At 67.3% G+C, this 57671-nt stretch carries 36 protein-coding genes; 33 read left to right on the forward strand and 3 right to left on the reverse strand.

From position 1 onward, the window contains the following. The 19 genes from AAK988_RS09720 to AAK988_RS09810 all read left to right on the forward strand — a co-directional run. On the forward strand, positions 1-276 hold a 276-nt coding region (locus tag AAK988_RS09720; RefSeq protein WP_369873733.1), incomplete at its 5' end, for a hypothetical protein. A gap of 161 nt (positions 277-437) precedes the next feature. Next, on the forward strand, positions 438-2225 hold the full coding sequence (locus tag AAK988_RS09725; RefSeq protein ID WP_369873732.1) for an AAA family ATPase: 1788 nt from the start codon (positions 438-440) through the stop codon (positions 2223-2225). A 217-nt stretch (positions 2226-2442) separates the two neighbouring features. After that, positions 2443-7164: a C-type lectin-like domain-containing protein gene (locus AAK988_RS09730; RefSeq protein WP_369880669.1), complete on the forward strand. Its 4722-nt coding sequence runs from the start codon at positions 2443-2445 to the stop codon at positions 7162-7164. 102 nt (positions 7165-7266) lie between these two features. Then, positions 7267-8097, forward strand: coding sequence for an AzlC family ABC transporter permease (locus tag AAK988_RS09735; protein ID WP_369880671.1), 831 nt, complete (start codon positions 7267-7269; stop codon positions 8095-8097). Then, on the forward strand, positions 8094-8423 hold the full coding sequence (locus AAK988_RS09740) for an AzlD domain-containing protein (protein WP_151430799.1): 330 nt from the start codon (positions 8094-8096) through the stop codon (positions 8421-8423). Before AAK988_RS09735 ends, AAK988_RS09740 begins: the two co-directional genes overlap by 4 nt. An 8-nt stretch (positions 8424-8431) precedes the next feature. Continuing rightward, positions 8432-10501, forward strand: coding sequence for an ABC transporter ATP-binding protein (locus AAK988_RS09745; protein WP_369880672.1), 2070 nt, complete (start codon positions 8432-8434; stop codon positions 10499-10501). Further along, positions 10498-12369, forward strand: a complete 1872-nt coding sequence (locus tag AAK988_RS09750; protein ID WP_369880673.1) for an ABC transporter ATP-binding protein — start codon at positions 10498-10500, stop codon at positions 12367-12369. Before AAK988_RS09745 ends, AAK988_RS09750 begins: the two co-directional genes overlap by 4 nt. A 137-nt stretch (positions 12370-12506) precedes the next feature. Beyond that, positions 12507-13319 (forward strand): HAD family hydrolase, encoded by an 813-nt coding sequence (locus AAK988_RS09755; protein WP_369880674.1) that lies wholly within the window; start codon positions 12507-12509, stop codon positions 13317-13319. A gap of 95 nt (positions 13320-13414) precedes the next feature. Then, the gene (locus AAK988_RS09760) at positions 13415-14869 is read left to right on the forward strand and encodes a ribonucleotide reductase subunit alpha (RefSeq protein ID WP_369880675.1); all 1455 of its coding nucleotides are present in this window, start codon (positions 13415-13417) and stop codon (positions 14867-14869) included. A gap of 23 nt (positions 14870-14892) precedes the next feature. Next, positions 14893-15777, forward strand: a complete 885-nt coding sequence (locus tag AAK988_RS09765; RefSeq protein ID WP_369880676.1) for an HhH-GPD family protein — start codon at positions 14893-14895, stop codon at positions 15775-15777. Positions 15778-15787: 10 nt separating this feature from the next. Continuing rightward, a complete protein-coding gene (locus AAK988_RS09770; protein WP_135969990.1) occupies positions 15788-16408 on the forward strand; it encodes a manganese efflux pump MntP in 621 nt (206 codons plus the stop codon). Positions 16409-16658: 250 nt separating this feature from the next. Further along, positions 16659-17507, forward strand: coding sequence for a prephenate dehydratase (pheA, locus tag AAK988_RS09775; protein WP_369880677.1), 849 nt, complete (start codon positions 16659-16661; stop codon positions 17505-17507). A 272-nt stretch (positions 17508-17779) separates the two neighbouring features. Continuing rightward, complete coding sequence (locus AAK988_RS09780) at positions 17780-19057, forward strand: hydrogenase small subunit (RefSeq protein WP_369880678.1); 1278 nt, start codon at positions 17780-17782, stop codon at positions 19055-19057. Positions 19058-19075: 18 nt separating this feature from the next. After that, the gene (locus tag AAK988_RS09785) at positions 19076-20749 is read left to right on the forward strand and encodes a nickel-dependent hydrogenase large subunit (protein ID WP_369873721.1); all 1674 of its coding nucleotides are present in this window, start codon (positions 19076-19078) and stop codon (positions 20747-20749) included. 1 nt (position 20750) lies between these two features. Continuing rightward, entirely contained in the window at positions 20751-21437 is a 687-nt protein-coding gene (locus AAK988_RS09790) for a cytochrome b/b6 domain-containing protein (protein ID WP_135969986.1), read from the forward strand. 313 nt (positions 21438-21750) lie between these two features. Beyond that, entirely contained in the window at positions 21751-24444 is a 2694-nt protein-coding gene (locus AAK988_RS09795; RefSeq protein ID WP_369880679.1) for a YhgE/Pip domain-containing protein, read from the forward strand. After that, positions 24437-26629, forward strand: coding sequence for a YhgE/Pip domain-containing protein (locus tag AAK988_RS09800; protein WP_369873719.1), 2193 nt, complete (start codon positions 24437-24439; stop codon positions 26627-26629). The genes AAK988_RS09795 and AAK988_RS09800 overlap by 8 nt, the downstream gene beginning before the upstream one ends. A gap of 13 nt (positions 26630-26642) precedes the next feature. Then, positions 26643-27104: a viscotoxin-A3 gene (locus AAK988_RS09805; protein ID WP_369873718.1), complete on the forward strand. Its 462-nt coding sequence runs from the start codon at positions 26643-26645 to the stop codon at positions 27102-27104. Between the two features lie 62 nt (positions 27105-27166). Then, positions 27167-27703, forward strand: a complete 537-nt coding sequence (locus tag AAK988_RS09810; protein ID WP_369873717.1) for a hydrogenase maturation protease — start codon at positions 27167-27169, stop codon at positions 27701-27703. Here the strand turns inward: AAK988_RS09810 and nth are convergent. Beyond that, positions 27700-28362, reverse strand: a complete 663-nt coding sequence (nth, locus tag AAK988_RS09815; RefSeq protein WP_369880680.1) for an endonuclease III — start codon at positions 28360-28362, stop codon at positions 27700-27702. The genes AAK988_RS09810 and nth overlap by 4 nt on opposite strands. A 193-nt stretch (positions 28363-28555) precedes the next feature. Here nth and mfd point away from each other — a divergent pair, with 193 nt between their 5' ends. Together mfd and AAK988_RS09825 are read left to right on the forward strand one after the other, a co-directional pair. Next, entirely contained in the window at positions 28556-32539 is a 3984-nt protein-coding gene (gene mfd / locus AAK988_RS09820) for a transcription-repair coupling factor (RefSeq protein WP_369880681.1), read from the forward strand. 148 nt (positions 32540-32687) lie between these two features. Beyond that, complete coding sequence (locus AAK988_RS09825; protein ID WP_369880682.1) at positions 32688-33653, forward strand: EamA family transporter; 966 nt, start codon at positions 32688-32690, stop codon at positions 33651-33653. Positions 33654-34183: 530 nt separating this feature from the next. Here AAK988_RS09825 and AAK988_RS09830 read toward each other — a convergent pair. Beyond that, entirely contained in the window at positions 34184-34480 is a 297-nt protein-coding gene (locus AAK988_RS09830) for a DUF559 domain-containing protein (RefSeq protein ID WP_369873713.1), read from the reverse strand. Between the two features lie 828 nt (positions 34481-35308). Between AAK988_RS09830 and gltX the strand changes: the two genes are divergently transcribed. The 3 genes from gltX (at position 35309) to AAK988_RS09845 (ending at position 38779) form a co-directional block, all read left to right on the forward strand. After that, positions 35309-36922 (forward strand): glutamate--tRNA ligase, encoded by a 1614-nt coding sequence (gene gltX / locus AAK988_RS09835; RefSeq protein WP_369873712.1) that lies wholly within the window; start codon positions 35309-35311, stop codon positions 36920-36922. Positions 36923-36934: 12 nt separating this feature from the next. Next, positions 36935-38287 carry an Rv1352/Rv1906c domain-containing protein gene (locus AAK988_RS09840; RefSeq protein ID WP_369873711.1) on the forward strand — a complete coding sequence of 451 codons (1353 nt, stop codon included), beginning with the start codon at positions 36935-36937 and terminating at the stop codon, positions 38285-38287. 75 nt (positions 38288-38362) lie between these two features. Continuing rightward, entirely contained in the window at positions 38363-38779 is a 417-nt protein-coding gene (locus AAK988_RS09845; protein WP_135969976.1) for a PaaI family thioesterase, read from the forward strand. A 226-nt stretch (positions 38780-39005) separates the two neighbouring features. Here AAK988_RS09845 and metK read toward each other — a convergent pair whose 3' ends face one another. Beyond that, positions 39006-40274, reverse strand: coding sequence for a methionine adenosyltransferase (gene metK / locus AAK988_RS09850; RefSeq protein WP_369873710.1), 1269 nt, complete (start codon positions 40272-40274; stop codon positions 39006-39008). A gap of 431 nt (positions 40275-40705) precedes the next feature. Here metK and AAK988_RS09855 point away from each other — a divergent pair, with 431 nt between their 5' ends. The 9 genes from AAK988_RS09855 (at position 40706) to AAK988_RS09895 (ending at position 57362) form a co-directional block, all read left to right on the forward strand. Beyond that, positions 40706-42097, forward strand: a complete 1392-nt coding sequence (locus AAK988_RS09855; protein WP_151430764.1) for a circularly permuted type 2 ATP-grasp protein — start codon at positions 40706-40708, stop codon at positions 42095-42097. Beyond that, complete coding sequence (locus tag AAK988_RS09860) at positions 42098-42979, forward strand: lipoprotein intramolecular transacylase Lit (protein WP_369873709.1); 882 nt, start codon at positions 42098-42100, stop codon at positions 42977-42979. A 238-nt stretch (positions 42980-43217) separates the two neighbouring features. Then, complete coding sequence (gene ybaK / locus AAK988_RS09865; RefSeq protein ID WP_369873708.1) at positions 43218-43703, forward strand: Cys-tRNA(Pro) deacylase; 486 nt, start codon at positions 43218-43220, stop codon at positions 43701-43703. A gap of 698 nt (positions 43704-44401) precedes the next feature. Then, the gene (gene priA, locus AAK988_RS09870; protein WP_369873707.1) at positions 44402-46987 is read left to right on the forward strand and encodes a replication restart helicase PriA; all 2586 of its coding nucleotides are present in this window, start codon (positions 44402-44404) and stop codon (positions 46985-46987) included. Positions 46988-48453: 1466 nt separating this feature from the next. Further along, on the forward strand, positions 48454-50553 hold the full coding sequence (locus AAK988_RS09875; protein ID WP_369873706.1) for a BspA family leucine-rich repeat surface protein: 2100 nt from the start codon (positions 48454-48456) through the stop codon (positions 50551-50553). Between the two features lie 924 nt (positions 50554-51477). After that, positions 51478-54105: a DMSO/selenate family reductase complex A subunit gene (locus tag AAK988_RS09880; protein WP_369873705.1), complete on the forward strand. Its 2628-nt coding sequence runs from the start codon at positions 51478-51480 to the stop codon at positions 54103-54105. 16 nt (positions 54106-54121) lie between these two features. After that, positions 54122-54739, forward strand: coding sequence for a 4Fe-4S dicluster domain-containing protein (locus AAK988_RS09885; RefSeq protein WP_016308959.1), 618 nt, complete (start codon positions 54122-54124; stop codon positions 54737-54739). A 177-nt stretch (positions 54740-54916) separates the two neighbouring features. After that, positions 54917-56659, forward strand: coding sequence for an ATP-binding protein (locus AAK988_RS09890; protein WP_369880683.1), 1743 nt, complete (start codon positions 54917-54919; stop codon positions 56657-56659). Continuing rightward, on the forward strand, positions 56652-57362 hold the full coding sequence (locus AAK988_RS09895; protein WP_135971257.1) for a response regulator transcription factor: 711 nt from the start codon (positions 56652-56654) through the stop codon (positions 57360-57362). The genes AAK988_RS09890 and AAK988_RS09895 overlap by 8 nt, the downstream gene beginning before the upstream one ends. Positions 57363-57671 lie beyond the last annotated feature (309 nt).

Raw genomic sequence — 57671 nt, forward strand, 5'->3', positions numbered from 1 at the left:
TTCCTGGAGGGCCACCCCGGCGTGGACAACGCCGACGCGCCCGCCTACGCCCCGGGCACCGACGCCAAAGGCGGCGTTAGGCCCGCCGATGCGTCTGACCCCGGCGCCGGCGAGGGCGACTCCAAGACCCGCATCAAGCTGGCGCAGACCGGCGACGATATGCTGGCTGCCGGCCTCGGCCTGGCCCTGGCCGCCGCGGCCGCGCTCGCCGTTCTCGTAGTGGTGGCGATGCGCCGCCGACGCGAGCGCCGGGAGCGGCACACCGGCCAATGGTAGGGGAAAGGCTCCGATAACTTGCGGTCGGCGCGAGCATCTCGCCGCCGCGGATGGTCGACCACAGATCGCCTCTGCATCCTGCGAGAAGAGCCGCCCTGGGCGGCTCTTCTTGGCGTATAATCACCTCCATAGGACGGCGGAGCGCGGAAAGGCGGTGCAGCGTGAGCGATCAAGGAGGCGGCGAGCGCTTCTGCGGCGTATACCACAAGGGAGCTGTGCGCATTTCCGATCTATCAGGCCGAAAGATGCTGCCCATCGGCGACGACCTGTTCGTCACCACCATTGAGAACTCCGTGTTCATAGACAAGAGCATGCTCATCGCCGATGTCGTGGACAGCGGCTATAAAGCCACGCTGTTCTGCCGGCCCCGCCGCTTCGGCAAGTCCCTCAACCTGTCCATGCTCCAGCGCTTCTTCGAGATTCCCTCTCCCGAGGACCCGGCGGCATCGAACACCGCTCCCTTGTTCGAGGGGCTCGCCATCTGGGATGCGGAGGGCGGCCGCTACCGCGAGCACCATGGGGCCCATCCCCTCATCCACTTCTCGTTCAACGATACGAAGAAGGAATCGTGGCCCGATGTGCTCGGCGCCCTGGCCGACAAGGTGGCCGCCGAATACGCCCGCCACGGCTACCTCCTTCAGAGCGACGAACTCCTGCCGGTGGAGAAGGAGGCCTACGGGGAGATCATGGCGGGTCGCTTCGGCCCCGGCGAGCTGGGCTCGTCGCTTCTGCGGCTGTCGCGCATGCTGTTCAAGCATCACCGCAAGCGCGTGGTCGTGCTCGTGGACGAGTACGATGTCCCGGTCATGGGCGGCCGCACCAAGGGCTACTACGACGAAGCCGTCTCCTTCATGAAGGGCTGGCTCACCGGAGCTTTCAAGGGCAACGACGCTCTGGCCTTCGCCGTTATGACGGGGGTGCAGCGCATCAGCAAGGAATCTATCTTCTCCGACTTGAACAACCTGGTGGTGAATACCGCACTGAACCTGCGCTCCGATGAGCGCTTCGGGTTCACCGACGAAGAGGTGGAGGCCCTGGCCGAGTACTTGGGCCGCGAATCGTCCATGAAGGAGGTGCGCCGCTGGTACGACGGGTATCGTTTCGGCAGCGTGGATATCTACAACCCCTGGAGCGTGCTGAACTATTTTGAGAACCACTGTATGGCCGACGTGTACTGGGGAAATACCTCGGGCAACGCCGTGCTGGGCGATATGGTGGGCACTGCCGATGACCGAACCCTGGAGAAGCTCTACCGGCTGCTGGAAAACGGCGGCTCCGTGAGCGAGCCTTTGGATACCGGCGTGGTCTTTCCCTATGGTGCGACGCCGGAGCCGGTGCTGTGGAGCATGCTGTATCTGGCCGGTTACTTGACCACAGACGACATTGAATCGCCGAACAATCGCAGCGTCTCTCGGGCCCTGCGCATACCCAATTTGGAAATTGCCCAGTTGTTCCGTGGCGAAATCGTCGATCGGTTCGCCCGGGTGGCCGGCGGGGGAGATCGGCTCGAAGCGTTCCATCGAGCCCTTGCGGCCGGAGAGGGCGATAAGGTGACCGAAGAGCTGGGCTCCGTGTTGTTGCAGGGCCCCAGCTATTTCGATCTCACCAGCGAGAACAGCTACCACATGCTCATGCTGGGGCTGTTGTTCGGCATGGCCGGCTACCATGATCCGCTCTCGAATCGCGAGGCGGGGCGCGGGCGCTACGATATCTGCCTCAACCCCCTCGATCCCGACAGGCTGCCGGTTATCGTCATGGAGCTGAAGGTCATGCGGGCCCAGCTCGGTTCGTCCCTGGCGGATTCCCTGGCCGAGGCTGCCCTCGCCCAGATCGAAGACCGCGCCTATGACTGCGCGGCCAACGCCGGTGAGGCCGGCATTGTGCGCTACGCCCTCGTGTTCAGCGGAAAAGACGTGGCCGTGGCAACGGCGCGGCGAGCTGCCCGATAAAGTCGCCGGTTTTCCCGGCGTGCCGGGAGCTCCCACACGTTCCGCTGCCAGCCGAACGATCGCGCAAGGGGCTCTATGCGCTTTTCAGCGTCCCCGGTTGTCCGTCAGTTGTTGCTTTTCTAACGGATTAGTGACAATATAAATGGCTACCGACGGCACGTTGATCAGCAGAGAAGGATGCGGGGCTCGCTCCCCGCCAGAGATAAGGACGGTTCCGATGGAGCGCGCATTCGAAAAGAGCTTGAAGCTGGCCCTGGCCTTCGCTTTGGCCGCGACCATGGCCATGCCCCTCACGGGGGGGGGTGCTACCGTTGAGCGCGCGTGGGCCGATGAGCCTGTGGCCCAGGCGGCCGATACGGTCAAGCTGACCATCAAGGCCGGTGCCGCCACGCCCGTGGAGGGTCAGACCAACACCTACCACTTCCCCGATCTGAAGGTGAGCACTGAGCCGGCCGACGCGAAGTTCCAGAGCATTACCGTGCAGTTCACCACGGGCATCGCCTCGGGGGACGACATCTACTACAACTCCAAGCACGAGAAGAACAACAACGAGGCCCTGCCCGCTGGCTTCACCCGCGTCGGCAAGACGGGCAACTGGTCGGTGAACTACACCGCCGACGGCGGCGCCACGGCCGAGCAGTGGGAGGAGTTCCTGCGCGATTATCTGACCTTGAGCCTGGCCGATGCCAAGAATACCAAGGGCCTGCGCCTGGTGGCGAGCCTCGCGCCCGTGACTACCATTCGCGATTACAATTCCCTGAACGGGCATTATTATGAAGTGGGAGTCGGCAGCATCGGATGGCTCCGGGCCCTTGAGGAAGCCGAGAAGCATACCTATATGGGCATGCGCGGGTATCTGGTGACGGTGACTGATCGCGCGGAGCAGGATTTCGTGTTCTCCCTCGTGCACACCGACACCTGGATCGGGGGCACTTGCGACGACACCCATACGCGCCGCAGCAACGCCTGGGCTCAAAATTATCGCACCAATAACGCCGATGTAGCGACCCGCTGGTCCGACGTGCAGACTTTCAATTCCGGTGGCTATAGCCATTACTACTGGGTTTCGGGTCCAGAGGCGGGCCTCAAGATGGGCGAGTGCCGCTCCAGCACCGAGCGCCGGGCGGCCATCAACCCCGAGACCAAGGAACCGATGTTCATGTTCTGGGCCAGCGCCCAGCCCGATGGCTATAGCACGGGCGAGCGCTGGATGCAGCTGGCGGTGAACTTCGGGGCTTCGCCCTCCGACAAGCTCGGTCAATGGAACGACCTGCCGCGCGATTACGGTAGCGTCAACTATTACGTCATCGAGTACGGCGGCATGCCCGATGACGCTGACCCTGACGATGACCAGGCCGGGGCCGACGTGTCGCTGGACGTGTACGTGAAGGTGGACATCATCGTAGACCCCACCGGCCGCACCATCACCACCGAGGCGGACGACATTCAGGTGGGCGACCCGCTGGCCGTGCAGGAGAACGTGAACGGCGATACCCACGTGAAGACCCACATCGTGAAGGACGGCGCCATCGTCGATGAGAAGGATGCCGAGGTCGAGCGCACCTACTGGATCAAGGATCCCGGCTCGGAGGGAGCCGACGCCAAGGGCTGGCGGCCCTTGCGCCCCGAAGAGATGAACGAGAAGGGCGAGCCCATCCACGCTGGCTCCTACAAGGTGGAGTCCAAGAGCGTCTACAGTGTTACCGAGGACGGTACGACGGTGCAGGATTACGTGACCGGCGAGGCCACCTTCACCATCAAGCCCCGGGCCGTGGACGTGACGAAGCCGGCCCAGGCCCCGGACGATCCCGCGGCCCCCGATGCTACCCAGGATACTGAGGTCACCGACCCCGAGACGGGGGAGACGGTGACCGTGGCCGGGCGCGGTTGGTCGAAGGTCTATGATGGGACGCCCTATCTGGAGGGCGGCAACGTGTCCATGGCCGATGGCCTGGTCGGGAGCGCCTCGGCGTGGCTCTCCTTCGAGCGGGCCGAATTCGTCGCCAAGGACGCCGGCAGTCGGGATCTGGTGCTGCACGGCGTGAAGGTGAAGGGCCCCCAGGCGGCCGACTACCGCATCGCAGGGCTGGCTGCCGACGGCACCCTCACGGTCCAGGGCTCTATCGTGCCCCGCGACCTGGCCATTGCCACTCGCTGGTTCCCCACGGCGGGCACCGATCCCGTCTCGTGGGTGAAAAACGTGCCCCTGGCCGACCCCGCTGCCCCGGGTGCCCCCGTGGGCCGCTACAGCGATCTGGCCGCCTTCGACAGTGCGGCCGCCACCGACAGCGCCGACGACGGCGAGCACACCTGGCCTGTGGCGTGGCCTGCCTCTATGCTCGCTCCGGGCGATGACCCTGCTGTCGTGCTCGGCGCCCCCACCTTCTCTGCCGCCACGGCCGGCGGCCTGGCCCTGAACGCCGCGCGGCCGCAGCTGGGCACCTACCGGCTCCAGGCCTCCTTCCCAAAGGTCTCCGAGGTTGGAGGCGTGCTGCTCACCGCCGACGGCAACTACCGAGTGACGCTGAAGCCGGCCGAACTCGCCGTGACCGAGCGCATCGTGGTGGACCTCACCGAGGACGATCCCATCGACATCGTGCGCCCTGTGGAGCCGCCCAAGCCCGTGCCGACTCCGGTGACCAAGGACGACCTGGTCGACCTTGTCGAGGACAAGTTCGGACCCGATTCCAATGCCCCGGACGACAAGCGCATTCCCGAGGGGGTCGACCCGGTGGTCACTATCACCAAAGACGGCCTGCCCGTCGACGAGATCGATCCCTCCGAGCCAGGTAACTACGAGATCACCGTGACCTACCCGAGCCCCGATGGCACCGATTACGTGGCTGATATCGATTACGTGGTGGAGGAGAAGCCTGCACCTGCCCCAGCCCCGGGCCTGTTCACGGTGAGCACGCGGCTCGCCGGCGCCACCGAGGGAGCGACCATCACCCCCAGCCAGACCCTGACTGCCGGCTCTACGGCCACCATCACGTGGGCTGCCGGCCCCGATTGCTACGTGGCCTCGGTAAAGGTGGACGGCCGCCTGGTGGACGCTGCCGGTGCCCGTCAGGTGTTCGAGAAAATCGCCGCCAACCACGAGGTGGTGGTCACGCTGGCTCGCAACCCCATCATCGAGGGCAGCTCCACGGGCGGCTTCTACACGGTGACCGTGAACCGCTACGGGGCGGGGGCGGAGGTGAGCCCGAGCGCGGTGCTCTCCGCCGGGGCCGACGGACGCGCTACCTGGAAGGCCGTCGAGGGCTACCGCATCGCGGCGGTGTGGGTGGACGGCAAGGAGCTGTCCGCTGCGGCCGTGGCCGCGGGCACCGTTGACTTCGCGAAGATCGCGGCCAATCATGTGGTGGACGTGTACACCGAGCGGGCCGACGGCGCGCCGGCGCTGAACCCCGACGACCACCGGGTGACCACCCAGATCAAGGGCGGCCCGGGCACCATCACCGGCAGCGGCACGGTGACCGCCGGCGGCGAGTACCACGTGGCTTGGCAACCGGTCATCCAGACCGTGCCCGATGTGTCCGATCCCTCCTACGCCGTCTACGAGGTGGCGAAGGTGGAGGTGAACGGCGAGGAGGCCGCCGGTACCGACGAGCGCGAGCTGGAGCTCTCCAACATCAAGGAGGACAAGGCCGTCGTGGTCACCCTGCGGCCCGTGGTCTTCGACGTGGCCGTGCTCGCCTACGGGCCGGGGGCCGCTTCCGATTCCCGCACCCTGTTCAAGGGCCAGGGCTACGTTGACATTTCCGGCACTCCCGACGGGGGCGCCCATATCTCCTATATCGAGGTGGACGGCCTGCCCGTCTTCGACGAGCGCGTGCCCGCCGGCGCCCTGGCCACGGTGGCGGCCCTCTCCGATGCCGCCGCGGTTCTGAGCGGTACCGTGGGCGACGCGGTGGGCTCGGCGGCCGGCAGCGAAGCCGATGGGGTGGCGAGCCCCTTCGCCCTCGGGCCCGAGAAGGCTTGGGCCGATGAGGGCCCGTCGGAAGCCGTCGCCCTGGCGGCCGCGGCCGAGCCGGTGTTCCCCGCGCCGACCATCGAGCGGCGCCAGGCCGACGGGGCGGGGCTCGACATGGGCATCGGCGGCATCGACCGCGACCACGTGGTGAAGGTGTACTTCGCTAAGGACGGCGAGCAGGCCAACCCTGACACAGTGAAGGACGTCGTGGACGTCACCGGTGGCGTGGAGGGCGGCCCGGGCTCGATCACCATCGGCGACGGCACCGGCTTCGTCGATCCCGACGAGGACCAGACCATCACCTGGAAGATCCCCGAGGGCTACGAGCCCACCGAGGTTGTCGTGGGCGACCAGCGCTTCCCCGTGCCGCCCGGCGCCACCGAGGTGGTCATCCCCGGAGGCACCCTGAAGCCCGGCGACCATGTGGAGCTGGTGGTGGAGAAGCGGGAGCCCGGCGACGAGACCGTGCCCTCGCGTACGCCCCGCCCCCAGGCTTCCGAGCAGCTGCGGGTGGAGACGTCCCTTATCGGCGGCGCGGGCACCATCACCGGCGACTCGTCGGTGGACCGCGGCGGCAGCTATACCGTGGAATGGGCGCCTGCCCCCGGCTACCGGGTGGTGAAGGTCATCATCGACGGCGGCGAGCGCCCCGACCTGCTCGGCGCGGACTTGTTCACCTTCGAGGACATCGGCGAGAACCACACCATCCAGATCGTGCTGGAGCCCATTCCCGGCGCCGTGGCTGATGATCCGGCGGATCCCGACGACGGCTCGGGAAGCGGTTCGGGGAATGACGGCGATGGCGGCCCTGGTGGTGACGGGGATGATGACGCTACCAAGATCCGCCTCAAGCTGGCCCAAACCGGCGACGAGGGAACTGCGACGGCTGCCGCGGCCCTCCTCGCGGCCCTGACGGCCGCCGGCGCGGCCTGGATCGCCCGGCGATATGCGAAAATCGGGAGATAGCACCAACGAGCTTATCGGATGCTTCCTGAGAATTCCCAGGTAACACTGCAATTCCTGCCGCGGCGCAATTTCCCGATTTTCACGGGGCGAAGGTTGGCTATAATGGGCGTCATGTTTTCTCGCGAGCACATACTGTCGGCCTTCTCCGCGGCCGCTCCCATCATGCTGGGCTACGTGGCCATCGGCCTGCCCTGCGGCATCCTGTCCAACACCATCGGCCTGAACCCCTTGCAGGTGTTTCTGCTGTGCGCCCTACTGTACTCGGGCGCCGGCCAGTTCATGATCTGCAACATGTTCCTGGCCGGGTCGTCGGTCGCCTCCATCACTGCCAGCGTGTCGCTGGTGAACACGCGCCAGATGCTCTACGCGGCCTCCTTCGCCCCCACCTGCGAGAAGACCCCGCGCTGGCTGGCGGCCCTGTTCGCCGCCTCGGTGACCGACGAGTCCTACGGCGTGAACACCCAGCGCTTCGCCGAGGGGAACTGGTCGGTGGATCGGGCCCTCATGGTGAACCTGTTCTCCCAGAGCTCGTGGACCATCTCCAACGTCGTCGGCTGCGCCGTGGGGGCGGCGGTGGCCATTCCGGTGAATATCGCCGCCTTCGCCATGACGGCCATCTTCATCTGCCTGTTGGTCACCCAGAAGTTCACCTCCGCGAATATCATCTCCATGGCCGTGGCGGCCCTCGGCGTGTACGTGTGCAAGGCGGCCGGCCTCACGGGCCCGGCCATCCTCATCGGCGCCGTGGCCGGGGTGGTGTGCGCCATGGCCTTCGCCCTCACTGTGGGGAGGCGCGGCGCGGCGACTGCGAATGCCCCGGCGGCCATGGGCGCAGCAGCGGAGGGCGCCCGGCCCGCTGACGTGGCGGTGGAAGTCCCCTTGACCGAGGCCGTTCCGATGGAAGATGCCGCGGGGGAAGGGGAGCGCCGATGAGTTGGGATCAGTTCTGGGTCGTGCTCGTCGGGTGCGTGCTGGCCATGTGGGCCTGCCGCGTCATCCCGCTGTTCCTGCTGAAGGGCAAGGCCCTGCCCGAGAACTTGGAGCGGGCCCTCGGCTTCATCCCGCCTGCGGCCTTCGCGGCCCTGGTGGCCAACGACCTGCTGAACCCCGGCATGTTCGATGCCGGCATCTGGCCGGCGGCCATTCCGCTTGTGGCGGCCATCGCCTGCGCCCTCGTGGCGGCCAAGACCAAGTCGCTGCTGTGGACGGCCGTGGCCGGCGTGGGGGTTTACGCCGCCCTGGCCTTCTTCGCAGTATAGGCGCGATTGTGGGCGTGATCCGCTTTCTCGGGCAGCACAAGGGGGCCGTGGCCCTCGTGATGCTGCTGCTCGCGGCCAAGGCGGCCTGCGATTTGGCCTTGCCGGTGTTCACATCCCAGATCGTGGACGTGGGCATCGCCCAGTCCGGCGTGGAAGATGTGGCCGAGCTGGAGCATCTGCGGGCGGCCGGGGTCGATCTCCTGCCGCGGCAGATGGCCTATCTGGGGCAGCTGGGGCTGCTTATGCTGGGGGTGGCCGCCGCGGCCATGGTCTTGGACGCGGCCGTTTCCCTCGTGGCCTCCCGCACCGGCGCCGCCATCGGTCGTGATGTGCGTCGACGGCTGTTCTCCCAAGTCGTGGCCTTCTCGGAGGGGGACATCAACCGTTTCTCGGCCGCCTCCCTCATCACCCGCGGCACCAACGACGTGGTGCTCATCCAGAACGTGTGCACCATGATACTGCGCATGGTGCTCTACGCTCCCATCCTCGCCATCGGTGGCGTGGTCATGGTGATGGCCACCAATCCCCAGATGGGATGGATTGTCGTGGTGGCCGTGGCGGCGGTGTTCGCGGTCATCGCCGTGCTGTTCCACTTCACGCTGCCCCGATTCAAGATGATGCAGAAGCTCATCGACCGGGTGAACCTCGTGGCCCGCGAGATGCTCACGGGGCTCTCGGTGGTGCGCGCCTTCAACCGCGACGGCTACGAGGAGGAGCGCTTCGACGAGGCTTCGGCCCGGCTCATGCGCACCCAGCTGTTCACCAACCGCGCCATGGCCGCCATGATGCCCGCTATGATGCTCGTCATGAATCTCACCTCCGTGGCCATTGTGTGGTTCGGTGCCGGGGCCGTGGGGGCCGGCACCCTTCAGACCGGCGACCTCATCGCCTTCATCACCTACGCCATGGTCATTATCATGGGCTGCCTCATGATGGGCATGATCTCCATCATGCTGCCCCGGGCCGACGTGGCCGCGGCCCGCGTGCGCGAGGTGCTGGAAGCCGAGCCCTCGGTGCCCGACCCGGCGCCCGTGTGTGGGAGCGCCGACGGGGCTCCCACCGAGACGGGAACGGGGCAAGGCGGCGGCCTCGCGGCGAAGGGGGAGGGACTGCGGGCGGTTTCGCCGGTTGGCGCAACGGCGCAGGGCGCCGATCTGGAAGGGGGCGCCGCCATGCCCTCGTCCTTAGAAGCCGGCGGCGCGCGCATCGCCTTCGAAGGGGTGTCCTTCCGCTATGAGGACGGCAGCGAGCCGGTGCTCGAGGGCGTGTCGTTCTCGGTGGAGCCGGGCGCTACGCTGGCCATCGTGGGATCCACGGGATCGGGGAAGTCCGCCGTGTTGAAGCTCATCGAGCGCTTCTTCGACGTGAGCGCCGGGACCGTGACCGTGGACGGCATCGACGTGCGCCAGTGGCCCCAGGACGCGCTGCGGGCCTGCTTGGGCTACGTGCCTCAGAAGGCCTTTCTGTTCGAGGGCACCGTGGCCACTAACATCGCCTACGGGGATCCGAACGCCAACGAGGCGGCCATCCGGGCCGCCCTGGCTGCGGCCGAGGCCCTGGCCTTCGTGGAGGAGCGCGAGGAGGGTCTGGCGGCCCCTATCGCCCAGGGCGGCGCCAACGTCTCCGGCGGCCAGCGCCAGCGTCTGGCCATGGCCCGGGCCCTCGTGCGGCGTCCGCGGGCCTATCTGTTCGACGACTCCTTCTCAGCCCTCGACTACGCCACCGATGCCCGGGTGCGCTCGGCTCTGACCGCCTACGCCGCCGGCGCTACGAAGATCATCGTGGCCCAGCGCATCTCCACGGTGCTCGACGCCGACTGTATCGTGGTGCTCGAGGAGGGCCGTGTGGTCGGCCGCGGCACCCATGGTGAGCTTATGGCCGCGTGCCCGGCCTACCGCGAGATCGCCCTCTCCCAGCTCTCCGAGGCCGAGCTCGCCGCCGTCGGGATCGCCCCCGACATTCCCGCCGCAACTGTGCCGCCCGACCCATCGGCCCCTTCCGCAGCCGTCGCCGCGTCGCAGGCCGATTCCCCCTCAACCGCCCCAGATGCCTCGTGCCGGGAAGGGGGTGCGCGATGAGCGGCCATCCCGGTTTCGTGCCCCGTCCCGGACGGGGTCCCGGTCGCGGCCATGGGCCGGCCGGGCGCATGATGGGCGGCGAGAAGCCCCTGAACCTCAAGGCCACCCTGCGCCGCATGCTCTCCTTCATGGGACAGTTCAAGGGCCGTCTCGCCCTCGTGCTCCTATTCGCCGTCGGATCCACCGTGTTCTCCATCGTGGGGCCCAAGGTGCTCTCCGAGGCCACCACCGTGCTCTTCGACGGCACCGTGGCCGCGGCGGCGGGCACCGGTTCCATCGACTTCGCTGCCATCGGCCGCATCCTGACGGTCACGCTCGGGCTCTACCTGGCCTCGGCCGGATGCGCCTGGGTGCAATCGTGGATCATGAGCTACGTCTCCCAGCAGACCTGCTACCGCCTGCGCGATGCCATCGCCCGCAAGATCGAGCGCGTGCCCTTCGGCTACTTCGAGAAGAACTCCATCGGCGACACCCTCTCGCGCATCACCAACGACGTGGACACCCTGGGCCAGAGCCTGAACCAGGGAATCACCCAGCTCATCACCTCCTCGGTCACCGTGGTGGGCGTGCTGGCCATGATGCTGTCCATCAATGTAGCCATGACTCTGGTGGCCCTGGTCATGATTCCCGTGTCCATGGCCCTCGTTGTGGTCGTGGTGCGCCTGTCCCAGAAGCACTTTGTGGCCCAGCAGCGGCTGCTCGGGGCCTTGAACGGTCAGGTGGAGGAAACGTTCTCGGGCCATGCCGTGGTGAAGGCCTTCGGGCGCGAGGGGGCCACGGTGGAGGCCTACGAGCGGGACAACGAGGCCCTCTACGACGCCGGCTGGAAGGCCCAGTTCCTCTCGGGCCTCATGATGCCCGTGCTCGGCTTCGTGGGGAATTTGGGCTATGTGGCCGTGGCCGTGTCCGGAGCCTTCTTCGCCGTGGCGGGGGCCATCACCGTCGGCGATATCCAGGCCTTCATCCAGTACGTGAAGAATTTCACCCAGCCCATCACCCAGCTGGCCCAGGTGTCCAACGTGCTGCAATCCCTGGCCGCGGCCGCCGAGCGCATCTTCGCCTTCCTCGATCTGCCCGAGATGGACGAGGGCCCCTCGTCGGTGCTCGCCGCCGACCTGGCCAGCGATGTGGAGTTCGACCGCGTGCGCTTCGGCTACAGCCCCGATGCCCCGGTCATCCGCGACTTCTCGGCCCGGGCCGCCGCCGGGCGCACCGTGGCCATCGTGGGGCCGACGGGGGCGGGCAAGACCACCATGGTAAAGCTGCTCATGCGCTTCTATGATGTGGACGGGGGCGCCATCCGCATCGGGGGCACCGACATCCGGGATATGAGCCGCGCTGAGGTGCGGTCGCTGTTCGCCATGGTGCTCCAGGACACGTGGCTGTTCTCCGGCACCATCCGCGAGAACATCCGCTACGGGCGGTTGGACGCCACCGATGAGGAGGTGGAGGCCGCAGCCCGAGAGGCCTGTGCTGACCACTTCATCCGCACCCTGCCCGGCGGCTACGACTTCGCCATCAACGAGGACGGCACCAACGTCTCCGCGGGCCAGCGCCAGCTGCTCACCATTGCCCGGGCGCTTCTGGCCGACCGCCGCATGCTCATTCTGGACGAGGCCACCTCCTCGGTGGACACCCGCACCGAGCTGCGCATCCAGCAGGCCATGGATCGGCTCATGGAGGGCCGCACCTCTTTCGTCATCGCGCACCGGCTGTCTACCATCCGCCGCGCCGACCTCATCCTCGTCATGCGGGACGGCGACATCGCCGAGCAGGGAACCCATGAGGAGCTCCTGGCGGCCGGCGGCTTCTACGCCGATCTGTACGACTCCCAGTTCGCCGCCTGCAACGACCGCTTCGAGGATTGAGCGGGCCACGGTTGCGGAAAGGTAAAGGTTCTCTGTTGTTGCGCGGTCCCCGGTGCGGGGCGGCTCCCCATTGGCTATGATAGGCGTTCCGAATAAAGCCGACCGTCGCCGATTCGCCGAAGGAACGTCGAAATATTATGTCCATAGCGTCGCATTCCCCTGGAGTCCCCGTGAGTGAGGATGCCTGCGGGTCGTCCGCCCACCTGCCCGACGGCGTCTGCCGTGTGGCTGCGGGGGCCCTTGGGGCCACCCGCCTCATGGAGGGCGCGCCGACAACCGGTTCCGGCCGCGTGCTCGTGGCCGCCTTCGATTTCGACGGCACCTGCATCCGCGGCAACTCCCCGGTGCTCCTCGTGCGCCATCTAGCCCGCAAGCGCATGCTCGCCCCCTCGGTAGTGGCCCGCATCCTCGGTTGGGCTGCTTGCTACAAGGCGCGCCTGCCCCAGAACGAGAGCTGGGTGCGGGGGCTTGTGTTCCGCGCCTTCGCCGGCCGTCCCGTCGGCGAGGTGAACCGGTTCCTCTACGACTTCTACGATCGCTTCATCGATGAGCGCTTTCGCGCCGATGCCGAGGCGGCCATGCGGGCCCACGAGGCCGAGGGCCATGCCGTAGTCTGCGTGTCGGCCACCTTCGAGCCCATCGTGGCCGCGGCCATGGAGCACCATCCTATCCAGTACGCCATTGCCACCCGCATGAAGGTGGACGAGGGGGGCCGCTACACCGACGAGGTGGCGGGGCTGCCCATCGAGGGCCCCGAGAAGGTGGCGGTGCTGAGCCGGTTCTGCGACGAGCAGTTCGGCGCGGGGAGCTGGGAGCTGGGCTGGGCCTACGGCGACCACCACTCCGACCGGTCGCTTTTGGCCGCCGCCCGCCATGCTTGCGCGGTCACGCCGGATCGCCCCCTCACGCGCACGGCTAACGCCGAGGGCTACGATATTCTCGATTGGTGATAAATGCCCCTAGGCAAGCGCACTTTTGTTCGATAAAATAGCGTCGACACACGATTCCGGGCCCAAGGGCCCGCAGCTTATGAGAGGTAGCAGCCATGTTTGAGAGAGACGAAGCGAACCCGCCTGCGTCCGGCGATCCGTCCGGCGCCCCGTCCGACTATCTGGCCCGGGCCGTGGCCGCCTGCGAGGCGGGCGACGCTCGGCTGGGCCTGCACCTGTACCTGGCCGCCTTCGAGCAGGCCTCGGAGGCGAGCGAGGTACCCTCGGAGGATGCCATCATGGGTCTCAAGCAGGCCTGGCGCGTGGCCTGCGCCACCAAGGAGCGCTCTTTGGCCGAGTATATCTTCGGGCGGCTCGAGCCCTATCTGTCCCATGACGAGGTAGCGGCCTGCACGTCCCAGCTCCAGGGTCTGGCCTTCGACCGCCTGGAGGAATTCGGCATCTCCCGCGACGACCTCGAGGAGATGTCCGAGGCTATCTCCCAGGATGTCATGGGCCTCATGGCCGCCCCGCCGCTCATCATCGGCGGCCCGGCGGCTCCGGCGGTGGCCCTGGCCGCCCCGCCTTCCTCGGAGCGGGACGTCCTCGAGCAGCCCGCGCCGCCTACCGGTGCGCCCGAGGGCGGCGCCGAGCCCCAGTCGGTGGACATCTACACCTACGATACCGTGCCCGGCTACGGGGTCGTAGTGGAGCGCATGCGCTCCCTCGGCATCGGTCTGGCCGGCGACGCCTCCTTCGGCGAGTTCGTCGCCATGCTGAACGCCCGCCACGGTTTCGACGCCATGCCCATGGTGGACACCCTGCTGTTCTGCTCGCCGGCCCGGGAGGATGCGAGCCGCTTCATGATGGCCACCGTGGGCGAGCTGGGCCTGCCCGCCGTGCGCATGCGCATGGAGGAGAGCTTCCAGGGAGTGCCCATGCTCTGCGTGAGCGCCCAGGCCGCCGATGCCGACAAGCTGGCCGGGCTGCGCCGGGGCTTCGAGGGCGGCGGCGTGCTTGTGCTGGAGGATCTGGACCTGTGGGGCTCGCCTTTGTCCGAGGCCGCCGACGACATGGCCGGGCTTCTCATGGCCGCCATGTCCCGGGGAGCCCGCGAGGCGGTGAACCTCATCCGCCAGGCCGTGGAGAACCCCGACGTCTACGTGCTGGCCTCCGCCTCCTCTGCCGAGGCGGTGGATCCGTTCTTCCTCGACATGCTCTATCCCATCTCCTGCATCGATATCGACTATCCCACCCCGGCCGAGCGCGACGATATCTGGATGGATCTGGCCCGCAGCCACCCCTCCCTGCGGGCCCTCAACCGCGACGAGCTGGTGCGCCTGTCGGCGAACCTGCCGCGCTACGATATCTACATGGCCGTGCGCGAGGCGCTGGAGGAGGCCTACAAGCAGGGTCTGGTGGAGCGCCGCTACCAGCCGGTCACCCGCGACAACCTCTTCGACAAGCTGGCCGCCTATCAGCCGCTGGACTCAGCGGAGTACGCCGAGCTAGAGAACGCCGTCATCTCGGACTTCGCCGCCGGCCTGGGCGAGCTGGAGGATCTGCTGTAACCGGCGGGAGGGAAGGGCGCGCAGTGGGGAAGATCGTAGAGCCGGCCTGGCCCGCGGGGGTCGAGCCGGTGGAGGCCTTCGCGGAGCGGATGCTCGCCCGCGGCGACGAGCTGTACCGTGCGCTGCCCTGGCGCCATATCGATGACCCCTACGCCGTGCTCGTGTCCGAGATCATGCTCCAGCAGACCCAGGTGGCTCGCGTGGGCCGCTTCTGGGAGCGGTTCCTCGCGGCGTTTCCCACGGTGGACGCCCTGGCCGCCGCAGCCGTGCCCGATGTGCTGGAGCTGTGGCAGGGGCTCGGCTACAACCGCCGCGCCCTGGCCCTGAAGCGCACAGCGGACCAGTGCGCCGCAGAAGGGGAGGGGCGGCTGCCCGACACCTATGAGGGGCTGCTGGCCCTGCCCGGCATCGGGCCGGCTACGGCCGCCGGGGTCATGGCCTTCGCCCATCAGGTGCCCGGGGTGTACGTGGAGACCAACGTGCGGGCCGTCTTCCTCCACGAGCTGTTCCCCGACCGTGACGGAGTGTCCGACCAGGAGTTGGCACCGACCGTGGCCGCCGCGGCCTTCTGCGGGCCGGCTGCCGCCGATCCGCGCCGCTGGTACTACGGGCTGCTCGACTACGGGGCGCACCTCAAGGCCACGGGCGTGAATCCGACGCGCCGCTCCGCTTCCTACAGCCGCCAGTCCGCTTTCGAGGGATCGCGCCGCCAGAAGCGGGCCTGGATCGTGCGCCGGGTGCTGGCCGCCCCCGAGGGCAGCGAGGCCCCATGCGTGCTCGCCGAGCTCTCCGCCGCCGAGGCGGGCGCCGGGCGCCCGGCCGTGGATGAGGCGCTGTTCGCCTCTATCGTGGACGATCTGGTGGCCGAGGGCTTCTTCCGCCGCGAGGGCGCCCTCCTTATTCCCTGAAGGAGCTGCTGTGGGTATCATCGAACTGATTCTGACCGGCGTGGGGCTGTCCATGGACGCCTTCGCTGTGGCCGTGTGCAAAGGCCTTGGCATGCGGCGCATCCAGTGGGGCCAGGCCGTGGTCATCGCCCTGTTCTTCGGGGGTTTCCAGGCCCTCATGCCCCTTGTCGGATGGGCCGTGGGCAGCATGTTCTCCTCTTACATCACGGCGGTGGACCACTGGATCGCCTTCGGGCTTCTGGCTCTCATCGGTGCCAAGATGCTCTGGGACGCCTTCCACGAAGAGGGCTCTGACGCCCGCACCTGCAACCGCCAGTGCGCTACCTGCGCACGGCGCGGCACGGCGGCCTGCTCCGATGCTTTGGTGCCCCTGGACTTCCGGGAGCTCACCATGCTGGCCGTGGCCACCTCCATCGATGCTCTGGCCGTGGGCATCACCTTCGCCTTCCTCGGGGTGAACATCGCCCTTGCCGTCGTCCTCATCGGCGTCACCACCTTCGCTCTGTCCCTCGCCGGCGTCGTCATCGGCAACCAGTTCGGCTCCCGCTTCGAGAAGCCGGCCGCCATCGCCGGCGGCATCGTCCTCATCCTGATCGGCTGCAAGATCCTCTGCGAGCACCTCGCCGGCTAAGCCGCGCCGTCGAAGGACCCTCGTCCCGCTCCGCTACCGGGCCGCCCCCCTCGCGCCCCGCCGCGTCGCCGGGAGGGGGCGTCGCCGGCCCATGCCGCCGCCTGAGGGGGGGGCTGTGGCCGCCCATCGCCGAAAAGGCCCGCATCCCGGCCGCCGCCGCCCGAGGGGAGCCCCGTGCGGGGCGCAGCGGCGGCGAAAGCGTTTATCATGAACGGCGATCTATTGGCATCCTGACAGACAAGGCTCGACCATGCTCTTCGACGACTCCATCGCCTTCCTCGGCCCGGCCGGCACCTACAGCAACGAGGCGGCCCTGCGCTTCGCCGCCCGCCTCGGCATCGCCGAGCCGCATCTGGTGGAGTGCACCTCCTTCGACGAGGTGTTCGACTGCGTGGACGGCGGCGTCACCCGCTTCGGCGTCGTGGGCAAGGAGAACTCGCTCGAGGGCCCGGTCACGGCCACCCTGGACAACTTCGCCTTCCGCACCGACGCGGTCATCTTGGCCGAGGAGGTCATCAATGTGAGCCACTGTCTGGTGGCGCATCCCGAGGCCGATCTGGACGCCATCGTGCGCGTGGCCTCGCACCCCCAGGGCATCGCCCAGTGCCGCCGCTTCCTGGCCACCGAGCTGCCCGGCCGGACCACCCTGGCCGTGTCCTCCACGGCCGAGAGCGCCCGTCTGGCCGCGGCCGACCCCACCTGTGCCGGCATTTCCAACGCCTTGGCCGCCGAGATCCACGGGGCCCGAGTGCTGCGCCGCGCCATCCAGGACAACCCGGAGAACCAGACCGCCTTCGCCCTGGTGGGCCGCCTCGCCGACGCCGAGCTGCTGACCGGCGAGCGGTATAAGACCTCCCTGGCCCTCTTCCTGCGGGCCGACAAGCCCGGCGCCCTCCAGATGATCCTCTCGGAGTTCACCTACGCCGGCATCAACCTCACCATGCTGCAATCGCGCCCCACCAAGCGCCAGCTGGGCGATTACATGTTCTTCGTGGAACTGGCCGGCTCCATCCACGACATCGACGCGCAGACGGCCCTCGAGTGCCTGCGCCTGAAGCTGCGCGACGTGAAGGTGCTCGGCAGCTATCCCATCGAGTAGGGCGACTCCCCCATTTTCTTGTTCACCGCCGCCGTTCCGGACCCCGGGTTGCATAAGGAGCCAGCTCTCGTTGTCAGCAGCGGTCGGAAAAATCTGCGAGCGGCGTGGGCTTTCACCTGCCTTGTTACCCGCGTGATACTGCGTAACATTTTCCAACCGTTGGTAGAATGTTTCGCAGCCATCGGTGCTTCGCGGAGTGAATAGGTCGCCAATAAGGATAATCTTAAGCCCGCATGTAAGCGAGACGAGAACACCTATAAGGAGGTGTACGCATGGAAAATCAGGCAACGATGTCAGAGTTCGACAGCATCCTTGCCTCGCGTGGCGTGTCCCGCCGCAGCTTCATGAAGCTGTGCGCCGGCATCGCCGCCGCCGCGGGCCTGTCCCCGCTGGCGGTCCCGCGCGTGGCGAGTGCGCTCGAGGAGTCTGTTATCGGCGCAACGTCCGGTGACCTCTACCCGGTCATCTGGATCGAGGGCGCGTCCTGCACGGGCTGCACGGAGTCCTTCGCCCAGGTGGAGACTCCCGACGTGGCTTCCGTGGTGCTCGACTTGATCTCCCTGAACTACTCGGAGACCCTGTCGGCCGCTGCCGGTCACTCCGTGGAGGAGGCCAAGGCCCAGACCATCAAGGCGGGCAACTACATCCTCATCTACGAGGGTGCCGTGCTGGAGGCCTTCGACGGCAACGCCCTGCGCGTGGCCGGCGAGGTCGGAACGGCCGCCCTGGTGGAGGCCGCCGAGAGCGCCAATGCCGTCGTGGCTGTGGGCTCCTGCGCCGTCAACGGCGGCTGGATGGCCGCGGCCCCCAACCCGGCCCAGGCCCTCGGCGTCCAGCAGTACCTGGAGAAGGTCGGCGTGGCCACTCCGGTCGTGAACGTGCCCGGCTGCCCGGTGAACCCCGAGTGGGTCATGTCGGTGCTGGTGGACGTCGTGGTCATGAAGGACATGGACCTGCTGCTGAACCGCCTGAACGACTTCAACATGCCGGGCGACCTGTTCGACCAGACCATCCACGACAACTGCGAGCGTCGCGGCCACTTCGAGAACGGCGAGTTCGTCTACGAGTTCGGTTCCGAGGAAGAGGCCCTGGGCTACTGCCTGTATCCCGTGGGCTGCAAGGGCCCCCAGACCCGCGCTCTGTGCGGCGTCACCCTGTGGAACAACCGCCGCAGCTGGTGCGTCCAGGCCGGAGCCCCCTGCGTGGGCTGCTGCGAGTCCAACCCGCACAACCCCGGCGACAACTGGGTCGAGGTGAACACCCCCTTCTACAAGCGCATGCGCGACCTGCGTATCGGCCCGCTGAACCTGCAGCCGACCACCATCGCCGTGACCGTCACGGGTCTGGTGGCGGCCGCCCTCGTGGTGCACGGCTTCGGCATGAAGGCCTCCGGCCGCATGGACGGCGGCGCGCCCTTCGAGAAGATCCGCAAGTGGGACGCCAAGCATCCCGACCAGGAGATCGGCACCTACGCCGATCCGGTCACCGGCGGCCCGGTCCTCGACGAGGAGCTCGTCCACAAGAACGCCGATCCCCGCAACAACGACTAGAGAAGGAGGTGAGCTGACTTGACACGTTCCGTTATCGATCCCATTACCCGTATCGAGGGCCATCTCCGCGTCGAGATGGAAGTGGAGAACGGCAAGGTTGCCGACGCCTGGGTTTCCGGCGGCTGCTTCCGCGGCATGGAGCTCGTCGTGCAGAACCGCACCCCCGAGGATGCCGCCCAGATCGTCGAGCGCATCTGCGGCGTGTGCCCCGTGTCCCACGCCCATGCGTCGTCCATCGCCGGCGACAAGGCCTACGGCATCACGATCTCGAACAACGCCCGCATCATCCGCAACCTGCTGGAGGGCGCGCAGTTCCTCCACAGCCATATCCTGTGGCTGTACAACCTGGCGGCTCTCGACTACGTCAACCCGCTGAACGCCCTTGAGGCCAACGTGGACGACGCCTACGGGCTCGCCCTGGAGAAGGGCCTGGCCCTGCACTCCGACCTGAACCAGCTCTACGATAAGCTGGGCACCTTCGCCCAGAACGGGCAGCTGTCCATCTTCTCGGGCAACTGGTTCGAGGCTGACGGCGGCAAGGCCTACGTGGACGCCCCCGAGGCCAACCTGATCCTGACTTCCCATTACCTGGAGGCCCTGAAGATGCAGGCCCGCGCCTCCGAGATGGCGGCCCTGCTCGGCGGCAAGATGCCCCACGTGATGACCTCCATCCCCGGCGGCAACATGTGGGTGCCCACCGAGTCCAAGCTCGACGACCTTCTGGCCATGGCCATCGAGGTGCGCGACTGGGTGAACGACACCGTACTGCCCGACACCCTCGTGCTGGCCGAGCTGTACCCCGAGGCCATGACCTTCGGCAAGGGCTGCGGCCGCTACATCGCCTGGGGCGTGTTCGAGGGCCAGGGGTGGCCCTACGGCGACGACTACATCGAGCAGATGAAGAACCGCTACCTGCCCATGGGCGTGCTGGACGAGAAGTTCGGCGTCACCGACGTGCAGGAGAACCTCATCCAGGAGTACATGGGTCATTCCTGGTACCAGGGCGACGACACCTACACCTCGCCCTACTTCACCACCGACCCGGACTACACCGACTACAATGTGGACGACCGCTACACTTGGGTGAAGTGCCCCACCTACGACGGCAAGCCGATGGAGGCGGGCTCCATGTCCCGCATCTTCGCGGCCTACGTGCGCGGCGTGCCCTTCATCAAGGAGAACGTGGATGCGGTTCTGGGCCTGCTGGGCGCGAAGCCGGGCGATCTGTCCGCCTTCCAGAACACGCTGGGCCGTACCGCTATCCGCCAGATCGAGACCATGTACGTGGCCGACCTCATGGTGGAGTGGGTCACCGAGCTGGCCGAGGCCATCAAGGGCGGCGACTCCGAGTACTTCCGCGCTCCCGAGCGCACCACCGGCGAGGGCTCCGGCTTCTGGGAGGCCCCGCGCGGCGCGCTGTACCACTCCGAGAAGGTGGTGGACGGCAAGATCGAGGGCTACCAGATCATCATCCCGTCCACGTGGAACCTGGCGCCCATCAACGCCAAGGGCGAGCACGGCCCGCTGGAGCAGGCGCTCATCGGAGTGCCCGTGGCCGACATCGAGATGCCCATCAACGCCCTGCGCACGGTCCACTCCTTCGACCCCTGCACCGCCTGCGCCGTGCACGTCACCGACCGCGCCACTGGCAAGCACTTCGAGACCGTCACCAGCCCTTGGGGGGTGAAGTAAGATGGCCCATCTCGCACACTACCGTGAGGCCCATCCGCTCGTGTTCGTCATCACCCACTGGATCAACCTGGTGGCCATGGTGATGCTGATCCTGACCGGCTTCCTCATCCACTTCCCATTCCTGCCCTTCCTCATGGGCATCGCCCGCGGCTGCCACCTGTTCTTCGGCTTCGTGCTGTTCTTCAACTGCATTGCCCGCGTGATCATGGCCTTCTTCGTGAAGACCTCGCCCACGGGCGGCACGCGCCAGCAGGTGACCGACTACAAGACCTGGCTGCCCCAGAAGGACAACCGCCATCAGGCCCTCGAGTGGATCAAGTACTACCTGTTCCTGAAGAAGGACCATCCGCTCGGCGCCAAGCTCGGCGTGCCGCAGAAGATCAGCTACCTGCTGATCCCGGTGCTCATCATCGTGATGTTCTGGACCGGCCTGTGCCTGTGGGGCGTGACCATGAACGTGCCCGTGTTCGCCGCGACGACGAACCTCGTGGGCGGTCTCATGTCCATGCGCATCATCCACTACTTCATGATGTACGTGTTCATCATCTTCATGTTCATCCACATCTACCTGGCGAACGTGGAGGGCTTCGAGCCCACCAAGCTCATGTTCATCCACAAGGAGCACGGTGGTCTGGTGTACGACCCCGACCTGCACAACATCGTGGGCGAGGACCACGACGTGCACTAGGGCGCACGACCGCAAGCACGCTTGGAAGGGCGATCTCTTCGGAGGTCGCCCTTTCCTTTTGCGGCTCGCCTCGGTCGGAGACGGCGGGTATTCCGATTCGCTCGGCAGTCCTCGCTTTGGAGAATAGTCCGCTGGACCGTTCTCGTCGCTGCGGAACTCGCTCGGTCGGAACACCCGCCGTCTCCTCTATGCTCTTTCGCGGTTGACTGTTGGTGCCAATCCGTCAACAAGGGTGAGCGTCCCCGTCAGGGTTGCGCTATGATGGGCGATACTGTTTTCGCCCCTCCTCGTCTTGCGGAAAGGAACGTCTTCCGTGCGCAACGTGTTGAAGATCCTGCGACGCGACTTGCTGCGCCTCGTTCGCACCCCGGCGGCCCTCGTGGTGGTCGTGGCCCTGCTCGTCCTGCCCTCGGTGTACACCTGGTACAACGTCATCGGCTTCTGGAACCCCTACGACAACACCGGCAACCTCACGGTCTGCGTGGTGAACCAGGATGCGGGGGGCTCTTCCGATCTGACGGGCGAGATGAACGTGGGCGACAAGATCGTCGATCAGCTGCACGAAAACACGCAGCTGAAATGGGAGTTCACCGACTATGACAGCGCCATGGACCAGGTGCGCTCGGGCGAGGCCTACGCTGCCTTCGTCATCCCCGAGCAGTTCACCGCCGATCTGCTCACCCTGACCACGGGCGACTTCACCCAGCCGAAGCTGGAGTACTACGTGAACGAGAAGGCAGGTCCCGTCTCGCCCAAGATCACCGACACCGGCGCCACCACCTTGGACGAGACGGTGAACTCCACCTTCGTGTCCACGGTGACCGACGTGGCGGTGGGTGCCATCGATGAGGCTGTCGACGATTCCCGCGCCTCGGCCGACGAGACCCGCTCGCGGGCGGCCGAGAAGCTGTCGGCGGCCATCGGCGCGGTGGGGGATGCGCGCAGCACCCTCGCGAAGATCGGCGAGACCGCCAAGGGCGCCCAGGAGAAGGCCGACACGGCCCGCGAGGCCCTCGGGCGCGCGGGCGAGGGGATTGATGCGGCCGGCGGGACCCTCGCCGAGCTCAAGGAGACCTCCGCGGGCCTGCGGCAGACCTTGGCCGACTTTTCGGCCTTCGCCGCCCCGGCTTTCGGCGAGAGCCTCACAGCCGCCACGGACGCCTCAGCGCGCGCCCGTAGCGCCGCAGCGGTCCTCGAGGGCGCGGTGGGCCAGGCCTCCGGCGGCGTGCAGGCGGCCATCGCCCAGGGCAACGTGGCCGTGGGGGAGAGCCGCGAGCTGGCCCGGGCCGTGCGCTCGGCGGCCGAGGCGCTGCCCGAGGGGGCCGAGCGCGACGCGCTCGCGGCTTTGGCCGACACCCTCGACGAGCGCAGCGACGCGGCGGCCGACACCCTCTCCTCGCTGTCGGGCCTCGCCCAGCGCACCGAGGACACCTCGGGCGCCGTCGGCGACGCGGCCACCGCCCTCGACGACGCTGTGAGCGGGGCCACCGGCTCCATGGGCTCCTACGCCACGGGCCTGTTCGGCACCACGCTGCCGGCGGTTGACGACGCCTTAGAGGCGCTCTCCTCCACCGCGGCCGCCCTGGATGCGTCCCTCGGCGACCAGCGGCTGCTCGTGGAGCAGACCGGCCTTGTGATCGACCAGCTGGACGCCACCATGGACACGGCGCGCTCAACCGTCGAGCAGACCGACCAGCTCTTCGAGGGGATAGAGTCGGAGCTGGGCCTGGTGTACAACGACGTGCAGGCCTTCGGCGCCTCAGATGCCCTTGCGCGCCTGTTCGGCACCGACGGCCTTAATGCCGAGAAGATCGCCGGCTTCATGGCCTCGCCCACCGAGGTGGTCACCGAGTCGCTCTACCCGCTGAACGCCTACGGCAGCGCCATGGCTCCGCTGTTCATGAACCTCACCTTCTGGATCGGCGCCTTCATGCTGCTCGTCATCATGCGCCAGGAGGACGACGGCGAGGGCATCGAGAACCTCACGCTCGGCCAGCGCTACTGGGGCCGTTTCCTCCTGCTCGCCGCCATGGCGGCGCTCCAGGCGGTCATCTGCTGCGCCGGCGTGCTCGCCATCGGGGTGCAGGCGGCCAGCGCCCCGGCGCTCTTCGCGGCGGCGGTGTGCGCGTCGCTCTCGTATTTGGCCATCATCTACTCCTTCTCGGTCACCCTCCAGCATATCGGGAAGGGCATCTGCATCGTGCTCGTCTTCGCCCAAATTCCCGGGGCCACGGGCCTCTATCCCATCGAGATGACCTCCGGTTTCTTCCAGGCCATCTACCCGGCCTTCCCCTTCACCTACGGCATTGGGGCCATGCGCGAGGCCATCTGCGGCTTCTACGGCGCCCAGTACGCCGCCGACCTGGCCGTGCTCGCCCTGTTCTTCGTGGCCTTCACGGCCTTGGGGCTGCTCCTGCGGCCGCTCATGGCGAACGTGAACCGCATGGTGGCGCGCCAGGTGCGCGAGGGCGGCCTGTTCAACGGCGAGGACGTCGATATTCCCGTGCGCCCCTACCGCATCTCCCAGATCCTGCGGGCGCTCGCCGACAAGGACGCCTACGGGCGCGCCCTCAAGGAGCGCTACGCCCGCTTCTCGCGCTGGTACCCGCGGCTCATGAGGGGGGCCATCGTCGCCGGCATCGCGGTGCCCGTGGCCCTGGCCGTGGTGTTCGCGCTCACGCCGGCCGAGAAGGTGTGGCTGCTCACCGGCTGGCTTCTGTGGATGATCCTTTTGTTCGTGGCCCTCGTCGTCGTGGAGAGCCTTCGCTTCAGCTTCGAGCGCCAGATGAGGCTCGAGTCCATGTCGGACGCGAGCCTGCTCGACCTGTACGACGCCTCGGTCACGGTGGCGAGCGCCGCCGATCTCGACGCCGGCGCGGGTACCCCGACCTGCGGGCGGGATGCGGCCGCAGCGCCCCCGAAGCCCGCCGCCGATACGGACGGGGCCGGCGAGCGGCCGGCGCCGGAAGGGGATGCGGACGCGAAGGGGGGTGAGGGCCGTGGATAACATCCTGCGCCTGGCCCGGGCCGACTTCAAGCGGCTCTCGGCCAACGTCATGTCCATCATCATCGCCGTGGGGCTCGTCATCGTGCCCTCGCTGTTCGCCTGGTACAACATCATCGCCTGCTGGAACGTCTTCGAGAACACGGGCAACCTCACCGTGGCCGTGGCCAACACCGACGAGGGCTACCAGAGCGACCTGGTGCCCATCCGCGTGAACGTGGGCGACCAGGTCGTGAGCGCGCTGCGGGCCAACGACCAGATCGACTGGGTGTTCACCGACGAGGAGGACGCCGTCGACGGGGCGCGCTCGGGCCGCTACTATGCCGCCGTGGTCATTCCGAAGGGATTCAGCCGCGACATGCTCACCTTCTACACCGCCGACGCGCAGCACGCCGACATCGTGTACTACACCAACGAGAAGAAGAGCGCCATCGCCCCCAAGATTACCGACAAGGGAGCCGATTCGGTGTCCTACCAGATAAACTCCGTGTTCGCCGAGACGCTTTCGGAGGTGTCGCTATCGCTGGCCGAGGCGGTGTCGTCGTTTGCCGACTCGGAGGATTGGGACGGCCGCATTGCGGAAGTGGCCGATCACGTGCGCGATATGGCCGGGGCCGTGGACGATACCGCCTCGGTGCTCGCCTTGTACAGCTCGCTTGCCCAAGCCTGCCAGAGCCTGGCCGACGACTCGGCCGCCCTCGCCCAGAAGGCCGCTTCCACCGTGGACGGCACGCTGGACGCGGCCACCTCCCAGGCCGGCGCGGTGCCGGCGACGGTGGACGCCCTCAAGGGCTCGGCCGCCCAGCTCTCCGATGCCCTCGAGCAGAGCGCCGCCGGCTTCGACGATGTGGAGGGGAAGGTGGACGCCCTGTTCGCCACCGCCTCCGAGGACGTGGGCGCTGCCGCCGCCGACCTGCGCGAGCATGCCGAGACTCTCGATGCCCAGGCATCTCTCTACCGCCAGGCCGCCGACGCGCTTGCGGGCCTGGCCGGGCGCGTTCCCGAGGCGCTGCGCCCGAACCTGGAGGCCTTCGCGTCGCGGGTGGGGGCCGTGGCCGATATGTCCGCCTCCATGGCCGAGAGCCTGCGGGGCGCCGCGGACAAGCTGGAGTCGGGGGATGCGAATATCGCCGAGGAGCGCGACCAGGCGAGGGCCGACGCGGCGGCGGCCCGCGAGCAGATCCGGTCCATGCGCGACGACTACGCGGCCAACGTGGCCCCGGGTCTTGAGGCGCTGGCCGCCGACGCGGGAGAGGCCGCCGAGCGCATGGGGGCCATCGTGGACGATCTGCGCGGCACGGGCGGCGAGCTGGCCGGGGCCGCAGGCTCGGCCTCCGAGGCCATGGGCTCCACCTCCGAGAAGATCACCGAGGTGGCCGCCAAGCTCTCCGCAGCCGCCGAGGATCTGCGCACCATGGCCGCCGGCATCGACGAGGCCCTCGCCTCGGGCGATCGGGAGGCCCTGCGCGCCGTGCTCGGATCGGATGTGGACGTGCTCTCCCGGGCCCTCGCCATGCCCGTGGGCCTCGAGCGCATCGCGGTGTTTCCCGTAGAGAACTTCGGCAGCGCCATGGCGCCGCTCTACACCACCCTGGCCCTGTTCATCGGCTCGCTGCTCATCCTCGTGGTGGTACGCCCGAAGGTGTCGTCGGCCGAGGCGCGCGCGGCGGGTCTTAAGGACGCGAAGCCCCGCCAGCTCTTCTTGGGGCGCTTCGCCGTCATGGGCGGCATCTCACTGGCCCAGACCACCGTTATGGGCCTGGGCAACTGGCTGTTCCTCGGGGTGCAGGTGGCCGAGCCTGTCCTGCTCATGATCTGCTTCTGGGGCGCCGGCCTCGTGTTCACCTTCCTCATCTACGCGCTCGTGGCCGCCTTCGCCAACCTGGGGAAGGCCATCGCCGTGCTGCTGCTCATCGTGCAGGTGACCGGCTGTGGCGGCTCCTTCCCGCTCCAGCTTCTGCCCGGCTTCATCCAGGCCATCAGCCCGTGGCTGCCCGCCACCCACGTGGTGAACGCCATGCGCGCGGCCATGATGGGCCCCTACGGCAACGATTTCTGGGTGCAGATGGGCGAGCTGACCCTCTTTCTCGTTCCCGCCGCCCTTCTGGGCCTCGTTCTGCGCAAGCCACTGGAAAAGTTCATGGAGTGGTACGTGGAACAGGTAGAATCATCCAAGTTAGTTGGATGAGAAGGAGAAGCCCATGGCGCTAACCGACGAGCAGATCGCCGAGGAAGAGAAGTTCTTGCGGGGGTTGCCCCGGGTGAATGTGGGGGCGCTGTTTTTGGCGCCGGTGTGGGGGCCGGCCCACGGCATCTGGGCGGCGTTCCTGTTCTTCGTGGCCTGGCTGTTCGTGGACAACGTCATCTACGCCGCCGTGACCGAGCCGACAGCGCTGTCGGTGGTGCTGGCCGTGGTCATGACCGCGGCGCTGGTGGGCGCCACCGTGGTGTTCGCCATCGTGTCGCAGCCCTTGGCGGCCCATCGGGCCGAGAACCTGGGGGAGAGCCGCGAGCACTACCTGCGCCGCCAGCGGGTGTGGGCCGTGGTCTCCGTGGTGGCGGCCGTTATCGTGGTGGCCCTGGCCACCTGGTACAACCTGGAGTTCCGCCCCCTTGTGGACGCGGCCGCGGAAGCTACCGCCCAGGCTGGCGGTGCCGCATGAGTGCGCCAGACGGCGAGCGCGGGGCCCGGCCGGTGGCTAACGCTCCCGAAGGGGTTGCCGACGTGACGGCCTGTCCCGCGCGGAAAGCCTGCGCCGCCCCCGATCCCTCGCGCACGGCGGCGGTGTTCTTCGTGGGCAACCGCCTCATGTTGGACGACGGGGTGGGGCCGGCGGCCTACGACGAGATCGTGGCCGCCTACGATATTCCCGACAACGTGACCCTGCTCGATGTGGGCTGCATGGCCCTGGACATGCTGTCCTATGTGGATCGCTGCGACCTCATCCTCACCGTGGATGCCGTGGACGGCACGGGCGATGCGCCCGGCACCGTCTACCGCTTCGAGCCCGAGGCCATGGCGCGCCATTCCGGCCCCGAGGCGTCGCTGCACGACCTGAAGCTCGTGGATCTCTTCGATGCCGCCAGCCTGATGGGCTACGAGGCCGAGGGCTATTGCTTGGGCATGCAGGTGGGAAATCCCTCGCCCGAGCAGTTCTGTGTGGGGCTCACGCCGGAATGCGCGGCAGCTCTGCCCCTTCTCGTGGAAACCGTCGTCGCCGAGCTTTCCCGCCGCGGGTTCCCGCTTACCCGCAAGGACTAGCCCCACTGGCCGCGGGTGGGGCACAGGTCGCCCACGATGCAGTCGGCGCAGCGGGGGTTGCGGGCGCGGCAGAACTCGCGGCCGAAGTGTACCCACTGGTGGTTGATGAACAGCCACTGGGGGCGCGGGTAAACCTTCAGTAGGATGTCCTCCACCTTCTGGGGCGTGTCGGCCGAGGGCCCGGCCAGCTTCAGACGATGGGCGATACGGTAGACGTGGGTGTCAACGGCGATGCCCTGGGGGTCCTTGAACGCCTCGCACATCACACAGTTCGCCGTCTTGCGGCCCACGCCCGGCAGCTTCTGCAGCACGTCCACGTCGGCGGGAATCTCGCCGCCGAAGTCGGCCATGACGGTTTGGGCCAGGGCCACGAGGTTCTTCGCCTTGCTGCGGAAGAACCCGAGCGAGCGGATGATCTCGGCGATGGCGGCCGGGTCGGCGGCAGCCATGGCGGCCGGGGTGGGGAAGGCAGCGAACAGCGCCGGCGTGGTCTTGTTCACGGCCGCATCGGTGCACTGGGCCGACAGCACTACGGCCACCGTGAGCTCGAAGGGGGTGGTGTAGTCCAGCGAAGCCTTGCCCGGCCCGTAGTGGGCGAACATGCGCTCCTCGACGGCCGCCGCCCGCTCACGCTTGCTCGCCAGAGATTCCCGTGCCATGATCGCTCCTTGTCGCCGCTTACCGCATCGTTACCGTTGGGGATTCCCCGCGGATTCCCGTTTCCGTTATGAAGTACACTGTAGCAAACCGCGGCCGCCTTGTTGGGCGGCTTTTCGGGTTTCCACGAACGACCGCCCCTGCGGCCCCGCGCCTTTCCTGCGACGGAGCCGCGGCTGACGAAAAGAGATTGCCGTGCTCATCGATGCGCTTGCCTTCACCTTGGAGAAATCGGGCTGCCTGGAGGCATTCTGGGGAAAGCTGGACGACGGCACCGATGCCACGCTGGGCGTGGCCGCTTCGGCCCGCCCCTTCCTCGTGGCGGCCCGCTTCGCCCACGGGCCCCAGGCCACGCTCGTGGTGGTGGCCGGGGAAGACGCCGCTGTGGCCTTCGCCCGCCAGGTGGCGGCCTTTCTGGGGGAGGAGCGCGTGCTGCGCTTCCCCGAGCGGGCTGACGTGCCCTTTGCGCCCAAGAAGCCCGACGCCCGCGTGATCGCGCAGCGGATGGAGGCGGCCTGGGCGCTGCAGTCGGCGCGGCCGGTCGTGGTGGTGGCGAGCGCCCGGGCCCTCCTGCGCCTCATGGCGCCGCCCTCTGCCATGGCCGCGCGCCCTTTGGCCCTTGCCGCCGGCGTCGAGCTTTCGGACATGGGCATTCCCGGTGTGGAGGAGCTGGACGATCTGCCCCGCGCCCTCGCGGCGGCCGGCTATGCCGACACCGGCGAGTTGGACGGCCCGGGCACCTTCGCCCACCGCGGCGGCACATTGGACGTGTTCCCCGGCAATTTGGACTTCCCGGTGCGGCTCGACTTCTTCGGCGACGAGTTGGACGAGATCCGCCGCATCGTGCCGGCCACGGGCCAGACTATCGCCTCGCTGCCGAGTGTGGAGGTGTACCCGGTCTCGGAGTTTCCCACGTCCCCGCGCGCCTTGGCCGACGCCCGGCGCGCCCTGGAGAAGCCGGCGCTCACCAACCCGGCCCTGCGCGACGTGCTGGAGAAGATGGAGGGCGGCCTCGTGTTCGAGGGCGCCGACGTGATTCTGCCCTACCTGTACAAGAACCCGGTGACGCTGGGGGCCTACGCGGGCGCGGGCACGCTCACTACGCTCGTCGAACCGCGGTCGCTCTTCGACGACGCGGCTCACGGCGCCGACGACTTGGCCGAGCGCGCCCGGGGCACGAACATCGCGCTTGCGGGCCTGTACGCGAGCCCGGCCGCCATGGACTTCGGCGGGGCCGTGCGCGCCACCTACGTGTCCATCATGCGCGTGGGCGGCGAGCTGGACGACGAGCTGCCGGTGAAGCGCGTGGACGTGGCCGGCGTGCCCGACAAGATATTCGGGAAGCTGAAGAGCCTGACCGAGGATCGCTACACCGTGGTGTTCTCCGCGCCGAACTACCGCGCGCGCGAGACCATGCGCCACGCCATGGTGGATCACGGCATCCCCATCCAGATTTTGAAGCCGGAGAATCTCGACGATGGTAATAGTGCGGCGGCGGTCGGGCGGAGCGTCCCGCGCGCAGATTCCGCAGACTCGGAAAAAGAGGGGTACAATTCTGACCCCTCTTTTTCCGAAAGCGAGGACTGCCCGAGCACGGGATGCTCCGCCCGACCGCCGCTTGACGGGCCCCAAAGTGCCGACGCCGACACCCCCGCCCAGGCCAAGCGCCGCCTGCGCCGGGGCGTGGTGAATATCGTGGACAACGACATCCCCCTCGGCATGATCATCCCCAAGGCGCACCTCGCGCTTGTGAGCGCCGCGGACACCCAGGGCTCGCGGGCCGCCAGCCGCGCGGCGCGGGTGTCGGTGGATGTCACCGAGGTCACCTTCCCCTTCAAGCCGGGCGACTACGTGGTGCACGCCGCCCACGGCATCGCGTTTTTCCGCGATCTGGTGCGCCGCGAGGTGGACGGCACCGAGCGCGACTACCTGCAGCTGGAATACGCCGAGGGCGACAAGCTGTTCGTGCCCACAGAGCAGCTGGACCGCGTAACCCGCTACGTGGGGCCCGAGGGGGCGAGCCCGCGGCTCACGCGCCTGAACACGAGCGACTGGTCACGGGCACTTGCGAAGGCTCGCAAGGCCACCAAGAAGCTCGCCTTCGACCTGGTGGACGTGTACGCCCGCCGCGCCGCCACCCAGGGCTTCCGCTTCAGTCCCGACACCCCCTGGCAGCGCGAGATGGAGGAGGCCTTCCCCTACCAGGAGACGCGCGACCAGCTGGCCGCCATCGCCGACGTGAAGGCCGACATGGAATCGGCCCGGCCCATGGACCGGCTCATCTGCGGGGACGTGGGCTTCGGCAAGACCGAGGTGGCCCTGCGCGCCGCCTTCAAGGCCACTCAGGACGGCAAGCAGGTGATGGTGCTGTGCCCCACCACCATTCTGGCCCAGCAGCACTACACCTCCTTCAAGGACCGCTTTACTCCCTTCGGCGTCACCGTGGAGGTGCTCTCGCGCTTCCGCACGAACGAGCAGCAAGCCCGGGCGCTCGAGGGCTTCGCGTCAGGCGAGGTGCAGGTGCTCGTGGGCACCCACCGGCTGCTCTCCCGTGACGTGAACCCCCACGACCTGGGCCTGGTGATCATCGACGAGGAGCAGCGCTTCGGCGTGCAGCACAAAGAGCAGCTGAAGAACCTGCGCGAGTCCATCGACGTTCTTACGCTGTCGGCCACGCCCATTCCCCGCACCATGCAGATGTCGCTGTCGGGGGTGCGCGACATGTCGCTCATCCTCACGCCGCCCGACGAGCGGCGAGCGGTGGAGGTGCACGTGGGGGAGTGGGACCCCGACGTGGTGAGCGCCGCCATCCGCTACGAGCTGGCCCGGGGCGGCCAGGTGTACTACGTGAGCAACCGGGTGCGCTCCATCGACGAGGCGGTGGACCGCGTGCACGCCGCCGCCGGCGAGGCGCGGGTGGGTGTGGCCCACGGGCAGATGACCCGTGAGGAGCTGGAGCGCGTGATGGAGGAGTTCGCGGCCGGCGAGCTGGACGTGCTCGTGGCCACCACCATCATCGAGAGCGGTATCGACAACCCGCACACCAACACGCTCATCATCGAGGACGCCCAGCGCCTCGGCCTCGCCCAGATGTACCAGCTGAAGGGCCGCGTGGGCCGCTCGTCGGTGCAGGCCTTCGCCTACTTCATGTTCCCCGAGAACGTGCCTCTGACCGAGGAGGCCGCCGCGCGTCTGACGGCCTTGAGTGAGCACCAGGATCTGGGCAGCGGCATGCGCATCGCCATGCGCGACCTGGAGATCCGCGGCGCCGGCTCCATGCTGGGGGCCGAGCAGTCGGGCAACATGTCGGCAGTGGGCTTCGACCTGTTCGCCCAGATGCTCTCCCAGGCTGTGAACGACACGCGGGAGCGCGGCGAGGCCTCAGGCGAGCTGCCCCCGGCGCTATCGGACATCACGGTGAACATCCCCGGCCACGCCTACCTGCCCGAGGAGTACATCCCCGACGCCGACGCGCGGGTGCTGTGGTACCGCAAGCTGGCCGCGGCGGCCACGGTGGATGCGGTAGCGGCCCTGCGGGAGGAGATGCTCGCGAAGGCCCCCGAGATGCCCCCGGCCGCGGTGAACCTGTTCGAGCGGGCGCGGCTGAAGGCCTTCGCCAACGAGCACGGCATCAAGCTGATCTCGGTGGTGGCCGGTCGCTTGGTGGTGGAGCCCATCGACATTCCCGCCGACAAGATGAAGGGCCTGCGCCGCGCCGCGGCCCGCTACAATCCCGACAAGCGCAAGCTCGCCCTGCCCCTGCGCTACTTCGGCCTGGAGGAGCAGGACAACCTCATGGGTCCCATCGCGGGCTTTCTGGCGGACGTGACCGGCGACGGGAGCGCCGAGGAGCCGCTGGACGGGCGGGCCGCCGAGAGGGCGGGCGGGGGCGCGGCGGAGGGGGCTGAGAACGGGGCCGAGAGGGTTGCGGCTCCGGCCGCGGCCCCATCGGCCGGCGCGTCCCGTGGGGGCGGGCTTCAGCCCGCCCGCGCGAGCCGGGCTGACGGGCGGTCCGGAGGCCGCCCCAGCGAAAACCGCACTGCGCCGTCGGGACGCGGTACGGGTAGCAAGCTGACGGCGCGCGGAGAGCGTCGCGCCGCGACCCGAGCTCGGGGCGAGGCGGCCCGCGACCGCTTGGCGGCCAAGCGGGCGGCTCGGGCGAAGAAGCGGGACGAGTAGCGGAGGCGGCCGCCCTTGCGGGCGCGCCGCCGCTGGGCGAGACGGGGCGGTTTGCCGTCACCGGGCGCGCTGGGCTGCATGGCCCTGACGCGGCTCGCGGGGCGTTCGGCAGACCATGAGAGGTGAAGAGCGAGAGAGGAAGACGCGCATGACTGCAACGAGCCATTTCTGGCGGGGCGTGGCCTGTGCGCTGGGCGGGGCCACGCTGTGGGGCTTCTCGGGCGCCTGCATCCAGTTTCTGGGGGAGAACTACGCCATCACCTCGTCGTTCATCTCCTTCGTGCGGGCGGCCGTGGCGGCAGTGCTGTTCATCGCCGTGGTGCTGGCCACCCGCCGCGAGGCCCTGCTCTCGCTGCTCGGCGCCCGGGCGGCCCGCGGGCCGCTGCTGCTGTTCGGCGTGGGGCTCTACCTCAGCCAGATCACCTACGCCATTTCCATCGAGTACACCAACGCCGGCACGGCCACGGTGCTCCAGGCCACCTGCACGGTGTTCGTCATGCTGTTCACCTGCCTGAAGCTGCGCCGCGCGCCGCGCGTGCCCGATCTCATCGGTCTGGTGTGCGCCCTGGCTGCGGCGACCCTCATCGCCACCCAGGGCGATTGGGGCGTCATCGTGCTGCCGATGGCGGGTTTGGCCTGGGGCATTGTCAACGCTCTGTCCGAGACGCTCTACATCATGGCGCCGCAGCGCCTGTATGGCCGATGGGATCGCGTCACCATTATCAGCTGCGGTATGGTGATCAGCGGCATCGCGGCTGTCCTTGTGTGGGTGGCCCAGGCTGTGGGCAGTGGTGCGGGCCTGTCCTCTCTCGTTCCGGCCTTGGATGCCGTCGGCTGGCTCGCCCTTATCGGGGGCGTGGGACTGCTTGGCACCTTCGCCGCCTTCGGCCTGTTTCTCTACGGCGTGTCCCTCGTCGGCTCCGTGAAGGGGAGCCTCCTCGGCGTGGCCGAGCCGGCCGGTGCCATGGTCATCGCCGCCCTGTGGCTCGGCACGGCGTTCTCGGGGGCCGACTGGGCGGGCCTTATCCTCATGGCCGCCATGATCGCGCTTGTGTCCCTCTCGGGTGCGAAGGGGGAGCGGGCTTCGGGAGCGGCTGCTCCGCCGGCGTCGTAGGGGGGGCGCTTCTCGGGTCGCACCCTTCAGTGTCGGTGTCGTCGCGGGGTCTGGCCCGGTATGGGACGTGGCCTCAGCGGGCCTCTGGTGGGCGGCCAAGGTCAAGCCCGCCAGCGTCGTGGTCTTGGCCGAAACGGGACCGCCTCGCAGCTGAGCCGTCGCGGATCGAGCCGGCCGCCGGCGCTCGCGCAGGCGGCCGGGGTGGAGCGCCTCTACGCTCCGTTGAGCACTTTTGCAATAAGTGGACAAAAACGCGTCGAGTGAGCTGGAGGATAGGTCCAGATTGTCCCAAAAGGGCGTTTTGAGGGCCTTTGGGAGGCTGTGGCGGCGGTTTGGAGCTCATTTTGGTTGGCTGCTCCGGCTATTCGTGCATAAAATAGCGGCGGCCGAGCGCACTCGACGCCTTTTTGTCCAAGAAAACGGAAAGTGCTGCACTTCAAGCTTTGCCGGGACGTCTAGGGGCGGGCGCCACGCTTGTTGCCGCCTGCCCCGGCAAACCGGCGGATGGACGCCGCCCGCTCGTGCCGCCGTCACAGATCCAGCTGGAGCAGCCGGGCGTGCAGAAGACGCTTCCTCTTCTCGTAGTCCCGAATGCGTATCCTCTGCCGCTTGCCCATGAGGCGCGAGAGGGTGTGCCCTACGCGATCCATTTCCGTAATCTTCTTGAGTTGGTCGTTCGTCACGACCACCACGTGATAGCCGGCCGCTTGGAGCAGGGTGCGGCGTTTCGCATCGCGCTCGATCTTCTCGGAACCCGAATGGTGCATGCTGCTGTCGTATTCGACGGCGACACGCGTGCCCTCCCACGATAGATCGGTTCGCCTCACGTCGGCTCCCCATGCATTGCCTGTGACTGCGGAAACGTCTATGGGCCGGTTAAGCCCCCTCGAGCCTGCGTCGGTCGGACGGGCGCCCGACAACGATGGAGAGCGGCTCCTCACAACCGCCGAGCAGGGCGCGGGCATGGGCTACCGACGTCTCGCTGGGCGGGTTGAGTCGCAGATCGAGGGGTCGGCGGTTCGAGGCCCAGGATCGATGGCGGTATCGAAGTTGCCGCAGCCCTTGGAGGCCGGTCGGACCGCTGACGAGGAGTTCCATGGGAGGCTGCCTTTCGTTGTCGGGGCGGTGCAGCTTAGCAAATGTAATTCTCCTGACTGTCGCTTCAGAACCGTCCGCGCGCCGTCATAAGCTTTTGAACTGGTGATGCACGGAGGCGTCCGAGGGGGTGATCGCGAAAAATCCACAGGAGGGATGGCGGGGGCACAACGCGGGCATCGCTCGCAAAGCGGTGCGGGCACCGCGGGCCTGTTGGCGGGGGCACGACGCGGGCATCGTTCGCGAAAACAGTGCCGTCGCAATGAAGGCGGGCGATATGGATGGCCGCTATCATGGTTACACTCGGGTTTATCGGGGAGCGTTCGAATGGTGTAGAAGGAACCCGCCCATGAAGAAGCTGCCGCCGCTTGAGAAAGTGTGCGAGGCCTACAGCGTACGGGCCGACGAGGCCCTGGCGGCCCTGGCCGATGCGTCCATCATGTGGGCCGCTTGCCCGAGCCTGTGCGGAAATTGGGGTAGGGAGGGCCGCGGGCGGTCGCCGTGCTATACTGGTCGGCGATTGCATCGAGGCCGTATACGACTGAATTCCGAGGAGTTCCATGACCATCACCGACAAGCCCGTGCGCGTTCGCTTCGCACCGTCTCCCACCGGCAAGCTGCACATCGGCGGCGCCCGCACCGCCATCTACAATTGGGCCTTCGCCCGTGCCACCGGCGGCACCTTCATCCTGCGCATCGAGGACACCGACCCGGAGCGCTCCACCGAGGAGAACACCCAGATCATCCTGCGGGCCATGGACTGGCTCGGCCTGACGTGGGACGAGGGCCCCGAGGTGGGCGGCCCGTGCGGACCTTACTTCCAGACCCAGCGCACCGACACCTACGAGGCGGCGCTCGCCAAGCTCATCGAGGCTGGGGCCGCCTACCCCTGCTTCTGCTCGAAGGAGGCGCTCGACGCCAAGCGGGCCGAGGCCGAGAAGACCGAGGGCGGCTACGGCGGCTACGACCGCACCTGCCGCGCCATCCCGCGCGAGGAGGCCGCCTCGCGCATCGCCGCCGGCGAGCCCCACGTGTGGCGCCTCGCCGTGCCCGAGAACCACGGGCCCGTGCAGTTCGCCGACGCCGTCTACGGGGACATGAGCTTTCCCGCCGACGTCATGGACGACATGATCCTGCGCCGCACCGACGGCACCTTCACCTACAACTTCGCCGTGGTCTGCGACGATGTGAACATGGGCATCACCCATGTCATCCGCGGCGACGACCACCTGTCCAACACCCCGCGCCAGGTGCTCATCTACGAGGCTTTGGGCGCCGAGGTGCCGCTGTTCGCGCACCTCTCCATGATCCTGGGGGCCGACGGCAAGAAGCTGTCCAAGCGCCATGGGGCCACCAACGTGGAGGAGTACCGCGACCGGGGCTACCTGCCCGAGGCGCTTGTGAACTTCCTCGCCCTGCTCGGCTGGTCGCTTGACGGCGAGACCACCATCATCCCGCCGGCGGAGCTGTGCCGCACGTTCTCGCTCGACCGCATCACCAAGAAGCACTCCATCTTCGACGAGAAGAAGCTCGACTGGATGGACGGCGTCTACATCCGCGAGATGGGCGCCGCCGCCTGGCGCGAGGCCGCTAAGCCGTGGCTCGCCCAGGCCAACCTGGACGGGTCGAACGTGGCCGACGGCATCACCGAGGTGCCCACGCCCACCAAGGAGGAGGCGGCCGCGGCCGCGGCGACGACCCGCGTGCCCGGTGCGGGCGTAGACGCCGAAACCTGGCAGGCCTGCCTGGCCGACGTGGACGACGATGCCGAGTTCTACGAGGCCATGTACCCGCTCGTGGCCGAGCGCCTGGCGCGCCTGGACGAGATTCCCGCCAAGCTGGCCTTCCTGTTCTGGGGCGACTCGGTGGTGCTCGACGAGAAGAGCGTGCAGAAGGTGCTGCTGAAGGAGGGGGCCCGCGCCGACGAGGCCCTGGCCATCTGCCGCGCTATCCTGGCCGACGACGACAACCCCTGGGACGCCGAAGCCTTGGAGGAACTCTGCCGCGCCGCCGGCGAGGAGGCGGGGCTCAAGCCGAAGCTTCTGTTTCAGCCCTTGCGCGTGGCCATCTGCGGCAACATGGTGTCGCCGCCTCTGTTCGAGGCCATGATGCTCATGGATCCCGCCGACGTGGTGGCCCGCATCGACGCGGTGGTCGCCCACGTCTTCAAGTAGAAAGGCCTTCCCATGGACGAGAAGAACCCCGAGATTTCCCCGACGCCCGCGCCCGAGTCCGCCGGTCCCAGTGCCGCGATGCCCGAGATGGCTCCAGTGACCGCGCCCGAACAAACCCCGGCGGCCGAGGCTGAGGCCGTGGCGGCACCCGAGCCCGCCCTCGCGGCCCCGGCTCCCGCGCAGTCGACGGCGCCCGACGTGTCGAACCCCTTCGCCGTCCACCGCCCCGCCGCGCCGGCACCGGTGCCTGAGCCGACTGCGCCCTATGCGGTGGGCGCGGCAGCCCAGCCCGCTGCCCAGCCCTATGCGCAGCCCTACGGCCAGACCGCTCCGACTTCCGCCGCTGCCGCCTCGGCATCCGGTTACAGCGCCTACGAGCAGGCCTACGGGGCTGCCGCTGGGCAGCCGTCCCATGGCGCGGCAGCTCCGCAGCCCTATGGCGCCGCGCCCCAGCAGCCCTACGGGGCCGTGCCGCCGACGCCGCCGGTTCCCCCGGCGCCGGTGTACGGCTACGAGCCGCCGGCTTCGGGCGGCCAGAAGCGCCGCTGGCCCTGGTTCCTCTTGGGACTTGCCACGGGCCTCGTCATCGGCCTGGGCGGCTGCGTGAGCTGCGTGGGGCTCACCGTGGCCGGATATGAGGGCGTGAACGACTACGTCTACGACGATTACAGCTACGACTACGACGACCCTTACCACAGCTGGCCGCCGGAGGGCGACTACTACACGCCCGAGGACAGCAAGCCCGACGGCACCACCACCATGGCCCTCAGCTACGAGGAGGTGACCAGCCTCCTGGAGACCGAGGGCTTCGAGGCCGGCGCCCCTGCGGCCGACGGCACCTGCCCTAAGGGCTACTACACCGTAGGTCCCGAGGGCGCCATTCCGGCCGGGCTCTACACCCTGGAGGGCGGCGACCTTCTGAGCCATTACTACGTCTTCGACGGCGATAGCGCCACGGGCAAGGGCAGCGCCTACGATCTCGATGACAGCGTGCAGTATCTGGGCAACTATTTCGTCGAGCTCGACGAGGGCGACCTCATCGCCTTCGAGCCCGGCGTGGAAGGGGCCGTCATGAAGCCGGCGCCGTCCACCTCCGTTAACCCGACGTCGCCCTATGGCAATGGCTGCTACCGCGTGGGCGTCGATATTCCCGCAGGCACCTACACCATCACGGCGGCCCCTGTGGACGACCCCGAAGTCACCGACGAGTGCGCCGCCTACGTCATGGACGACCTCGACTTCGATGACGACTCCATCGTGGATACCCAGTACGTCATTCCCGGCGGCAAGCAGACCGTCACCGTGGTCGACGGCCAGTACCTAGAGCTCTTCGCCGCCACGGCCACGCCGGCCCTGGAGAACTAGGCCGGTTCCCCATACGTACGATCATCGAAGCGCTCCCGCCCCGGCCGGAGCGCTTCTCGCGAGAAGGGAGGGCCCATGCCCCCGCTGTCCGATTACCCCACCCTGGATGAGCTGAACGACTTCTTCGGCCACGATCGCTTCGCCGAGCATGTGGGCTGCCGCATCGTGGAGGGCTCGGTGGGCCACGGCGTGGCGGAGCTGGACATCCAGGACCACCACCGCAACGCGCTGGGCAACGTCATGGGCGGGGCCATCTTCACCTTGGCCGACTTTGCCCTGGCCCTGGCCAGCAACATCGGCGTGGCCCCCAGCGTGTCGGTGTCGAGCGCCGTCGACTACATGTCCGCCTCGCGGGGCACCCGTCTCATCGCCACCTGCAACGTAGACAAGTCCGGCCGTCACCTCGGCTTCTACACCACCGACGTCACCGACGACACGGGCCGCCGCATCGCGCGGGTGACCACCACCGTCTATCGCGAAGGGGAGCAATAGGAGCGCTCCGGAGCTCCATAAACGACAAGGGCCCCGTCCGGGGCCCTTGTCGTTGCGGCAATGTGCCGGCGTAGAGGAAGCGTCGGGTGTTCCGACCGAGCGAGTTCCGCAGCGACTGGAACAGTCCGGTGGACTGTTCCACAAAGCGAGGACTGTCCGAGCGAATTGGAATACCCGACGATTCCGACTGGGGTGATGTCCCCGCTCGGTATCCTCGGAGTTCTCCCTATTCCAGCCCGCAGGCCGCGCGCAGGGCGTCGGCGCGGTCGGTGGCCTCCCAGGTGAACTCGGGCAGCTCGCGGCCGAAGTGGCCGTAGGCGGCCGTCTTCTGATAGATGGGGCGGCGCAGATCCAGCGCGTCGATGATGGCGCCGGGACGCAGGTCGAACACGGCGGCCACGGCAGCCTCGATGGCAGAGGTGGGCACCTTCTCGGTGCCGAAGGTCTCCACCATGACGCTCACGGGCTTCGCCACGCCGATGGCGTAGGCGATCTGCACCTCGCAGCGGTCGGCGAGCCCGGCGGCCACCACGTTCTTGGCCACCCAGCGGGCGGCGTAGGCGGCGGAGCGGTCCACCTTCGTGCAGTCCTTGCCCGAGAAGGCACCGCCGCCGTGGCGGCCCATGCCGCCGTAGGTGTCCACGATGATCTTGCGGCCCGTGAGGCCCGCATCCCCCATGGGGCCGCCGATGACAAAGCGGCCCGTGGGGTTCACGTAGATCTCGCAGTCGTCGGCCATGGCCACGCCCTCGGCCTCGAAGACGGGGCGGATGACGGTCTCGATGATGGCCTCGCGTAGGGCGTCCTGCTCGATGTCGTCGGCGTGCTGGGTGGACACGACCACCTTCTCCACGGCTACGGGCGCGCCGTCCACGTAGCGCACCGACACCTGGGTCTTGCCGTCGGGGCGCAAAAAGTCCAGCGTGCCGTTCTTGCGCACCGCGGTCAAGCGCTCGGAGAGGCGGTGGGCCAGAAAGATGGGCAGGGGCATGAGGGTGCTCGTCTCGTTGCAAGCGTAGCCGAACATCATGCCCTGATCGCCGGCGCCCACGGTCTCGTAGGGGTCGGCCGCGGCCGCGTTGTCGTGCTGGGCCTCGAAGGACTCGTCCACGCCCTGGGCGATGTCGGCGGACTGCTCGTGGATGGAGCTCATGACCGCGCAGGTGTTGCCGTCGAAGCCGTACTTGGCGCGGTCGTAGCCGATGCCGCACACCACGTCGCGCACGATGGACTGCACGTCCACGTAGGCCTGGGTGCGGATCTCGCCGGTGACGAACACGGTGCCGGTGGTCACCAGGGTCTCGCAGGCGCAGCGCATCTTGGAGGGGTCGGCGGGGTTGCCGTCGGGGGCCACGTAGCCCTCTTCGGCCAGGGCGATCTCCTTGGCTAGGATGGCGTCCAGGATGGCATCGGAGATCTGGTCGCAGATCTTGTCCGGATGGCCCTCGGTGACGGATTCGGACGTGAACAGATAGCTGGTGCGATTCTCGCTCATGAGATTCCTTTCGTATCGCTGTTGGCCGGACCACCTTGGCGGCCGCCCGCGGGCGAGGCGCGTCAGGTTGGTGTCGGGATCGGCGAGCCAACTCTCTACCCCGACTCTGGATAACTGGGTGCGCCGTGGGCCCTCGGGCACGCACGGGCGCGATTGCCCATGGTAGCGGGGAAGGCCCGCCCGCGCAAGGACGGCCGAGACGAAGGATACAGAAACCCTACGGAAGGCGGTGGCCGAGAGGGGCGGGGAGCCGCGGCGGCTTCGTGGCGACTCTCGGGCGGCTCTGCGGCGGCTTCGCGACGGCTCTCGGGCGGCTCCGCCGCAGCGCGCCCGATCGAGGGCGGCCAACGTCTCCCCTACGCCTTCCCCGCGCCGTCGCGCGGTCGTGCTACACTTATCCCGTTGTACCGGATCCGAGGAAAAGAGCCTCCATGCCCACCAACGCCGACTATACCCGCGCGTACTTCCAGATCATCGACGAGCTCGACGGGGCGGTGGAGGACCGCCGCGCCGCCTTCGAGTACATGCAGAATTCCACGGCCATCGTGCACCACCAGGTGGTGGCCTCCTCCTTCGTGCCGCGCCTGTTCAACCGGAAAAGCTACGAGGTCATGCGCGACACGGCCGAGATGAGCCACCGGGTGCTCTGCAAGGTCATCGAGCGCTACCGGGCCGACGAGGAGTACCGCAAGCTCTTCGATTTCGACGAGCGCCTGGTGGAGCTCATCTTGCTGCCGCGCGATTACGACGCGGTACTGCCCTTCGCCCGGGTGGACACCTTCCTGAACGAGGAGGACTATCGCATCCACTTCTGCGAGTTCAACGGCGACGGCAGCGCGGGCATGAACGAGAACCGCGAGATCACCAACGCCGTGACGAACACTGAGGCCTTCCGCGTGTTCGCCGAGAGCCACGCCGTGGCTGGCTGCGATTTGTTCGAGCCCTGGGTGCGCACCTTCTTAGATATCTACGACACCTACCGCTTCAAGGTGGAGCATCCGCGCATTGCCATCTGCGACTACCTGGAGAACGGCGTGGTGGACGAGTTCCACATCTTCGCCGAGAAGTTCCGCGAGGCCGGCGTGGAATGCGTGGTGGCCGATGTGCGCGATCTGGCCTTCGACGGCGAGGTGCTCACGACTCCCGACGGACTGCCCGTGCATGCCATCTGGCGTCGCTCGGTCACCAACGACGTGCTGGAATTCTGGGACGATTCCCAGGCCCTCATCGACGCGGTGCGGGCGCGCAAGGTAGCGCTCATCGGGGCGTTCTCGGGGCACATCGTCCACGACAAGCAGCTGTTCGAGGTGCTGTTCGCCCCCGAGACCCAGGCCTTCCTCACCGAGGAGGAGATCGCGTTCGTGGAGGAGACCGTGCCCATGACCGCCTTTTTGGACGAGTCAGTGGTGAACCTCGCCCAGATCCGCGCCAACAAGGACGAGTGGATCGTCAAGCCCACCGACCACTACGGCGCCGACAACGTGTACGCCGGCTGCGAGGTGAGCCAGCAGGAGTGGGAGCGGGTCATCGACGAGTTCGCCAACGGGCGGGCCGGCTACCCCTTCATCGTGCAGCGCTACATCCGCCCCTTCAAGACCGACACGCTGCCGCCGGATGCGGGCATTCTGGACGCGCCCGACGGGGCCGTGGCCAGCGAGCCGGTGCCCTACAACAATCTGAACGGCCTGTACCTGTACAACGGTCGCTTCCAAGGCGTGTTCAGCCGCCTGGGGCCGCATCCCACCATCTCCAAGACCAACGAGGGCATGACTGCTGCCACCATCTGGGTGGACTGCGAGGGCGTAGAAGGGCTGGGGCTGTAAATGGGGTCGAACAGCATTCTCGCCGGCATCGGCGCCACGGTGCTGGCCGTCACGCTGCTCGTGTGCGGTTTCGCTGCCTGCTGCCTGCCGGCCACCACGGCAGCCCTGGCCGGGGCCGTGAGCACAGGCGAGGCGTCGCCCTACACCCATGAGCAGCTGGTGGAGCTGGCCGGCGTGACGCGCGCCTTCACCGTGGAGCCCCACGGGGATGCGGAGCAGGCCGCCGAGGAGTTGGCGACTGCGGTGGTGGAGGCCGCCCGCGAGGCGAGCGCCGAGGGTGCTTTGAAGGCGGGGGAGTGGACGGATGCCGCCCGGACGGCGCTTGGGGAGGGGGGCACGGCGCTCGCCGCCATGGACGCCCTCGCGAAGGTATCCGACCGCTACGCCTTGGACGGAGCGGCCGTGAGCCACCTGGAGGACTGCAACGCCCTCATCGTGGGGGTGAGTTCGTGGCTCGGCATGATCGGCGTGGCGGCGCTCATCATCGCCGTCCTGCTGGGCGTCCGCAAGCAATTTGCCGCCCTGGCCTTCATGCTGCGCATGGGCCCGGCCCTGCTGCTCGCACTGCTCGCGGTGCTCGGCCTGTGGGGCGTCGTGGACTTCAACGACCTGTTCGCCGCTTTCCATTCCCTGTTCTTTGTGGACGGCACCTGGACGTTCGGCGCCGATTCGCTGCTCATCTCCATGTATCCGCTCGATTTCTGGATGGGCATGGGGGCCGTGTGGCTCGCCACGGCCGTGGGCCTGGGGCTTCTGTGCTTCGCCGGCGGTTGTGTGGCCGCTTGGCGGGCCCAGGTGCAGGCCCGCGAGCTACAGGAGGCTGCCGCTGCGGCGGCCCGCAGCTCTAAGAAGGGGAAGAAGGGGAAGGGCGGTCGCCGCTAATCGCCCGCAGCCACTTCGCCCACAGTCGCAGCCGCCGACAGCTGCTTCGCGGGCAGCCGCAGCCGCCCGCCGAGCCGCTTCGCGGGCAACCGCATCCGCCTGCAGAGCCGCTTCGCGAGTGCCACAGCCGCAGGTGGTAGTCTGCTCGGCGTCGGCGGCTGTGCCTTCCTCTTTCGTCTTGTCGCCCTCTCTCCAGTTCGCCGTCCCTTCCGTAGCCGATCCATGAAAGGCAGCTTCCGTGGCCCGTTCCGCCAAAGACCATAAGACCAATGCCCTGCGCGAGCTGGCCGCGACCGGACTGCCCCACGAGGCGCTGTTCTTCGAGGCCGACCCCTCAATGACCGGGGTGGAGATCGCCCATGCCCAGGGCGAGGAGGTGGATGCGGTGTTCAAGACCCTCGTCGCCGAGGGCAAGTCCGGGGCGCACTACGTGTTCCTCGTGCCCGTGGCCTGCGAACTGGACTTGAAGAAAGCGGCCGCAGCGGCGGGGGAGAAGGCCGTGGCCATGTGCAAGGCCCGCGATCTGCTGCCGCTCACGGGCTATGTCCACGGCGGCTGCTCGCCCATCGGCATGAAGAAGCGCTTTCCCACCTTCGTGGACGAGACGGCCCAGCTCTTCGATACGATCTACTTCTCCGGCGGCAAGGTGGGCTGCCAAGTGCGCATGGCCCCCGACGACCTGGGAATCCTAGTGCCGTTTCGGTATGCGGATCTTACGGTGTAGGAAGAGCCGGCTGCGGCTCTGCGCCAGTGGGGGCAACGCGCCCGGAAGAGAGCCGGACCATCATTGTCGAGCGCCGCGAAAGCCTGTCGCGCCCGGCCGCCTGCCGCGCCCCGCAGGCCCGCCGCGCCCGGTGCGCCCTGCACGCCCGGCAGGTCCCGCAGGCCCGGTCGCTCGCCGCTCCCCGCACGCCCGCTGCTCCCCGCAGGCCCGGCCAGCCCGCCGCTCCCCGCACGCCCGGCCAGCCCGCCGCTCCCCGCAGGCCCAGTAGGTCGGGCAGGTTCGGAAAAGCACCAAAGGGCCTCTTTGCGACATCGCAGATCGATTTTCTGTCTCAAAAGGTCTATTTGGTGCTTTTTCGAGTTCAGCAGCTTGGTATTGCATCGCTGTGATCAGGCATTATGGAGATTCTTGTTCCAAATATGCAATTTAAGACGCGAAAAGAAGCACCAAACATCCCGTATGCGACATGATTTTGAAAACCGGTGTCGCAGAAGGTCAGTTCGGTGCCCTTGGGCGGGGCTCTTTCCCAGTCGGTGCGCCCTTCTATGCCCGTATCTGCCAGCCTGGTCTGCGCTCCTTCCGCGGACATGGTTCGCTGCTGCTTGAAGGGCCAGCTCGCAGCCGGACCCTGACTGCTCGGCTTGGCGGCACCCTGTGCGCTGCGCGATGCATGGGCCATTGCTGGTATACTGCTCTCCATGTTCATTGCCTCGGTCATAGTCGATATTCCCACGCAAGCGCTCGATGCGCCCTATTCCTACGCCGTGCCTGACGATATGGCTGCTGGCGAGGCCACGGTCGGACGCGACGGGCACCCGGCCCAGGTGGGATGCGCGGTGCTCGTGACGCTGGGCGGGCGCAAGGCCGTGGGCTACATAGTGGGCTTGGAAGAGGTCGCGGCCTCTTCCGACGAGGGCACCGATTTGTGGGGCAATCCCTTGGCGGCGGCAGAGTTGCGCCAGGTGGAGGCCGTGCTCTCGGAACCCTATTTCGACGAAGAGGGCGCGGCGGCGGCCCAGTACATCGCCGGGCGTTACGTGGCGCCTCTGTCCAGTTGCGTGCGCCTGTTCACGCCGCCCGGAGCGGTGCCGCGCGTGGTACGCTCGCGGGATGGCCGCTGGCGGTTGGAAGAGCCCAAGATTGGGGAGGTGGACGACCGCTGGGTGACCCAGGGGCCCGCCTTCGGGCAGTTCCAGCCCCGGAAGAACGCCGTGAGGCAGCAGCAGGTGCTGGCCGCTGTGGCCGCCGGCGACGTGCGCGTGGCCGAGCTGACCTGCGAGTTCGGGTCAGTGGCTTCCACATTGAGGGCCTTGGAGGCGAAGGGGGCCGTGGCCGTAGAGCGGCGCCGGCGCATGCGCGGCATGGAGGGAGCCGTTGCCCCTGCCGCGCCGCACGGTCCGGTCGGAGCGCCGGCGGCCATGTCTTCGGCCGGGGCAGCGGCGGCCCGATCCGTGCCGCACGGTCCGGCCGGAGGCCCGGTGACCCCTGTTTTTCCGGGCAAAATGCCGCTGCCTCCCGTCGCAGGGAAGGGCTCGGCTGCGGCTTCCGCGGGTCCCGCAGTGCCCAACAGCCCGACCTCAGCCTCCGCGGGTCCCGCAGTGCCCGACGGCCCGGCCTCAGCCCCCGCGCGACCGGTGCTCACGGCGGGTCAGGCGGCGGCCCTGGCGGCCATCGGCGAGGCCCGGGCGGCGGCCGAGGGGCGCGTGGTGCTCGTGGACGGCGTGACCGGCTCGGGCAAGACCGAGGTGTACCTGCGGGCCATCGAGGAGGTGCTCGCAGAGGGACGAACGGCTATCGTGCTTGTGCCCGAGATCTCGCTCACCCCCCAGACCGTGGGGCGGTTCCGCGGCCGGTTCGGCACCACTGTGGCCGTCATGCACTCGCGCATGAGCGCCGGCGAGCGCTTCGACCAGTGGGACTTCATCAGAAGCGGCGCGGCCCGGGTGGTGGTGGGTGCCCGCAGCGCCCTGTTCACGCCCTTGGCTAATGTGGGGCTCATCGTCATCGACGAGGAGCACGAGGGTTCCTACAAGCAGGACTCCGCCCCGCGCTACCAGGCCCGGGACGTGGCCCAGTGGATGATGGCCCGCTCCGGCGGGGCGGTAGTGCTCGGGTCGGCCACCCCCTCCATCGAGGCGCTCTACCAGGTGGCGAAGAATCCGTGCTGGACGAGTGCGGCCCTGCCCGAGCGGGCCAACGGGCGCCCCATGCCCGCCATCGAGGTGGTGGATATGGCCGCCGAGTTCGCCTCGGGCGCTCGCTCCATGTTCTCGGGGCGGCTGAGGCGGGCCCTGGCCGAGGAGCTGTCGGCCGGCCGCAAGGCGGTGCTGCTGCTGAACCAGCGGGGCTTCGCGAAATTCTTGCTCTGCCGCGACTGCGGCTTCGTGCCCGAGTGCCCGAGCTGCTCCACGAGCCTCACCTATCACGAGCAGGGGGCCAAGCTGGTGTGCCACCACTGCGGTCACAGCGTGCCCGCGCCGTCCGTCTGCCCCGAGTGCGGCAGCCCCTACCTGAAGAAGTTCGGTGCCGGCACCCAGCGGGTGGAGGCCGACCTGCGGCAACTGCTGGACCAGATGCCCGGGGTGGGGCCGGAGGTGCCCATCATCCGCATGGATGCCGACACCACCAAGGCCAAGGGCGCCCACCAGGAGCTGCTGGAACGATTCGGCGCCGCCGAGGCCGCCGTGCTGCTGGGCACCCAGATGATCGCCAAGGGCCTCGACTTCGACGACGTGACCCTTGTGGGCGTCATCAACGCCGACACCCAGCTGCACCTGCCCGACTACCGCGCCGGCGAGCGCACCTTCCAGCTCATCGAGCAGGTGGCCGGCCGCGCCGGCCGCGCCGCCCTCGACGGGCGGGTGCTTGTGCAGACCTATGAGGCCGACGCCGTGGCCATCCAGGCGGCGGCTCGCTACGACCGGGGCCTGTTCCTGCGCTCGGAGCTGCCGCGTCGGAAGCTTTTGGGATACCCGCCCTACATGGCCCTGGCCAACGTGCTGGTGTGGGGCACCGACGAGCACGCCGTGGCCACCGAGGCCGAGTTGCTGCACGCCCAGATCAGCGAGCATATCCGCAACGAGGTGGGCGACTCGCGCTGGACGGTGCTGCCGGCGGTGCCCTGCGCTTTGGGGAAGCTGCGCAACACCTACCGCTACCACATCGTCGTGAAGGCGCCGCTGGGCGCCGACCTGTCCGCGCCCCTCGCTCGGCTCTTCCGCGCCCGCAAGGCGAACCCCCAGGTAAACGCCGCCGTGGACGTAGATCCCATGGACCTGCTGTAGGGAAGCGCTTGGCGGCTTGCGACCCGACCCAGCCGAGCCCGAGGTGCGCAACGGTTGGCAGTCGGCCCGAGCGAGCCAGGCCGAGGCGGAGACTGGCAGCTGAGCCCGTCGAGTAGGGCCCGGCCGCCCAAGGCGGGGGTCTGCCCGGCTGAGCCTTTCGGTATGTTCTTGGCGCTCCTCTCGCCCCTCTTCCGCGAGAACTCCACGGCAAGGCCGCTGCAACGTGTGCCCATCGGCACGTCTTTCGCGCCCTTCTCCGATACCAAATCCCGCATTTTCGCCGCCCTCGTTTCGTTTTCCGGCAAAACAGAGGGTTTGGTAACAGGGTGCGCTGAATCTTCCATTTACGACCTGGGGTTTTGTCGACTGAAAGTACCCAATCCCCGTATTCTGCCAGAGAAAACGATACCAAACCCCTCCTTTTTGACGGAAAACCTGCGGAACCTGGCAAAAACAGAAGGTTTGGTATCACGATGTGTCGGATCGTCCGTCAGCGAACTGGCTTTTGTTGGACGAGAACGTCAAATCCCCGCTTTCGGCTTGAAAAATGACACCAAACTTCCCGTTTCCGCCAGAAAGCCCGCGGTGTCTGTCGGAAACGGGAAGTTTGGGTACCGAGAAGGACGTTGACAGCTTGCGGAATCTCGCATTGCGGTTTTGCAGGTGTTTCGGTGATTGGCCCGCTTGGCGCACCGCCGTCTCGGCAGCTCGATGCGCCCTCCCGGCGATGAGGGCCCAGTGTGCCTCCGTCGCCTGTTCCTCGATAGGTCGGAATAATTTCCTGTGCCTCGAAGCCTAGGCCCCAACTCTCGAATTACCCCTTGCGGGGGGGGGGGGCACTTATTTGCTATTCTCGGGCAGAGAGAGGTTCGGTGCCTACGATCGCCCTTGTCGGGAGCGTTTCGCGGGCGGCAAATGGTGGGGTGCTTATGCGGGCCCCTTGTATCTAAGAACCGAGGAGCGCCCGTTGAGCTCGCGGCACAAAAGAAAGACAGGAGATGTGAAGTCAGTGGGAGAAGACTTCATGACAACAAGAGAAGCGGCCAAGCGCTGGGGTGTTTCCGAGCGCGCTGTTCAAGCGTACCGCAGGAGGTGCGGTGATCAGATCGGTGCTTTCAAAGATAACGGCTGGCGCATTCCCTCGAATGCCTGTCCTCCCTACAGGATCGACGGGCTGAGAGCGTTCCTTCGGGACTACTGCCGACACAAGGACAACCCATTCGATGTCTTTCCGTGGCAACAGTCGGTGTCTGACGCAATGCTAGCTTGTCTCTTCGATGGCGGGATGGTTGCTCGCCGCAATTCGAATGCCCCGCTCTCCATCGACAACGTAGTTATCGCTCCAACTGGGTGGGACCTGCTCTTCGGGGAGCGAGGCTCGGGTCGACGGGGGTATGTGCTGAAAGCGCTTAATCTGCAACCTCAATTTAATCTATTGAACGTAAACCTTTGAGAGGAAGGCGATCATGAAAGAGAAGACAAGACACGGGTTGGGGGCGAGGGTCATCGAGGCCTTCTGCGCTTCGGCGTTGATGGTGGTTGCTGCGCTTGGGATCGTCATGGGCTCTACATTGCCGGCGCTAGCTGCCGATGCCGACCAGGATATCTACGCCATCTTTTATGAAAACCCCGACAAGAAGTCCTATACGCTGGTCATCCAGAACGGCGACACAGTAGATACCTCCTATGGAGAGCTAGCTAACGATGGAGTGATTCTCATATGCGACGGGAAGCGGCCTGATGGTAGTTTGTTGTATGCCTGCGGTTGCGAAATTCTCGGCAGCTCGCATGAATCGCCTTTACCTCAGGAATATACCAGGTATACCACGCACGCGGTAGTCAAGTCGGGAGTTAAACCTCACTCTCTGTATAGCTGGTTTGGTGGGTTTGAAGGACTGGAAACCGCTGACCTTTCCGGTCTGAATTCTTCGCAAGTCACGGACATGGAGAGAATGTTCTGGTTTTGCACTTCACTGACGGCGCTGGACCTTTCGACTCTTGATACCTCGCAGGTGACGGACATGAATGGAATGTTCTATGAATGCTCGTCGCTGTCGACGCTCGATCTGTCGGGTTTTGACACTTCACAAGTTCGGTGTTTTGGGCGGGAAGCAGGTTCGAGGGACTCTGGTATGTTTGAGGGTTGCTCTTCGCTTACCTCGCTGGATTTGTCTTCATTTGATATGGGACAGGCGGAAGCGGTGGGCGGCATGTTCTCAGGCTGCTCGTCTCTTGAGTCACTCAAGCTTCCCGCTTCTCTTACCATGAAATCGCTTCGGAGCGTGTCGGGGATTTTCGCGGGGTGCTCGTCGCTGAAGAGCATCGATATCTCGCAGTTTGACACATCTAGCGCGACGGACATGTCTGGATTGTTCTCGGGTTGTTCGTCGCTAACCTCAATTGCATTTCCCTCCTCGTTTGAAACGACATTAGTTACGAGCATGGACTCCATGTTCGCTGGCTGCTCATCTCTGGAATCCATTGACCTCTCGAAGTTCGACACCGGCAAAGTGACGGACATGGACTCCATGTTCGCTGGCTGCTCTTCGCTTGAGAGTATTCAATTTCCCTCTACGTTCACGACCGGCTGGGTGACGAGCATGGGTGGCATGTTCAAAGATTGCTCGTCCCTGGCATCCATTGACCTCTCGAAGTTTGACACCTCTAAGGTGACGGACATGGAATCCATGTTCTACGGCTGCTCGTCGTTGGAGTCTCTCGACCTCTCGGGGTTCGATATGGGGAAGGTTGAAAACATCTTCTGGATGTTGTCTAACTGCTCTTCTCTGGGCAAAATTATTTTGCCCGCTACGGGCGATTTCGCTAAAGCGGATCTTCCTGACCGACGTGATGGCATGAAATGGGGCGAATCGCTGAAATGGCGCAACGAGAAGGGGGAGGTCTTCGCGGCCGATGCCATCCCGGCTCGCACGGCTGGCACCTACACTGCTGTTGTCGAGGGTAATGGCTCGGGCGACGGGTCGGATGGTGACGGTTCGGGCAATGGTAACGGCGGCAGTAATGGGGGTAACTCCAGCTCCAATAATGGCTCCGGCAATGGGAACGGCTCCAGTTCCGGTAATGGAAATGGCTCTGGCTCCGATGGAGGCGCCACCGCCCCCGCCCCGAAGCGCACGGTGGCATTCTCCGAGGCCGTGGCCCTGCCGCTGAACGCGACGGGCGTGGCCATGGACAAGGACGACATCGTCCGCGACCTGGCCAAGCGCTTCGGCTCCCGCGAAGGCTTCCCGACCGATGCCAGCAGCGTGGCGGTCACCATCATGCTCGGCGGCAAAGAGGTGGAGGCCATCGACCCGACTCGCGCCGGCATTTACGAGGTGACGGCCGTGTACTCCATGCCCGACGGCACCGAGCGGGTCATCGAGGCCGCCTACACCGTGGCTGACCCGGCGGCGAAGGCCCCGGTGAAGTCCGCGGCCAGGTCTGCCACCCGCCTCGCCCAGACCGGCGACGAAGTGGCACCGGCCGTACCCCTGGCCACCGCGGCCCTCGCCGCCTGCGCCCTGGCCGCCGCCGTCGCAGTCCGCCGCAGGGCACGCGGGTAGAGCCTGCTGACGGTCCGCGCACCCGCGCGGGTAGAGCCTACTGGCAGCTGCCGCGCCCGCGGGTAACTGACGCTGCTGGTTTTCCTGCGACGTGGAAATTCGTCTCATTCGAGGGCCGGAGCGCCAAATGCGCCCCGGCCCTTCTCGCGTCGCGCGCCCGCGAATAGACGATTGCGGTGGGGTCGCTTTTTCGCCGGGTGCGGAAGATCGGGCGAGCGCCCGTTGGCAGCCACCCCGATGTACCCAAACTCCCCATTTCCGTCTCCCGCGCTTCATCTCCTGTCGCAAGCGGGCAGTTTGGTGCTGCCTGCTGAGGAATCTCTCATTGCCGACCTGGGGTTTTGTCAGCCTATAGCATCAAAGCGCCGCTTTCTGCCGTGGAAAATGACACCAAACTCCCCGTTTGCGACGGAAAACCTGCGATGCCGGGCGGAAACGGGGAGTTTGGTGTCACGGGCTGTTCGTGCCCCGCCACACGGAGCAGTTTTCTGCGCTGCACCGCCTTCCTAACCAATCTTGCCGCTCTTCCTCGTCGCCTTCCCGACCGAGCTCGCCTCGTCCCGAGCGTCTTCCCAACCGATCTCGCCTCGTCCCGAGTGCCTTCCCGACCGAGCTCGCCTCGCCCGCCGCCAGCTGCCTGCGGCGCCTCCGCCCCTCGAGCCTCGCCGGCCTTCGCCGCGGCGCCTCCCCAGCCGAATCCACCGCGGCCTTCGCGGCATCTCGTCCTCGCTTTCCCTCCCGTCGCTCCGACCGCCGACCGACTGAGAGGTTGCCCGTCCCACCTGGGGCGCAATATTTCGATAAGAATTTCCCAAGGAAAAATGAACCAAATACCCATGGAGGTTCCACGGCGATGCGCGTAGACTGCCCCAACGAGGGAGGATCCTGCCCGGGATCCTCGAGACGACGAGGAAAGGGGAGTCTATGGAGAAGACTGCGCAGACGTTCGGGGGCCTCAGCCGCCGTTCGTTTCTCGGCTTGGCGGGCGTTACCGGAGTCGGCGTGGCGCTGACCGGGTGCGCTCCGGCCGCGCAGACCGATGCGTCCGAGGAGGAGAGCCTGCCCGTCACGGGCGGCGAGCCGCTCGACTACGATACGGTCGCCTGGTCGGCGTGCCATGTGAACTGCGGCAGCCGCTGCCCGCTGAAGACCTACGTGAAGGACGGCCAGGTCGTGCGCATCGACATCGATTCCGACGGCGATGACGAGTTCGGCCCCGGCAAGATCTACCAGATGCGCTCCTGCGTGCGCGGTCGCACCAACCGCCAGCGCATCTACAGCCCCGACCGCGTGCAGAAACCGCTCAAGCGCGTAGAGGGCACCAAGCGCGGCGAGGGTAAGTACGAGGAGATCTCCTGGGACGAGGCCATCGAGCTTATCGCCACCACCATGAAGGAGATCAAGGAGGAGTACGGCAACGACGCCTTCTATATCCAGTACGGCACCGGCGTGCTCGGCGGCACCGTGTCGAAGTCGTGGCACCCCGACTCCACCATGTTCGCCCGTCTCATGAACCTGTGGGGCGGCTACCTGCGCCAGTACGCCGACTACTCCACCGGCCAGATCACCTGGGAGATGCCGCTGTTCAACGGCGACGCCTGGTCCAACAACGAGGTGACCGACCTGGTGAACTCCAAGAACATCGTGCTGTTCGGCAACAACCCGGCCAACACGCGCATGTCCGGCTCGGCCATGCAGTACCTGCTCACCCGGGTGCGTCAGGACAACCCCGAGGCCACCATCGTGGTGGTGGACCCGCACCTGTCCGACACGGCCGTGGGCGTGGCCAACCGCTGGATCCCCATCCGCCCCGGCACCGATGCGGCCCTCGTCGCCGGCATGATCCAGTACCTCTTCGCCGAGGGCAAGCTGGACGAGGACTTCCTTCGCAGCAAGTTCGTCGGCTTCTTCTCCGACAGCTTCGCCGAGGACGTGGCCGCCGCCGAGCCCGCGAGCACGGCGTTCATGGGCCTGGATGCGTCCGGTTCGCTCACCGTGGAGGAGGACATGTCCTACGAGGCCTACCTCGCGGGCACCGGCGCCTACGCCGGTACCGGCGAGAAGACCCCCGAGTGGGCCGCCGCCATCACCGGTATTCCCGCCGCCGTCATCCGAGAGCTGGCCGACCTGTACGTGGACGGCCCCACGGCCACCATCCAGGGCTGGGGCCCGCAGCGCCACTCCAACGGCGGCAACAGCTCCCGCGCCATCGCCATGATCGCCGCCATCACCGGCAACGTGGGCATCTCCGGCGGCGGCACCGGCGCCCGCGAGGGTGTGGGCGGCGTGCCCTACGCCACCCCGACGGCCATCCCGTGCTTCCCCGAGAAGAACACCGTGGACGTGTGCGTGTCCTTCTTCGATTGGTACCAGGCCATCGAGGACTACACGGTCATGAACGACGCCACCTGGGGCATCCGCCATATCGACGAGACCGGTGCGACCTCCTATGCCGAGGAGCCCGGCACCATCGCCCTGAAGGCCCCCATCAAGTTCATCTGGAACTACGGCTCCAACGTCATGATGGGCCAGCACGCCGACATCAACGACTCCCTGCGCATCTACAACCTGCCCGACGAGAAGGACTCCGGCGTGCGCATGATCGTGACCGTGGATCCCTGGATGACGCCGACGGCCATGGCCTCCGACATCATCCTGCCCGGCACCACCCCCTTCGAGGAGGACGACCTCACCACCGGCGGTACCGCCTGGACCGGCTTCATCTGCTGCGAGAGCAAGGCCATCGAGCCGCTGTTCGAGGCCAAGCCCGTCTACGAGATCTGCACGCTCATCGCCGACAAGCTGGGGCTCAAGGATGAGTTCACCGAGGGCAAGAGCCAGCTCGACTGGATCGAGTGGTGCTACGAGCAGGGCAAGGAGGCCGGCGACGACCTGCCCGCCACCTTCGAGGAGTTCCGCGCCGGCGGCCTGTTCAAGCAGACCGACGACCACGAGCCGGCCGTGGCGCCCCTGCCCGAGGCGCTGGCCACCCCCTCCGGCAAGTACGAGGTCTTCTCCAAGCAGGCCTACAACCTGTCGAAGCAGTGGGACCTCACCGGCGGCGGCGTCATCCCCGACGACGGCCGCGACCAGATCACGGCCCTGCCCATCTGGTACGACCACTTCGAGGGCTTCGGCGACCCGCTGCGGCAGGAGTACCCCTTCCAGCTCATCGGCCACCACACCAAGACGCGCACCCACTCCTCCTACGGCAATGTGCCCTGGATGAGCTCGGTGGCGCCCCAGCAGTGCTGGATCAACGACGGCGACGCGGCGACCCTCGGCATTGCCCAGGACGATGCCGTCATCGTGTCCACGGAGCGCGGCCGCTCCCAGATGACCGCGAAGGTCACCAACCGCATCATGCCCGGCGTGGTCAGCGTGCCCCAGGGCGCCTGGTACGACCCGGAGACCCGCGACGGGGCCACCATCGGCGACCGTGGCGTGCTCGACCGGGGCGGCTGCATCTCGGTGCTCACGTCCTCGCGCCCCACGCCCATCTCCAAGGGCAACGGCGTGCATTCCAACCTGTGCAAGATCGAGAAGGCCTAAGAAGGGGGAGATTACCATGGAACAGTACGGATTTTTCGTCAACACCGACATCTGCACCGGCTGCAAGGCCTGCATGACCTCGTGCTTCGATCGCAACGATTTGGAAGTGCCGGCCAAGTTCCGCAAGGTGTACGAGTTCGGCGGCGGCGAGTGGACCGCCGACGAGGCCGGCGCGTTTACCGCCACGGCCTTCACCTACTACGCCTCCATGACCTGCGGCCACTGCGAGAGCCCGGCCTGCGTGGCCAACTGCCCCACCGGCGCCATGCAGAAGGACCCAGAGACGGGCATCGTGAACAACGATAAGGAGAAGTGCATCGGCTGCATGACCTGCGAGAAGAGCTGCCCCTACGGGCACCCCGTGCAGCTGGACGACGGGCTCTCCCACAAGTGCGTGCTCTGCTCCGACGAGAACCCCGAGGGCACCCCGGATCCCACCTGCGCCAAGGCCTGCCCGGTGCGCGCCCTGGAGTTCGGCCCCATCGCCAGCTTGCGCGAGGCGCACCCGGAGGGGGCGGCGGCCATCGGCGAGCTGACTGACGAGACCGGCCCGGCCGTGGTGTTCGCGTTGCATCGCGACGCGGACAAGGGCGGCACGCTGCGCAACCCGCAGGAAGTGGGCCACGAGGCCTAAGGGCGCGACCCGTCGTCGTAAAGACTGGTATTATCGCGGCTGGTAGGGTATAACATCCTACCAGCCGTACCTGCATGGGAGGCTGCGGTGGGGAACTGCGAGAACGGAGAGGGGGGCAGGGCCGCAGAAGGCTCGGACAGCGTGATGCGTCGCGGGGGAGAACAGAGCGCCATCGGATTGAGGACGAAGCTCATCGGCCTTCTGACCGCTGTGCTCGTGGTCATCTCGGCGGTGTTCCTTGTGTTCACCTACGACGACCAGGCTCGCCGGGCCGAGACCGACCTTCTCGAGAAGTCGCGCGTACTCGTCACCGAGATGGATGCGGTATGGGACTTCATCTCGCTTAACCAGAGCGTCATCAACTACACTGCCGCCGGCGACTACGACTACAAGGGGCTGCACTGCGCCATCGCCGGCAAGTCCGTGGCGGCCCTGTTCTCGGAGAAGTCCGACTACTCCATCCGCTTCACGAATCTGAACCCGCGCAACATCTACAACACGCCCGACGCCTACGAGGCGGCCGCTATCGAGGGCTTTCTGGTCGAGGGCGGCCCCGACGAAGCCTGGGGTTTCGAGACCGAGGAGGACCAGCAGGTCTTTCGCTACGTGCGCGCCATGGACGTTTCCGAGGACTGCATCGAGTGCCACGGCGAGCCGGCCGGCGAGATAGACGCCACGGGCTACCCCAAGGAGGGCTGGAAGGTGGGGGACGTGGCCGGCGCCGTGTCGGTGGTAGTGCCCGCCGATTCGGCCCTCGCGAACATGCGCGACGCCATCGTGTCGAACATGGTGTTCTTCCTGGCCGTGACGGCGGCCATGGCCCTCATCATCTACGTGGTGCTCAGCCGGCTGATCACCGAGCCTTTGACCGAGCTGCGGGCCTCCTTCTCCCGGGTGGCCGGCGCAGGGGGAGGAGCGGGAGGCGGCGGGCGATGGACGGGGCGGGGCCCAGGCGGGGACGGGGCGCTCAGGGGCCTGCCCGAGCGCGGATCGCTTCCCAGCGCCGAGCGGGGCGCCCTGTACTCCACCCGAGAGGTGGACGGGCTCATCGAGCAGTACCATTCCATGGCCCGGCGACTGGAGGAGCTCTACGGCAGCTTGGAATCCCAGGTGGCCGAGCGTACCGAGCAGCTGCGGCGGGCCAACGCCGAGCTGGAGCGCCAGCGGGAGCGGGTCGAGGAGATCAACGAGCAGCTGTCCCGGGACAACCAGTACAAATCCGATTTCCTGGCCATCGTCAGCCACGAGCTGCGCACGCCCCTCACCTCCATCCTCGCCTTTGCCGACCTGCTGGGGCAGTCCATGGATCCGGCCGACGAGGAGGCCGCCCGCCAGCTGGAGGAGATCGACAAGAACGGGGCTATTCTCCTGGAAATGGTAGACAATGTGCTCGAGTGCGCCCGCATTCAGGCCGGTTCCGAGACGCTGAACCTGGAGCTGCTGGACTTGAACGACGTGGTGGGCATGGTGGAATCGGCCCTGGCACCGGTGGCGGCCAAGAAGGGCGTGGCCTTCGCCACGCGGGTCGACTACGACGTGCCCCTCATCCGCAGCGACTGGGAGAAGCTGCGGCGCGTGCTCGCGAACCTGGCGAGCAACGCCGTGAAGTTCACCGATCGGGGCGGCGCGGTCACGGTGCGGGTGCGCTGCGACGGCGCTCCGGGCGCCCGGGTCATCGAGGCGGCCGTGGCCGACACCGGCATCGGCATTCCCGCCGAGGCCCAGGAGCTCATCTTCGAGCGGTTCCGCCAGGAGAACATGTCCACCGTGCGTCGCTACGGCGGCAGCGGCCTGGGACTTTCCCTCGTGAAGGATCTCGTGGCCATGTTGGGCGGTTCCGTGGCGGTGGAAAGCGAGCCGGGCCAAGGCTCGGTGTTCACCGTCACCCTGCCGGTGAGGGAGGAGGATATCCATGACTAAGGTGATGCTCATCGACGATGACGAATCCATGCAGGTGCTCATCGGCCAGATCGCCCGCCGCGGCGGCTACGACTTCTGCTGCGCCGGCAGCGGCGAGGAGGGTCTGGCCCTGCTGAGGGAGGCCCGGCCCGACTTCCTTATCCTGGACGTGATGCTGCCGGATATCAACGGCTTCGAGATCTGCGAGATCATCCGCGCCGAGGGCCGCCAGGTGCCCATCATGTTCCTCACGGCCAAGGGCGATATCGTGGACAAGTCCATCGGCTTCAAGGCCGGGGCCGACGACTACCTGGTGAAGCCCTTCCAGCCTGAGGAGCTGCTCCTGCGAGTGAACGCCCACGTGCGCCGCCGTGAGCGCGAGCGGGAGCGGGGTCGCGAGGACCGCAGCCGCCGCCCCGACGTCTTCGCCGTGGGGAATCTGGAGATTCACTTCGGGAAGTACGACGTGCGCCTGGGCGGTGAGCCGGTGGGCCTGTCCTCCCGGGAGATCGAGCTGCTGGAGGTGCTCGCCTCCGACCCGGGGGCCGTGTTCACCCGCGACCAGATCCTGGAGGCGCTCTGGGGCGACGTCGAGGCCGCCGATCCCAGCTCCATCACCGTCATGGTGCGCAAGATCCGCGAGAAAATCGAGGAGGACCCCTCCAAGCCCCGCTACCTCACCACCATCTGGCGCATCGGCTACAAGCTGGCCGACCGCCTGTGAGCCGCGAGGGGCCGGCCGGCCGTGAACCGGCAGCGTGCTCGCGGGGCGCGCGCCGACGGCTCACGGCTCTCGGCGACCGCTCCGACCGCGAGCGCCGTGCTGGGGCAGGTGCCTTCCCATGGAGTTTTCCAGGATACTTTGCCTGAGTGTAAGGTGAAACTTCCCGTCGGTTTTCCCTTGAAGGGCCTTTCAATTTGTAGTATTCTTCTCTGCTGTATCTCTGTGCCAGAATTGAGTTTCTGTACCCAAAATCAGGCGCGGACACTGGAGAAAGGACTATCGCGTGGCTGATGCTGCAAAGAAGAATCC

The organism is Adlercreutzia muris (genome assembly GCF_041223505.1).
Taxonomy (GTDB): domain Bacteria; phylum Actinomycetota; class Coriobacteriia; order Coriobacteriales; family Eggerthellaceae; genus Adlercreutzia; species Adlercreutzia muris.

Bases quoted from the DNA above. Each gene is read 5' to 3' on its own strand.
- AAK988_RS09780 (WP_369880678.1), top strand. From the start codon at position 17,780: ATGGAAAATCAGGCAACGATGTCAGAGTTCGACAGCATCCTTGCCTCG.
- pheA (WP_369880677.1), top strand. From the start codon at position 16,659: ATGCTCTTCGACGACTCCATCGCCTTCCTCGGCCCGGCCGGCACCTAC.
- AAK988_RS09885 (WP_016308959.1), top strand. From the start codon at position 54,122: ATGGAACAGTACGGATTTTTCGTCAACACCGACATCTGCACCGGCTGC.
- AAK988_RS09880 (WP_369873705.1), top strand. From the start codon at position 51,478: ATGGAGAAGACTGCGCAGACGTTCGGGGGCCTCAGCCGCCGTTCGTTT.
- AAK988_RS09790 (WP_135969986.1), top strand. From the start codon at position 20,751: ATGGCCCATCTCGCACACTACCGTGAGGCCCATCCGCTCGTGTTCGTC.
- AAK988_RS09875 (WP_369873706.1), top strand. From the start codon at position 48,454: ATGAAAGAGAAGACAAGACACGGGTTGGGGGCGAGGGTCATCGAGGCC.
- AAK988_RS09860 (WP_369873709.1), top strand. From the start codon at position 42,098: ATGGGGTCGAACAGCATTCTCGCCGGCATCGGCGCCACGGTGCTGGCC.
- AAK988_RS09805 (WP_369873718.1), top strand. From the start codon at position 26,643: ATGGCGCTAACCGACGAGCAGATCGCCGAGGAAGAGAAGTTCTTGCGG.
- AAK988_RS09840 (WP_369873711.1), top strand. From the start codon at position 36,935: ATGGACGAGAAGAACCCCGAGATTTCCCCGACGCCCGCGCCCGAGTCC.
- priA (WP_369873707.1), top strand. From the start codon at position 44,402: ATGTTCATTGCCTCGGTCATAGTCGATATTCCCACGCAAGCGCTCGAT.
- AAK988_RS09740 (WP_151430799.1), top strand. From the start codon at position 8,094: ATGAGTTGGGATCAGTTCTGGGTCGTGCTCGTCGGGTGCGTGCTGGCC.
- AAK988_RS09855 (WP_151430764.1), top strand. From the start codon at position 40,706: ATGCCCACCAACGCCGACTATACCCGCGCGTACTTCCAGATCATCGAC.
- AAK988_RS09760 (WP_369880675.1), top strand. From the start codon at position 13,415: ATGTTTGAGAGAGACGAAGCGAACCCGCCTGCGTCCGGCGATCCGTCC.
- metK (WP_369873710.1), bottom strand. From the start codon at position 40,274: ATGAGCGAGAATCGCACCAGCTATCTGTTCACGTCCGAATCCGTCACC.
- gltX (WP_369873712.1), top strand. From the start codon at position 35,309: ATGACCATCACCGACAAGCCCGTGCGCGTTCGCTTCGCACCGTCTCCC.
- AAK988_RS09750 (WP_369880673.1), top strand. From the start codon at position 10,498: ATGAGCGGCCATCCCGGTTTCGTGCCCCGTCCCGGACGGGGTCCCGGT.
- AAK988_RS09735 (WP_369880671.1), top strand. From the start codon at position 7,267: ATGGGCGTCATGTTTTCTCGCGAGCACATACTGTCGGCCTTCTCCGCG.
- AAK988_RS09895 (WP_135971257.1), top strand. From the start codon at position 56,652: ATGACTAAGGTGATGCTCATCGACGATGACGAATCCATGCAGGTGCTC.
- AAK988_RS09845 (WP_135969976.1), top strand. From the start codon at position 38,363: ATGCCCCCGCTGTCCGATTACCCCACCCTGGATGAGCTGAACGACTTC.
- AAK988_RS09730 (WP_369880669.1), top strand. From the start codon at position 2,443: ATGGAGCGCGCATTCGAAAAGAGCTTGAAGCTGGCCCTGGCCTTCGCT.
- AAK988_RS09825 (WP_369880682.1), top strand. From the start codon at position 32,688: ATGACTGCAACGAGCCATTTCTGGCGGGGCGTGGCCTGTGCGCTGGGC.
- AAK988_RS09755 (WP_369880674.1), top strand. From the start codon at position 12,507: ATGTCCATAGCGTCGCATTCCCCTGGAGTCCCCGTGAGTGAGGATGCC.
- nth (WP_369880680.1), bottom strand. From the start codon at position 28,362: ATGGCACGGGAATCTCTGGCGAGCAAGCGTGAGCGGGCGGCGGCCGTC.